Source organism: Parabacteroides sp. Marseille-P3160, from assembly GCF_900162725.1.
GTDB lineage: Bacteria > Bacteroidota > Bacteroidia > Bacteroidales > Tannerellaceae > Marseille-P3160.
Genome location: NZ_LT799418.1, coordinates 70,549 through 128,219, shown reverse-complemented (window position 1 = coordinate 128,219; position 57,671 = coordinate 70,549). Strand labels below are relative to the sequence as shown.

Genomic DNA, 57,671 nt, shown 5'->3' with positions numbered 1-57,671 from the left:
GATAGACGTATATTAATAGAGAGAATTGTTAACCTTAAAAACGAAAATGCCTATGGAGAAAAAGATCTTGATTTAAAAAAGAATCGGAAAATGGTGACGCATCTTCCGATTCAGTCAAAAGTTACAACCTAAAAATTAGATTATTAACCTTAATAACAAATGCAAATGTATAAAAAAACATCATGCAAAGGACAGATATGTCCAACCCTATGCAAAAATAAAATTCTATCTATTATGAGAATCACAGTCCTCCTATTTTTTGCATGTTTCTTTTCTGTATCTGCGAATAGTTATTCCCAGAATGCCAAAGTGTCTATTCAGATTAAGAACGGGACACTGAACGATGTTATCCATTCGATTAAAGAACAAACTGGCTACTCTTTCTGGATTGATGCCGATGAGGTTGATATGAATCGGACTGTTTCATTGTCTGTCCGAAACAAAAGAGTAAAAGATGTTCTTACCCAAATTCTCGGATCTGAGGAGTTCGTTTTTACAATGAATGGCAATCATATTGTCATTATGAAAGAGAAAAAACAAGCGGAAGCAATCCAACTCCAGACCCAACAGAACGCTAAAAAAGTGAACGGAACAGTAAAAGGGGTGGATGGTGAACCTATTATCGGGGCCAATATCGTAGTGAAAGGTACAACAAATGGGACTATTAGCGACGTGGATGGTAAATTTAGTTTGAGTATTCTTTCCGGTGAAGTATTACAAGTCTCTTTTATCGGATATATTTCCCAGGAAATTCCTTTAGCCGGAAAAACGAATATCGAAGTTGTTTTACAAGAGGATCTTCAATCACTGGACGAAGTGGTGGTGGTAGGTTACGGCTCCCAGAGGAAAGTGAACCTGACGGGAGCGGTGGAACAGGTAGGTAGCGATGTATTTAAAGGTCGTCCCGCAGCCAATGTTACCCAAATGATGGAAGGTGTAGTTCCAAACCTCAATATTTCATTAGCCGACGGTAAACCTGGTCGCACGGCTGATTTTAATGTTCGTGGCGCTGGTTCCATTAATGGTGGCAACGCCTTAGTGTTAATTGACGGAGTAGAAGGTGATCCGTCTTTGCTGAATCCTAATGATATAGAAAATGTCTCGGTGTTAAAAGATGCAGCGGCTTCTGCTATTTACGGTGCGCGTGCACCTTTCGGCGTGGTATTAATTATAACTAAAAATGCAGCAACAGGTAAACCTAAAGTAGCATATTCTTCCAACTATTCTATGCAATCTCCGCAAAACGTGCCGGACGTTGTATCTGACGGTTACGTATGGGCAGAACATTTTTATAAATCTTATTATAATTATAATTTTTCTAATCCCTCAGGGATCAATAAGACACAACAATTTTCAGTAACCTGGTTGGAGGAATATAAACGCCGCCACGATGCAGGAGAATTCGGCACGGTAATTTCTGACGGTTCCATCGGGACGAAGGGGCGTTATGTCTATTATCCTGAAGGGACAGACTACTATGACTTAATGTATAAAAACCAGGTATTTAGCCAAAACCAGAATCTGTCCGTTTCCGGTTCGGACGGTAAATTTGATTATTATCTTTCTGGCCGTTTCTATTCATATGACGGTTTGTTTGATAGTGATAAACAAACGGATAAATTCAAAACATATAACATGCGTTTCAAAGGAGGATACCAGGTCAATCCTTGGTTGAAAATCAATAATAACTTTGAATTTGCCAATAATAAATATTACAATCCGATCACTTATTCAGAAGGTTCTGGAGTGATTTGGAGAAATATCGCCGACGAGGGACATCCGTCTTCTCCTATGTTCAATCCGGACGGGACATTGACCTATAGTTCCGTATATAGCGTAGGTGATTTGTTATATGGCCGGAGTGGTATCACAACCAAAAACGAAGAGTTTAAAAATACCGTTTCTTTTACGGCAAAATTACTGAACGACAAATTACGTATTAACGGGGATTTTACCTACAAAAAGACCTCTTACGAAAAAACGAAAAAGCAGGTTCGTTCTCCTTACGCCAAAGCCGTTAATGAAGAAGGAACAAGTACAATTGAATACATAACAGGAACTTACTCGAATCTGGCAGAAACAACCGACAATACACGCTATATCGCAACGAACTTGTATAGCGAATTTGAAAATACTTTTAATGAAAAGCATTATTTTAAAGCAATGGCTGGCTGGAACTATGAAAAGTCTAATTACAAACAGATTTATGCATACAATGATGATTTATTGACAGACGATGTGGAAAACATTAATCTGGCGATGGGCACTGATAATAAGAGTATCACCTCTTCTTGGTCTGCATATCAGTTTGGCGGAGCATTCTTCCGTTTGAATTACGCTTTTGATGAGCGCTATTTATTCGAGATAAACGGCCGTTATGATGGCTCTTCCCGTTTCCCGGATAATGAACGCTGGGCGTTCTTTCCTTCCGCATCTGCCGGCTGGCGTATCTCCCAGGAACATTGGTGGAACGTTGATCCCAAAGCTGTTTCCAACGCAAAAATCCGTGTGTCTTACGGTGCATTAGGCAATGCTTCCGGTTTAAGCAACTACCAGTATAAACAGACATTATCCGTGTCTACATCAAATTATATACTGAATGGTTTAAGGCAACGTTACATGTCTTCTCCTGCCGCACTTCCTGAAGATTTGACTTGGGAAACATCTAAAACTTATGATGTGGGTGCTGATTTAGGATTTTTTGATAACCATTTAAGCGTAACGGGTGACTATTATGTACGTAAAACGACGGATATGATTGTCGCCGGCCCTACCGTTCCGGATGTATTCGGAGCTTCCTCTCCAAAAGGCAACTATGCAGATATGTCAACTTACGGTTATGAACTTTCCATGGAATGGCGTAACCGCTTCAAATTAGCAGGGAAGAACTTCAATTATAGTATTAAAGGGACTTTTGCCGATTATTATTCCGTAATCGATAAATTTAACAATTCGACTTATTCTTTGAGCACAAGCGGTAACCAATCTTTAGCCGATAACTATTACAAAGGTATGCGTTTAGGTGAATTATGGGGATTCGTATCTAACGGATTATGGCAAACTCAGTCTGAAATTGATGCAGCCGAAGCAGGCGCTGTTGCTGTTGGGCAGAAATATTATAACCCATTAATGCAGACTTCTAAGACTTATAAATTATATCCTGGCGATATCAAGTTTGAGGATCTAAACGGCAACGGTTACATAGACAGGGGAAGTAATACAGTGGATGATCCGGGGGACCGTGTCATTATTGGTAATGAAGAACCGCGTTACATCTATAGTTTTACATTATCGGCAGATTGGAATAATATCTGGTTTAGTTCCTTTTTCCAGGGCGTCGGCAAACAAGATTGGTATCCATCCGATGAAGCCTCTACTTTTTGGGGTCAATACAATCGTCCTTATAATCAAATGCCTTCATGGCACTTAAATAATTATTGGACTGAAGAAAATCCAGGTGCATTCCTGCCCCGTTACGCAGGTTACTATGCTCCATTTTACAAAGGTACGGCCAATGCCAATACACGTTACTTGATGAATGTGGCTTATCTTCGTTTGAAAAACATTCAGATTGGCTATAACTTACCTGCCGAATGGATTAAGAAAGTACATTTGGAAAATGTCAGCATTTATCTATCAGGAGAGAACTTGGTAACCTGGTCTCCCTTGTATAAATATACAAAAGATATCAATGTCTCCAATATCGGAACATCTGATAAAGATTTGACTACAGGAAGTGGTGATGCCTATAACTATCCGATGATGAAATCAATCAGTTTAGGCCTTAACGTTACATTTTAATTAATAAAGCTTGTACAGCATGAAAAAGAATATATTTATATACATATTATTGGCCGTTGGCATCCTTTTTACTAGATGTAATATGGACGAAGAGCCTCAGTCTTCTGCTTCAGTGGCAATGGTCTTTAGCTCTGAAAAAGGACTACAGACTTATGCTTATTCTTTTTATAATGAATTGCCATCGCGTAGCGAGGCGTTTAAACGTAATATTACCATTGATTTTGGAGTGAAAAACTCTAATAGCGGTATGGAGGTAGGAGCCTATACAACTAATTCTTCTACTAGCTGGTCGTGGGGGGCCCTTAGAAATATCAACTTCTTTTTAGAGAATAATACGAATGAAACGCTTAGCGAGAAAATCCGCAATAATTACAACGGCATTGCCCGCTTGTTCAGAGCACGTTTCTACTTTGATAAACTGGTGACTTACGGCGAGGTGCCTTGGATTGATAAAGTCTTTAATAATGTAGACGATCCGGATTTGTATAATCCGCAAGACTCCCGCGATATGATTATCGGCCATATTATTGAAGATTTGGATTATGCTTATGCAAACATCAGTGAATCCGATATAACGACTAATTCTACTCTTGTAAACAAGTGGACAGCTATGGCTTTCAAATCACGAGTCTGTTTATTTGAGGCAGCCTGGAGAAAATATCATGCAAACGACCAATTGGATATCGCCCGTACGGGTTGTACCGACTATTCCGCAGATGAATTGTATCAATTAGCGGCAGATGCGGCTAAGGAAGTAATCGACAAGGGACCGTACAAATTATATCTATCTGGTACCTATGCTAATGGAAGGGGGGCTTATAGGGAATTGTTCATCGCTGATAATGCGGTTACGACAGAGGTCATGATGGCGATCGCTACAGATAAAGTGCTAGGGCTAGGAGAACAAAACTGGTATTATAATTCATCTACCTACGGCCCTCATTTGTGTATGAGCCGTAAATTTGCTAAAACTTATTTGAATATCGACGGAACTCCATACAATGAAAAGAATGAAGGTGGAACTTATAAGACTTTTGTACAGGAAACTACCAATCGTGACACGCGTCTGAACCAAACGATCCGGGGGGCAGATTATACGCGTAAGGACGCAAGTAGTACTTACGTCAGAACAAGCGCCAACTTTACAGGCCATACATTAACAGGCTATCAGTTTACTAAATTTGTAATGGATGATGTTTCTTATGATGATGCTGCGACTAATGACAATGATATCCCAATTCTGCGTTTTGCAGAAGTATTATTGAACTATGCAGAGGCAAAGGCTGAATTGGGGACTATGACAGATGCCGATTGGGCATTGACAATTGGGCGACTGCGTAACCGGGCAGGCATTACCGGCGGAACGGCACAGACTGGTACGTTGTCGGCCAAACCAACGGCAATCGAACCGTATATTGCGACTTATTATCCGAATATCACCAAGCCTGAAATCTTGGAAATCCGTCGCGAAAGAGAAATTGAATTATGCTTGGAAGGGTTTCGGTTGATTGACTTGAAACGCTGGAATTATTGCAACCTATGGGTGGAAGATCCGTGGGAAGGTGTATTTATCCCAGCATTGAATACACCACTGGACATGGATGGGGATAATACATATGATGCCTATTTTTATGATACGGATAAAATTGGTGATTCCAAATATTCATCTATCGGCGTATATGTAGGTACAAGCAAGGGAAATGTATTAAATGTAAAAGCTGTTAATGGTGGTGGTTATGTGATGAAATACAATTATGTAGGCCGTGAATGGCCAGTCCGGCAATATTTATATCCTATACCCGAAGTCGTAATTCAGAAAAACCCTAAACTGAAACAAAATCCAGGTTGGTAAATATAATCTATTATATGAGTAACGGAGACTGTTGTTTCCGTTACCATCAATTTTAAACAAATATTGTAATATGAAGAAGTTCTTTTATTCTTTTCTGTTTATTTTTTGTTCCCTGTTGGCTGTACAGGCAGAATCAATGGTAGTCGCAACTTACAATTTACGGTATGCGAATAAAGAAGATTCGACTGCCGGAAATGGCTGGGGACAACGTTATCCGTATATTGCTCAACTGATACAATTTCATGGATTTGATATTTTGGGAACTCAGGAAGGCAAGTTTCATCAGCTGCAGGATCTAAAAAAAGCTATGCCGGGATATGATTATATCGGGGTAGGACGTGATGATGGGAAACAAGGCGGAGAACATTCAGCGATATTCTACCGTACTGGTAAATTTGAAGTGCTTGATCATGGCGATTTTTGGTTATCAACAATAACGGACCGTCCGAATAAAGGCTGGGATGCTGTTCTTCCGCGTATTTGTACCTGGGGCAAATTCCGTGATAGAGAAACGGGATTTACTTTTTTGTTTTTTAATCTACACATGGACCATATTGGAGTACAAGCAAGAACAGAGAGTGCCAAGCTTATCTTAAAAAAAATAAGAGAGTTTCCTGAAAGATTGCCGACGATTCTTACCGGTGATTTTAATGTAGATCAGAATAATGAATCTTACTTATTATTAGATAATTCCGGAATCATGCGAGACTCATATCAGATCGCAGATTTCCGGTATGCGACAAACGGTACATTTAACGGTTTCCATGTAGATCGCAAGACCGATAGCCGTATTGATCATTTATTTCTGACAAAAGAATTTGAGGTGGAAAAGTACGGAATTCTAACTGATACTTATCGTTCAGAAGCAGATGGAAATTCACAAAGAGAACAAAATGCAAATTTTCCAAAAGAAGTATCTATGCAAAAATATGTTGCTCGTACACCTTCAGATCATTTTCCGATAATGATCGTGGTTAGTGTGAAATAAACTCATTACTGGGCTTTAATTATTTGAATTGGCACTCTAAGGCTTTTGGGCATAGAGTGCCTGTTTTTTCCCGTTGAAGTAGCTTCGTGTTTACTCGGTTACCCGACAAGGGCGACATTTCCCCCATATGCTTAAGAGCTATCAGCTTTTTTATCCGGCATGCCCGCAATATTGCCTTGGACAATATTTAGTTAAGGACGCATACAGGTATGTAAGTTCGGTTGAACTGGGCGGGCTATGTGATTAAAGATGTAAAAATAAAGCATAGCAATATTATGAAAGAAGGTGAATTAACTACTTATATGAAAAATAGGGAATAACGAGGAATAATTCACTTTTGAGAAAAAAGGCGAAAACAAGTTTGTTGCGCTTTCTTTCTGTTGGGAAATTCACTTTTTTGTGGATTACTAAAAAATAGTATTATTTTTACCATATCAAATGACACGATATGGATATTACTTTTGAAAAGGATTATTGGCGCGAAACAGCTGCCGTGATGTAGTATAATTTAAATCAATATATTCCATCGTCCTCGATACCAAAATCAGGATTATATTGGTCGAAGAAACTAATTTGGCTCATTAGCTGTCATAAAGTCAACGCCGGGGAATAGATCGCGAGAAGTTTATTCAAGAGAAGGACATTAAATTTATTTTCGGCATGGGTATTCAACGCGTTCGCTTACCTATTGACGAGGAACAAATGTGGGATGAAAAGGTAAATCGTCATGAAGATGCTTTTCATATTCTGTTTAATTGTATCGATTGGGGTCTCCTAAATATCAGAGGAAAAGAATATTATATATAAATACTAAATGGACCAGTTACAGTTAATCCAAAGCAAGATTTATGAAATACGAGGTCAGAAAGTGATGTTTGATAAAGATTTAGCGGAGTTGTATCTAGTGACAACCAGTAATCTAAACAAAGCGGTTCAGAGAAATATCAAACGTTTCCCCTCTGATTTCATGTTCCAACTTACAAAAGAGGAATTTGATGAGTTGAAAGTAAACTTGATATTCCAAAATGGAACATCAAGCTGGGGTGGCACCCGCAAACTTCCATATGCTTTCACAGAGCAAGGCTTAGCGATGCTTTCCGGAGTATTAAATAGCGATATTGCCGTACAGGTAAATATTAATATAATGCGTGCTTTTGTGGCTATCCGTCAAGTTATAGCCAATCCTCTGGTCGGTAGAATCGGGCGTTTGGAAGATCAAATGAAAGAATTAAAAGAATACATTGAGGAGGTCTTTGCCGACTATAATGATATCAATGAAGAGAGTCGAATGCAAATAGAGCTTATCAATGAAACATTAGCAGAATTGCAAACGAAAAATAAGATATTAAATAAGCCCCGTAATCCGGTAGGATATATTAAATCCATATAAATGCAATTAACATGAGAAACTTGTTCTTACTATCTACTTTCAATGTATTTTTCATTTTTGCTATTTACGGACAGCAAAATTATTTCACAAATCCTGTGATTCGAGGAGATTTGGCCGATCCTTCCATTATTCGAATCGGCAATAAATATTATGCCACGGCAACATCTTCTGAATGGGCGCCTTTTTATCCGATATTTCTCTCTACGGATTTAGTTAACTGGAAACAGACCGGAGCTGTTTTTAACGAACAGCCGGGATGGACATCCAACTCCTTTTGGGCGCCCGAATTGTTTTATCATAATGATAAGGTTTTTTGCTATTATACAGCCCGCCGGAAAACAGACGGTATCTCCTATATAGGAGTGGCATCGGCTGACTCTCCGGATAGCAAATTTATGGATCATGGGCCAATTGTTGAGTATGGAACTGAAGCGATAGATGCATTTGTATATGATGATAAAGGAGAATTGTATATAACATGGAAAGCATATGGGCTTGACAAACGTCCTATTGAATTACTGGGTAGTAAATTATCTGCCGACGGCTTACATTTGGAAGGAGAATCTTTTTCCTTGTTAAAGGATAATGAAGGCATAGGAATGGAAGGACAGTGTCATTTCAAATATGGTGATTATTATTATATTATATATGCCGCGCATGGATGCTGTGGCCCTCGTAGCGATTATGATGTATATGTAGCCCGTTCGAAGAATTTTAAAGGGCCTTATGAAAAGTATGAGAAGAATCCTGTGTTACAGGGGGGAGAAGGTGATTATATTTCGTGTGGGCACGGAACGGTTGTTACAACTAAGGAGGGACGCCTATTTTATATGTGCCATGCCTATCTGAAAGGAGATGGTTTCTATGCCGGACGCCAGCCTATCTTGCAGGAAGTATTTGTAGGTGATGATAACTGGCTACATTTCAAAACCGGAAATATAGCTTTACGTAAGCAATCAATACCCTATAAAGGAACAGAACAGACGTTTGCCGAAAGTTTTAAGGATAATTTTACGGATTCGGTTCTGAAAAAGGATTGGTCATGGAATTATCCATATGCCAATATTGACATTATAGTTGGAAATAACAAATTAATTTTGAGCGGGACTCCTATAAATAATAATCTTTTTGGTACGGCATTATGCTTGCGTCCACAAGTGTCGGATTATTCATATCAGACAGAAGTTATTAATAAAAACGAAAGCTTTAAAGGCTTGACGATGTATGGTGATGATAAAAATCTTATAGCATGGGGTGTTTCAGGCAATAATGTGATATTACAATCGGTGAAAGATGGAGAATCATCCGTCCTTTATAATCATTCGTATTCTTCTAATAATATATATCTGAAGATAAACGTTGAAAGGGGATGTTTCCTGAGTTTTTATCAAAGTATGAATGGCATAGACTGGGAGAGGATTGAAATATCGTCTTTCGATTCGCAATATCTAACCCGTTGGGATAGGGTTCCCCGTTTTGGGTTAATCCATATAGGAGAACATTTGGCACCGGCTGAATTTTCATTCTTTAAAAGTATATACGGAAAGGATTGAAATAGACTTTTTTAATATGAAATGAAATCTATTAGATTAAAAGAAATAATAATATGATGAATAAATCTATATTTACAAACTGTTAGCTTAAATTTTTAGAGAGTTGAAGCATCGGAATTATTGAAAGTTATAAACATAGTTGGTTTTTGGAAACAAAAGAAATTAATATCTTTATGGGAATCTTTTAGAACAATCATTATGAAGCTCACAAACATCTTTCTAGCCTTATTTCTGATATTTTACAGCTTTTCTATCCATGCACAAGCTGAGGCTTATCCTAAATTTACTTTGGGGAAGGGAACAAATTTGGCTCATTGGCTGTCACAAAGTCAACGCCGGGGAATAGATCGTGGGGAATTTATTCAAGAGAAGGATATTGAATTTATTTCCGGCATGGGTTTTCAACACGTTCGCCTGCCTATTGACGAGGAACAAATGTGGGATGAAAAGGGAAATCGTCATGAAGATGCTTTTCGTCTTCTGTTTAATTGCATCGATTGGAGCATTAAAAATAATCTCCGGGTCGTTGTCGACCTGCATATCCTCCGATCGCATCATTTTAACGCAAAAGAAAAGCCCTTATGGACCGACCCCAAAGAGCAAGACCGATTCTGTAATCTTTGGCTCGACCTCTCTGCCGCATTAAAACATTATCCTGATTCCATGGTCGCTTATGAACTGATGAATGAAGCGGTTGCCGATGATCCGGAGGATTGGAACAGATTGATCGCCCGGTGTTTCTCAGACCTACGCAAGGTTGAACCCGGAAGGTTTATCGTAATCGGCTCTAATCGTTGGCAATCGGCTGACACATTCGATACGTTGAAAGTGCCGGATGACCAGCGTATTATCTTAAGTTTCCATTTTTATGAACCGTTTATTCTGACCCATTACCATGCTTCGTGGACTGGATTGCGAGACTATTCCGGACCGGTTCATTATCCGGGTATTGCCCTCTCAGAAGAAGAATTCATTGCTGTCCCCGAATCACAGAAAAATGAAGTACGTAGGTTTATGAATCGGCCTTTTGATAAGGAGATCATGACAAAGATGATGGCTAAACCCATCGCAAAAGCGAAAGAACTGGGGTTGCAATTATATTGTGGAGAGTATGGAGTTTTAACCGGCGCTCCGGAAAAGGATCGGTTAAGATGGTATCGGGACTTAATATCCATTTTTGAGGAGTTAAATATTGCGTCAGCCAATTGGAATTACAAAAGTGATCAGTTTGGATTGATTAATAATGACGGCAGCCCCAATAATGAACTAATAAGAACACTATTGGAACCATCATCTATTGTTTATTAAATCAGCGATTATGAAAAAGTATGTATTTATTCTATTTTTTCTCTTGATTATTGGCGCGGCCAATGCACAACTATCTTCACTTGAAAACATGCCGGAGGGTTCTACTCCGGAGGAAGTTGGTTCGCGGCTGGGACGTCATTTTATTTCTGGCAAACATCTCCTATATGGGGGCAAATGGATTCATTATGCGGAAGTCTGTACCTGGTACGGAGCGCTGAAATATGCAGAAATTGCCGGGGATAAGGAATTAATTCAACTTCTACGGAAGAAGTTCGAACCTTTCTTTTCCACGGAAAAGCAGCTTTTACCGATTAAAAATCATGTCGACCTGAACATGTTCGGATGTCTTCCGCTGGAATTATATCAGGTGATGAAAGATAAACGCTATTTGGAGCTGGGGCTCCCTTATGCCGATACGCAATGGGAAGTGCCGGAAGATGCCAAGCCGGAAGAAAAAGCCTGGGCGGAAAAAGGTTTTTCCTGGCAAACGCGTTTGTGGATCGATGATATGTACATGATCACCATTGTTCAGGCACTGGCTTACCAAGTGACCGGAGACTTGAAATATATCGAAAGGGCAGCTAAAGAGATGGTGCTCTATTTAGATGAGTTGCAAAAGCCGAACGGACTTTTTTACCATGCACCGGATGTTCCCTATTATTGGGGACGGGGAAATGGATGGATGGCGGTCGGCATGACGGAACTGCTGCGTTATTTACCCAAGGATCATAAGGATCGTCCTCGTATCCTGGAAGGTTACCTATCGATGATGAAATCATTGAAGGGCTTCCAGTCTCCGAATGGCATGTGGAACCAATTGATCGATGAACCGGATTGGTGGGTGGAGACTTCCGGGTCGGCTATGTTTACCTACGCTTTCATTACGGGAGTGAAGCACGGCTGGCTGGATGCGGAGGAATATGCTCCTGCCGCCCGGAAAGCATGGTTGGCCATGATTCCTTATATTAATGAGGAAGGTGACGTCACGGAAGTTTGCGTAGGTACCGGCAAAAAGAACGATAAACAATATTATTATGATCGTCCCCGCATTACCGGCGACTATCATGGCCAAGCTCCCTACCTGTGGTGTGCTTTCGCTCTGCTGGAGAAAGTGAATTAACAAATATCTTAAATTCATACTGAATATGAAAAAAACATGGATTGTATTGGCCCTATTATTCTCCTCTTACTTTTATACGGCGGCAGAAGGGACAGATCGGGAAAAAGATTACTGCAGGTACGTAAATCCTTTTATCGGATGTGCAGATAACGGGCACACCTTTCCGGGAGCCACTATTCCGTTCGGATTGATACAGGCAAGCCCTGAAACAGGACGTTCCGGCTGGCGTTATTGTTCGGGTTATAACTATGAAGATGATTCGATCGTGGGTTTTGCACAGACACATATCAACGGGACAGGATGCCCTGATCTGGGAGATATTCTACTATTTCCCTTTACCGGAGATGGCACGAATTATAAAAGCTCTTTCTCTAAGGAGACAGAAAAAGCCGTTCCAGGATATTATGCCGTGAAACTTTCCGATTCCAATGTGGATGTGGAATTGACCGCCACCGAGCGAACGGCTTTTCATAAATATACTTTTAAGGGAAATGCTCCTGCCAGACTGCTGATAGAACCCCAAAGCGGGATCGGAGATCCGAAAATCCTTTATTCGGAGATCGATACCACCGATCACCAAAAGCTTGCGGGTCATTATAAGGCAAGAGCCTGGGTTGAACGGCAGGTCTTTTATTCTATTGAATTTGACGCTCCTTATCGAATTCTCCGTGAAGAACTTGTGGCGAATCAAGAGCATGCCAAGAGATTTATTTTGGAGTTTGACCTTCAAAAAAGTAGGACCCTTCAGGTGAAAATCGCCTTATCTTCCGTTAGTAAGGAAGGAGCGGCCATGGCGCTTAAAAAGGAGAACTCAGGCTGGGACTTTGCTAAGATAAAGGATGAAGCTTATTCAACGTGGAATAATCTTTTATCAAAAGTCGATGTGGAAGGAACGAACGAACAGAAAACGAATTTTTATACTTCCCTCTATCATTTGTATATTCAGCCGAACAATATCGCCGACATCGATGGAAAATATAGAGGAGTAGACGATAAGGTATATACTTCTCCTTCCGGAGCCTATTATTCCACGTTCTCCCTCTGGGATACTTATCGTGCAGCCCATCCGCTTTATACCATCCTATCTCCCGAAAAGGTGGACGGCTTTATACAAAGCATGCTTTCTCACTATAAAGCCCAAGGCTTTCTTCCGATCTGGACTTTATGCGGAAAGGAGAACTATTGTATGATTGGGAATCATTCGATTCCCGTTATTGCCGATGCTTTTCTGAAAGGATTTAACGGATTTGATGCGGAAGAAGCTTACCGGGCTGTAAAGATGTCGTCTACACAGAATCATCGGAACTCCGACTGGACAACTTATGATAAATATGGGTATTATCCTTTTGATATCATCACTGTCGAATCTGTTTCCAGGACACTCGAATCCGCTTATGATGATTACTGCATCGCCTTGATGGCAAAGAAACTGGGAAAGGACGAAGATTATGCCTATTTTATGAAACGGGCGAATTATTATAAGAATCTTTTTGATCCCGGAACAAAGCTAATGAGAGGAAAAGATTCCAAAGGTCATTGGCGGACCCCTTTCAATACGTTCTTATTATCGCATGCCGGTACAGCGGGAGGAGACTATACGGAGGGCAATGCCTGGCAATATACCTGGCATGTACAACATGATGTGGAAGGCCTGATCCGGTTGATGGGAGGAAAGGAAGCGTTTGCAACCAAGCTGGACTCCCTCTTCTTTCTCGAATCCACGGCTAAGAATAGCGGGTTTGTAAGTGATGTAACCGGTCTGATCGGCCAATACGCGCACGGGAACGAGCCGAGCCACCATGTTGCCTATTTGTATATGTATGCCGGGCAGCCCTCTAAAACGCAATCGCTAATCAGGGAGATCTTCGACCGTTTTTACCTTCCCAAGCCGGACGGACTATGCGGCAATGACGATTGCGGCCAGATGTCGGCATGGTATCTCTTTTCAGCCATGGGCTTCTATCCGGTGAATCCCTGTGGCGGGGAATACATCATCGGCGCTCCGCAAACAGATCAGGTGACCATCCACTTGCCTGGGCAAAAACAATTCGTTGTAAAAGCAAAAAATCTATCTGAAGCCAACAAATATGTAAGTTCGGTCGAACTGAACGGGCATATTATCAAAGATTTCAGGATCAAACATAGCGATATTATGAAAGGAGGCGAACTCGTCTTTGTCATGACAGATAAATTATAAGGGATTACGGATATTTCCTGGTCCTTAGTCCCGGTTTTGCTGATAAATTGGCATATTTACAGATCGTTATCTTAGAGCTTTAAAGGGAAATTACGTCGAACATTAATCTTATTTTATGAAACGCTTTGTTATCTTATTGGTCTCGTTTTTCTTTCTTATTTCTGGGGGGCAAAGTATAGCCCAGTCATATCAGCCAGATTGGAACTCTTTGGATAAAAGGTCGGTTCCCGAATGGTGGACGGATGCCAAGTTCGGCATCTTTATCCATTGGGGCGTTTATTCCGTACCGGCTTATGCCCCTACGGATGAAGCGAATGTATACGCCAAGTATTCAGAACATTATGAAAGCCGTTTGCTGAGTGGTAATCAAAAATTTGTGGAGCATCACAAAAAGTTTTTTGGAGAAAACTTTGCCTACGCCGATTTTGCCCCTCAATTCAAGGCGGAATATTTTAATGCCGGAGATTGGGCGGCGCTTTTTAAGAAGGCCGGCGCCCAATACGTGGTCCTAACGTCTAAGCATCATGACGGTTTTTGCCTGTGGCCGAGCCGGTTTGCTCCGAGGTGGAATAGCAAGGAGATTGGCGCTCACCGGGATTTATTGGGCGAATTGACCGATTCTGTCAGGGCTGTAGGATTAAGGATGGGGTATTATTATTCGCTTTTGGAATGGGCTCATCCTTTATACAGTAAATCAACAATCAACCGATGGGTGGAGGAACTGATGATTCCTCAGATGAAAGAGTTGGTTACGACTTATAAGCCTGAAATTATTTTTTCGGACGGCGAATGGGATTACGACAGCAAGACCCTTCAATCGGAAAAATTCCTCGCCTGGCTATACAATGAATCACCCGTCAAGGAAACGGTGGTCGTCAATGACCGTTGGGGAAAAGAGACCCGTAGTTTGCACGGTGGTTATTACACCACGGAATATGATTTGGTACATAATGCCGTCGGAATCGGTGAAGCGGCCGATCATCCCTGGGAAGAGAGCCGGGGAATCGGTGGTTCCTACGGATATAACCGTTTCGAGACGACCAAAGATTACCTTTCTTCCAGGCAATTGATCCATTTATTGATCGACAAGGTGAGCAACGGCGGGAATTTGCTGTTGAATATCGGTCCTAATGCCGATGGACTTATTCCGGTTGTGATGCAGGAACGTTTGCTCGATATCGGTAAATGGCTCAAGGTAAACGGGGAGGCCATTTACGGGACTTCGGCTTGGCGGGAAAGTCCTGCACTCAAGGATGGAGTCGCTTTTACACGGAAAGGGAATGATTTGTATATCCTTTGTACCAAATGGCCCGACAGGAAATTGCAAATCGAAGGAGTCGTAAAAGGAAAGAATGTCAAATTACTCGGAACGGACAAAAAGATCAGGGCTAATTTCAGCGGTGGGAAGTTGACTCTTGACGTAACGAATATTTTCCCGAACGATTTGCCTTGTGAATATGCCTGGGCCTTTAAAGTAGAGAATGCTTTTTAAAGTATGAGGCATCATTATTTAAAAGGATAGAGTCTTGTCTATCAATTGTTACCAATAGAAATCTTTTACAAATAAACCAATATAATTCAGAAAAACATGAAAGAGCCTAAACAGATGTCCAGAAGGAATTTTATTGCAGCGACCGGTATATTGGCAGGAGGTGCTTTAGTTAAAGACTTGAATGCAGTACAGGCTGCTCCCAAATCTTCTTTACATTATGAAACAAAAAAGTTACGGATAGCAATGATTGGAACCGGATCACGTGGATGCGATATGTGGGGACGTGATTTAGTCAAGGCTTATCCCGATCGGCTGGAGTTTGTCGGCCTGTGTGATAGTAACCCGGGGCGACTCGAATTTGCTCAGAAGTATATTGGCACTACCTGCCCGACATTTACCGACTTTGAGAAAATGATGGCCGAAACAAAGCCGGACCTACTTATTGTGACGACCGTCGATGCAACTCATCACACGTTTATTGTCCGCGCCATGGAATTAGGCGTCGATGTGCTTACCGAAAAACCGATGACGGTCGACGAAAAGAAAATCCAACTCATACTGGATGCCGAGAAGCGTACGGGCAAGACCTGCCGGGTAACCTTTAACTACCGTTACTCTCCCCACCGGGCAAAGATCTGGGAGATTCTCCGTTCCGGAGAAATCGGGGATATCACATCCGTCGACTTCCACTGGTATCTGGACACTTCCCACGGGGCCGATTACTTCCGGCGTTGGCATCGATTGGTGGAGAAAAGCGGATCGTTATGGGTACACAAGGCCAGCCATCATTTCGACTTACTGAACTGGTGGATCGATAGTGATCCGGAATCGGTCTATGCCTTGGGAGCGCTTGACTTTTACGGGAAGAACGGAAGTGTCCGGGCGGAAAATTGTCGTACGTGTCCTCATACCCGTTCCTGCAAGTTTTATTGGGACGTGACTAAAAACGATTACTACCGGCAACTTTATGTCGAGAATGAAAAATACGACGGCTATCTGCGGGACGGTTGTGTTTTCAAGGAGGATGTCAATATTTTCGATAAGATGGCGGCTACCATCCGGTACAAGAACGGCGTTCAGGTTTCCTATTCACTAACGGCCTATTCTCCTTACGAAGGATACCGGATCGCCTTCAACGGAACCAAAGGGCGGCTGGATGCCTGGATACAGGAATCGAAGCCGATCAGCGATGTAAATTACGATGAAATCGTCGTTTTTAAGAATTTCGGGCGGCGCGAATACATCCAGATACCTTTCGGTACGTCGGGACACGGAGGGGGCGACGCCTTGTTGAAAGACCAGATCTTCATCCCGAATACGCCTGATCCGTTCAAACAATGCGCCGGGATACGGGACGGAGCTTTAGCTTGTTTGATAGGTATTGCCGCCCGCAACAGTATCTTCGGCAAGGAGCCGGTCCGGATAGCAGACCTGACGACCCTTCAACCGGAAGAGAAGAAACGGTATAACCGTGTGCTTTGATTCTTTTTATAAAATCCGGCAGGCGGAAGAATTGAGTGAAAGTAGAATCCGATTTGGCGGAGTTGAAAAAAGTACTTAAATTGCAAGCCCAAAGAAGAGAACCCTGCTTTGATGATGAATAATAAACTCATAACATACTGGAAAGCATGAAAACATTTCTGTTTGCATTTTTATGTATCATTTATTGCAGCCAACCCGTAGGAAGCCAAAGCCCAACCGTACATAAACCTATTTCAGAGATTCACATACGTGATCCTTACATTCTTGCGGACGCAAAGACGAAAACTTATTATATGTATCGTTCCGCAGGCATGCGAAACAATGAAGGAAAGATGCTCGGCGGGGTGGAGGTTCTCAAAAGTAAAGACCTGAAGACTTGGGAAGGTCCGGTACGTGTCTTTACGGTTCCTGAAAACAACTGGATTACCGGGACTGTCTGGGCTCCTGAAGTTCATGCCTATAAAGGGAAATACTATCTGTTCGCTACATTGAACAGCGATATCCAATGGAAAAAGAAGCAAAACGGATGGGCGGATTATAGCTTCAGGGGAACGCAGATTTTTCATTCGGATTCACCGGAAGGACCTTTTTTGCCGTTCGACCAGACCCCTCATACTCCGATGGACCGTATGGCGCTCGACGGAACGCTTTGGGTGGAAGACGGGACGCCTTATATGATTTATTGTCACGAATGGGTCCAGGTGGCTGACGGGACGATGGAGCTGGTGCAACTGGCTCCGGATTTGTCGGTTCCGGTTGGAAATTCGCAAACCCTCTTTTGTGCTTCGGCGGCGGACTGGTCCACCGGGTCCGCACATCCCGCTCCCCTGCCCACATCATACGTCACGGACGGATGTTTTCTTTACCAAACAAAAACAGGCAAACTGCTTATGATATGGTCCAGTTTTATGAACGGCGAGTATGCGATCGGCATAGCCGAGTCGGTAACAAATAAGGTAAGAGGCCCTTGGAAACAGCATAAAACTCCTCTGTTTTCCAAAAATGGGGGGCATGGGATGATTTTCAAATCGTTCGACGGAAAATTGTATATCACCTTCCACGGCCCGAACTCTCCCTCCGGTGCGGAAAGGGCGCACATCTACGAACTGGAGGATGCGGGAGATACACTATTGTTGAAGAATGAACTGTAGGATTTTCTCAAAATGAAGGGTCGTCCCGGTAGATTGGGATCGACCTCGAATTCTTTGCTTCACCAATAACAAAGATGCTGTGTAGGCTTCCGATACTGTCTATTTCCCCTAAGATATTCAGAACAAAATCCTGGTAATGCTTCATGTCACGGACATAGATCTTCATCATAAAATCATAATCCCCGGAAATATTATAACAATTGGTAATCGCTTCGATTTTATTAATCGCTTCCATGAACAGAAGGCCATATGCCCGCGTATGCTGTTTCAACCTTACATTACAGAAAACGATGAAGTTGCAGCCTAACTTCTCATAATCCAACTCCGCCGTATATCGTCTGATATAGCCCTCGCGTTCCAGCCTTTTTTGGCGTTCAAAGACGGGGGTCGGGGATAAATTGACCTTCTCCGCGAGTTCTTTTGTTGTAAGTTTTGCATTATTCTGCAATACCTTTAAAATCTGAATGTCAGTAGCGTCCAGCTTCTCCATGGTGAAAATTTCTTTAAAGCCTGTTCTTTTTAAAATAATATTCTATTGAAATCTTAGATTGGGACCAAAGGTAGAATAATTATCTTATTATATTTTATTTTATAGATAATATATTTGTAAAATATATCTTTGCAAAGAATATTTGTGTTGCGGAATAACTCCGATCCCGCTTCAAGGCAGGAGCTTCAGATCCATATTTAAACACGTAAAAAAATAAATATTATGTATACAAACATTCTTGGTTTTCCACGGATTGGGCGTCATCGGGAATTAAAAAAGGCTTGCGAAAATTACTGGGCCGGTAAAATTCCGGAATCCCAGCTTTATGAAGAAGGGAATCAGATCCGGACTTCCAATTGGCTGCTCCAGAAAGAGTGGGGGATCGATCTGATACCTTCTAATGATTTCTCTTTTTATGATCAGGTATTGGACTTAACCTTGTCGTTGGGCGCTATACCCCAACGCTATGCGTTTTTACTAAAAAACAAAACCGAGCTCTATTTTGCAATGGCTCGCGGTTATCAGAAGGAAGGGCAGGACATTATCGCGATGGAAATGACCAAGTGGTTCGATACGAACTATCATTATATTGTTCCGGAATTTGTGAAGGATCAGTCTTTCTCCTTGTCTTATAACAAAGCTCTGGAAGAATATGAAGAGGCCAAGGCGTTGGGAGTCGAGACAAAGCCGGTTCTGATAGGACCTATCAGTTATCTTTTGTTGGGAAAAGAAAAAGAGGCGGAATTCGATCGGCTGGATCTGATTGATCGCCTGCTTCCGGTTTATATCCGGCTGTTGAAAGAATTGGAGGATGCCGGCGCGACTTGGATCCAATTGGATGAGCCCTTTCTTGCACTCGATATCGACGAAAAAGCGAAGATTCTCTATCAAAAGGTTTATCAATCGTTGAAAGATGCTTGTCCGAAATTGAAGATCATCTTGACGACCTATTTCGAAGGGTTGAGGAATAATACGGAGTTGGCGGTTAATTTGCCGACAGAGGCGTTGCATATCGACCTGGTGCGCGCTCCCGGCCAGCTGGATGAGGTCATTCGCCTGTTTCCCGCTTCCAAAGTCCTTTCGCTGGGAATCGTCGAAGGACGTAATATATGGAAGAACGACTTCGGGCATTCGCTGGAAGTGATTCGTAAAGCGACGGTAGCGTTAGGTGAAGATCGGATACTGATTGGGGCCTCTTCGTCCTTCCTTCATGTCCCTTATGATTTAAAGACGGAGACGGATGAAAGCAGGCTAACGCCCGAAATCAAACAATGGCTTGCTTTTGCAGAGCAAAAAGTAGAGGAACTGGCTGTCCTGAAGGAATTGGCCGGCGGGAATCCTCCGGACAAAACCTTCAGGGCCTTGGAAGAGAATCGGCAAGCGATTTGCCGGAAGGAGACTTCGGCGTTGATTCATAACGGAGAGGTAAAAGCGAGGGCAAAGGCCGTCCTGGAGAAAGATCGCCACCGGAAAAGTCCATTTGCCGTCCGGAAAAGGATTCAGCATTCATTGCTTAACCAGCCCTTATTCCCTACCACAACGATCGGCTCCTTTCCCCAGACCAAAGAAGTTCGGTCATGGCGGGCCAAATACAAGAAAGGGGAACTCATCCGGGAAGAATATGACCGGTTACTAAAAGGAGAGATTGAGAAGGCGATAAAGTGGCAGGAAAAAATCGGATTAGATGTTTTGGTGCATGGCGAGTTCGAACGGAACGATATGGTGGAGTATTTTGGGGAACAGTTGGACGGATTCACTTTCACTCAGAACGGATGGGTGCAGAGTTACGGTTCGAGATGTGTGAAGCCGCCTGTGATCTTCGGAGATGTTTCACGTCCGGCGGCGATGACGGTCGATTGGATTTCCTATGCGCAATCTCTATCTTCCAAGCCGGTTAAGGGGATGCTGACCGGTCCTGTCACAATTCTCCAATGGTCTTTTGTACGCAACGACCAACCGCGTTCGGAGACCTGCAAGCAGATTGCTCTGGCTATCCGCGATGAGGTGCTGGGCTTGGAAAAGGCTGGGATCAAAGTAATTCAGATTGATGAACCGGCGATCCGGGAAGGGTTGCCTTTGCGGAAAGAGGATTGGAAAACCTATCTGGATTGGGCGGTTGCCGGTTTCTGCATATCCTCCGGTGGAGTGGAAGACAGCACCCAGATACATACGCACATGTGTTATTCCGAATTCAATGATATTATCGAGCATATCGCCCGGATGGATGCCGATGTGATTACCATTGAATGCTCCCGTTCGCAGATGGAACTGCTTAATGCCTTTGTCGAGTTCAAGTATCCGAACGAAATCGGGCCCGGTGTCTATGATATCCATTCACCACGCATTCCAAGTGTTATGGAGATGGTGAATCTCTTAAAGAAGGCCGCCAAAGTCATTCCTCCCGCCCAATTATGGGTCAACCCCGACTGCGGCCTGAAGACCCGCGGTTGGGCGGAAACGAAGGAATCGCTTATCCGCATGGTCGAAGCCGCCCGTATCCTGCGGCAGGAGTATTAAGGGGAAAGAATCAAGGAAAGAAATAAAAAAGGGAGTCGATTTTTTCGACTCCCTTTTCATTCTGTCGGGATGACAGGATTTGAACCTGCGACCACACGCCCCCCAGACGCGTACTCTACCGGGCTGAGCTACATCCCGCTTTTAATTGCGCTGCAAAAGTAGCGCTTTTTTGTCAGATTCCAAAACGATCCCGATAAAAGTCGAGGGATTCGAGGACTCTTTCTTTGGATACGGACTGATTGATCCGGACTTCACCGATGTCGGAAAGCAGGGTGAAGTTGATTATGCCGTTCTCATTCTTTTTATCATGCGTCATTAATTCATAAAGCGCATCATAGTCGTTGCATCCGAATTGGAACACAGGATAATATTCCTTGATGAAGGATACCGCCTGCGTCAATGTATGCATCGGAAAGCCGGTTTCTTTATACGAGAGATATAACTCGGCAACCAATCCGGCGGCAACAGCGTGTCCGTGGAGCAAGGGACGTTGCCGGGTGAATGACAGGCTTTCAAAAGCGTGTCCAATGGTATGTCCCAGATTCAACGCCTTCCGTATTCCTTGTTCCTTGGGATCTTCTTCGACAATACGCTCTTTGACCGCTACGGATTCCGCCACTAATTGGTTGAGGGCGGCATAGTCCGGCGTCTGGTCCAGATCGAATGAGAGGACATGGCGGTAGATCTCCCGTGAGCTGATCAGCCCGTGTTTGATCATTTCGGCATAGCCGGAAAGCAAATTTCCCCGATCCAGCGTACGTAAGAATTCGCAGTCGATGAAGACGCAGAGCGGGGGATAAAAAGCTCCGATTTCATTCTTGAGCCCGTTAAAGTTGATCCCGGTCTTTCCGCCGACAGCCGCATCAACCGACGCCATGAGCGTCGTTGGAATATTTACCGTCCGGATGCCCCGTTTGAATGTCGCTCCGGCAAAACCGCCGATATCGGTAATCATTCCTCCCCCTAAGTTGAGGAGTAACGAATGGCGGGAAGCGCCTTGAGTCGATAAAGCCGTCCAAATCACGCTTAGCTGCTCTATATCTTTATGCGTATCCCCGGCCGGTATCGTGATGACCGGCGCTCCTTTCAGTTGCGGAACGTCTTGAATTAGAGGAAAACATTTTTCCTGCGTATTCGCATCGGTTAATACAAAAAGCTTGTCATATGAACAACCGGACAAAAACGTTTCTAATTCGCTTTTCAGTTCTTTACAAATAACTACCTGGTTCGCCATTATTATTTATTCTGTTTCAGTTGAGTAAGGATATTAAATCCCCTGTTTAAAGACGTCGAGAATCGAACGGATTGCAATCCCCAAACCGTCGGGATTCTTTCCGCCTGCCATGGCGAAATGCGCTTGTCCGCCGCCGCCGCCCTGAATATGCCTGGCCGCCTCTTTCACTAGCTTATTGGCGCTCCAGCCTTCGGCAACCAAGTCTTCGCTAAGCATCACCATCAGGGAACATTTCCCTTCGTCGATCACTCCACCCACAAAGATGAAATGACCCTGTACCTGCTGTTGGATCTGGAAAGCCAGATCTTTAATGGCATCCGGCATGCTTTCCCCATGGAAGGTCATTATTTTGACACCCTTGTATTCTTCGGCCCGTTGGATGATCTCTGCCTTCAGTAGGGCAACCTTTTCCCGGATAAAGGCCTCGATGCCTTTCTTCAACTCGGCATTCTCCTCGATATATTTCTTCAATCCCTGAATGACATTGGGACTATTATGTAAAAGTGAGCGTATTTCGCGCATTGTATCCAGCTGGGCATTTATAAAATCTTCCGCCCGCTCGGCCGTGACGGCTTCGATGCGCCTTACCCCGGCGGCAATCGAACTCTCGCCGATTATCCTCAGGCTTCCTATCCGGCCAGTAGAAGGGATATGCGTACCCCCGCAAAGCTCGACGGAAGAACCGTATTTCACGACACGTACTTCTTCTCCGTACTTTTCCCCGAATAATGCCATGGCGCCCATCTTCTTCGCTTCGGCAATCGGAACGGCGCGTTGTTCTTCCAAAGGCAGATCCGCACGGATTTGCTTATTTACAAGGCGCTCCACTTCGCGTATTTCTTCATCTGTTACCTTCTGAAAATGCGAAAAGTCGAAACGAAGCGAAGTAGGAGAGACGAAAGAGCCTTTTTGCTCGACATGGTTGCCTAAAACCTGGCGCAAAGCTTCGTGCAGCAAGTGGGTCGCCGTATGGTTGCACTCGCACTGGATACGCTTTTCAATGTCTATTTTAGCGGTGAACTCGGCCGTCACTTCTTTCGGCAAATGGGTGACGAGGTGAACCGCCAGGTTATTTTCCCTTTTGGTATCGATTATTTCCACGCGGTCGCCGTCCGAAATCAGCCACCCGGAATCGCCCACTTGGCCTCCCATTTCGGCATAGAAAGGCGTCCGATCCAGTACGATCTGGTAGAGTTCCTTATTTTTTTGCTTGATCTTCCGGTAGCGGAGAATCACGGCATCACATTCGAAAAGGTCATAGCCGACGAACTGGCTTTCCCCTTCTTTAAGGATGATCCAATCTCCCGTTTCGATTGCGGCCGCATTCCGGGCCCGTTGCTTTTGCTTTTGCATCTCCGCATCGAAGCCTTTCACATCCTCTGTCATTCCGTTTTCGCGCAGGATCAGTTCGGTCAGGTCTAAAGGAAAGCCGAATGTATCATACAGAGCGAACGCATCGGCTCCGCTCAGGACCGTTTCTCCTTTTACTTTTGCTTCTTCGATCTTTCGGTCGAGGAGGCGGATGCCATTCTCCAATGTGCGGAGGAAGGAGTCTTCTTCTTCCTTCATCACTTTCTCTATCAATGTCTTTTGTGCGATCAGCTCGGGATAAGCTTCGCCCATGGTGAAGATAAGCGCCGGCAGCAGCTTATATAAGAATGCTTCCCGCTGGTCCAGGAAAGTGTACCCATAACGTACGGCCCGGCGCAGGATACGGCGGATCACATAGCCCGCTTTTGCGTTGGAGGGTAGTTGCCCGTCTGTGATCGAAAAGGCGATCGTACGGATATGGTCGGCGATTACGCGCATCGCCACATCCTTTTGTGCATCACTTCCGTAGGTGAATCCAGTCAGTTTGGCGATCGCCTGGATAATCGGTTGGAAGACATCGGTGTCGTAGTTGGATGTCTTACCCTGTATGGCCATACAAAGCCGTTCGAATCCCATCCCCGTATCGATGACATGGTTGGGAAGCGGCTCGAGGGAACCGTCGGCCTTATGATTGAACTGCATAAAGACCAGGTTCCATATCTCGATTACCTGCGGATGATCCCTATTGATCAGCTCTCCGCCGGGAATCCGTTTCCGTTCTTCCTCCGGACGGATATCGATATGGATTTCGGAGCAAGGACCGCAAGGTCCCGTTTCGCCCATTTCCCAGAAATTATCTTTTTTGTTTCCGTTCAGGATCCGTTCTTTCGGAAGGAACTGTTCCCAATAGCTGGCGGCTTCATTGTCGCGCTCCAGTCCGTCCGCTTTGCTACCTTCGAATACGGTTGCGTATAAGCGTTCCGGGTCAATTTTCAATACCTCTACTAAGTATTCCCATGCCCATCCGATCGCTTCTTTTTTGAAATAATCGCCGAAAGACCAGTTGCCCAGCATCTCGAACATCGTGTGATGGTAGGTATCATGCCCCACTTCTTCCAAGTCATTATGTTTACCGCTGACCCGCAGGCATTTCTGTGAATCGGCAACCCGCGGATGCGTAATCGGTACATTTCCCAGGATAATGTCTTTAAACTGGTTCATGCCCGCATTTGTAAACATCAAAGTCGGGTCCCCTTTGACCACCATAGGGGCGGAAGGAACAATGAAATGGTCCTTGGAGGCGAAAAAAGCCTTGAAAGATTCTCGTATTTCTTTAGCTGTCAACATAATTTGTATATAAGGCGCTCGTTAATATTCTCAAAAACAATTTGCAAAAGTATCGCAAATTATTAATTTTGTCACAATTATCCAACAGAAATATTCTATGAGATTATTTAAATCAAGAAAAATCTACTACCTCTATAATCCCAATACCCTGAATTACGAACGTGTCTATCCATCCGCAAAAGACCGTTTTTTCGTTGTCTTACGACATTTGAGCATCGGGATTGTCATTGGGATCGGCGTCTTTATCCTGTTCATGTACGCCTTTGATTCGCCGATGGAGGCGCTGTTGAGAAAAGAAAACAAGCTGCTCGAAACACAATATGAAATCCTTTCCCGGCGCTTGGACGATGCCTTGCAGATATTGGATGATATCCAGCAAAGGGACGAAAACCTTTACCGGGCCATTTTCCAAACGGAATCCATTCCCGAATCTGTTCGTAAGTCCGGTTTCGGTGGAAGCAACCGGTATGAACACTTGATGACCCTTTCCCATGCCGAACTGGTCATCGCAACCACGAAAAAAATAGATATGCTCCGGAAGCAGCTCTACATCCAATCCAATTCTTTTGAGGAACTCATCGGGCTGGGAAAAAATATGGAAGAACGGAATAAATGCATCCCGGCTATCCAACCGGTATCCAATAAGGATTTACGGCAGACCGCTTCCGGCTACGGGATGCGGCTCGACCCGATTTACCGTACGCTCCGTTTTCATTCCGGCATGGACTTTTCCGCGCCTGTCGGAACGGATATTTATGCAACGGGAAACGGGAAAGTCATTTTCGCTTCCTGGAAACAAAGCAACGGGAATTGTATCGTCATCGACCATGGGTATGGATTCCAGACATTATACGGCCATCTAAGCCATTTCAAGGCGAAAGTGGGGCAGGTGGTTACCCGTGGGGAAGTGATCGGTTATGTAGGGAATACGGGCAAATCGACCGGCCCCCACCTGCATTATGAAGTGCTTGTCAAAGGTCGTCCGGACAATCCATCGAAATATTATTATATGGATTTGACGCCGGAGGAATACGACCAAATGTTGCAGATTGCCGAAAATCATGGACAGGTGATGGATTAATTGTACCTTTACCGCATGGAAACCCAAAAGGATAAAAAGACAAAGTTGTACTATTCGATCGGTGAAGTTGCCCGTCAATTTGGCCTCAACGAGTCTACGCTTCGCTTTTGGGAAAAGGAGTTCGATATCATCCGGCCCCGTAAGACGGAGAAAGGAACCCGCTATTACAAAGACGAAGATGTCGAGGCGGTACGCCTGGTCTTCCATTTGGTAAAGGAGCGCGGAATGACGCTGTACGGAGCAAAACGGAAACTGAAAGAAAACAAGGAAGACGCCATCCGCCAGGGAGAAATCGTCCACCGTCTCAAAGGAATACGGACGGAACTGCTCTCTATCATAGAGGCATTGGATGCTATACAGGGAGGAACGTCGGAAAAATAAAAAATAAAAAGAGAAATGGATATCAGTGGAAAAATTATCACCGTACTACCGGAACAGGGAGGTACGAGCAAGATGGGAAATGAATGGAAGAAGCAGGAGTATGTATTGGAAACGCATGACCAATACCCTAAGAAAGTTTGTTTCCAGATTTTCGGAGCGGACAAGATCCAGCAGGCCGGCATCCAACCGGGTGAAGAGGTTCGGGTTTATTTCGATATAGACAGCCGGGAATATCAGGGACGTTGGTATACCAATATCAGTGCCTGGAAAGTGGAAAGACCGGAAGCTTCCGGGATAAATGGAGGAATCCCGGATGCGCAAGAAGCGGCTTCGTCCGGATTTGCAGCGCCGGCTCCACCGGATTTCCCTTCTCCCAATCCGGCTGACGATTTGCCTTTCTAAGCTGAAAAAGCGGAATATACAAAGAGAAGTGGGCCTCAAAAGTCATCGTTTATCAACTTAAAAATTGATAACTATGAATGAACTCGGTCATAACTATGAATGGATGCGGTCATAACTATGGATCCGCACATTCATAGTTATGAATTTTTGAAGGGCAATGAACCTGCGATTTATTCGGCAATACGGCCGACCGATTTGATGTTTTTGATTTTGGAAAGGGAGACGCACATCTTTTGGATGTCTTCGACGTCATGAACCCAAATGCGTACTTTTCCTTCGAAAACTCCGTCCTTTGCCTCGATCAGCAACCGCTGGATATTGACGTTGAAATCTTCGGAAATGGTTTTGGTGATGATGTTCAGCACACCGATGGAGTCGATGCCTTTGATCTCGAGCGTAGCTTCGAAAGAGGCATTTTTATGGCTACTCCAGACGGTTGAAAGGATCCGTTCGCCGAAACTGCTTTTGAGCCGCATGGCGATGGGACAGGAGCGTTTGTGTACCACGACATTACCGTCGTCGTTGATGAAGCCGAGCGCATCGTCTCCGGGTATCGGTTTGCAACAACTGGCGATGACATAATTGCGTTCAAAGGCTTCTTCCCGCAAGACATAAGGCTTCGAACGGTCGAATTTGGGCGACTCTTTCTTTATTTCCGGTTCTGTGGACGCCGGCAATTCCTTTTGCTTAACGCCCAGAGCCTGTCTGACATATTTGAATAAGGCGTTGTCCGTCTTTTCCCTGAGTATCTTTTTCAGGTTTTCCGGGAGGATGATGTCGTTCTTTTCAACCGAATAAAAGAATTCTTCCCTCTTGCTGAATCCGAAATAAATCGACAGTTTTTCGATGTTGGCGATGTTCGGGTCGATTCCTGCCTTTTTTAATGCATTGACGACTTTGATTTCGCCTTCCTTCGCCTGTTCTTTCCGGTTGCGTTTCAATACGGCATCGATCTTGCTTCGCGCTCGGGCGGTGGTCACGAAATTGAGCCATTCGGCCTGCGGTTTCTGGGAACGGGAAGTCAGAATCTCCACCTGGTCTCCGCTGGAGAGAGGGTGGCTTAGGGGAACAAGGCGGTGGTTTACCTTGGCTCCGATGCACTTGTTCCCGATATTGGAATGCAGGGCATAGGCGAAATCCAGCGCAGTGGCGCCTTGCGGCAGGGTCTTGATATCTCCTTTAGGAGTAAAGACGAAGATTTCCGAAGTAAACAGATTCAGTTTGATTGTGTCCAGAAAGTCCAGGGCGTCAGGGTCGGGGCTTTCCAATATTTCAGTGATGGTCTCCAACCATTTATCCAGTTCGGTATCCTCTTCTACGTGCTTTTCCTTGTATTTCCAATGGGCGGCGAATCCTTTTTCCGCTATATCGTCCATCCGGTGGCTCCGGATCTGTATTTCGATCCATTGCCCGTCAGGGCCCATGACGGTAAGGTGCAGCGCCTGGTATCCGTTGGCTTTCGGGCGGCTTACCCAGTCGCGTATCCGGTCCGGTCGGATCCGGTAGATATCCGTGATGGCGGAGTAGATGTCCCAGCAAAGGTTTTTTTCGTCCACTCCGGCTTTTGGTTCGAAGATGATGCGGACGGCAAAGATATCGTAGATGTCTTCGAAAGCGACTCCCTTGGTCTGCATCTTGTTCCAAATGGAATAGATCGACTTGACACGGGCACGCATCTCGAAGTCCAACCCCATTTCCTCCAGTTTTTTGTTCAGCGGTTTGGCAAAGTGTTCGAAGAGGGTTTGGCGGGAGGCTTCCGTCGCGGCGAGTTTCTCCTTGATATGTTTGTATTCTTCGGGATGTTCGTACTTGAAGCTCAGGTCTTCCAGCTCTGTTTTAATACTGAAAAGCCCCAGCCGGTGGGCTAATGGGGCGTAGAGGTAAAGCGTTTCACCGGCAATCTTGAATTGTTTGGCCGGCAGCATCGAACCTAAGGTACGCATATTGTGCAGCCGGTCTGCAATCTTGATCAGGATGACGCGGATATCGCTGCTCATCGTCAGCAGAAGTTTGCGGAAGTTTTCCGCCTGAGTGGAGGCCTGTTCTCCGAAAATTCCGCCGGAGATCTTGGTCAGCCCATCTACAATCTGGGCGATCTTATCGTCGAACATATTCCGGATGTCTTCAACGGTGTATTCCGTATCTTCCACCACATCATGAAGCAAGGCGGAACAAATGGAGGTGGATCCCAGTCCCATTTCGCGACAGACAATACGGGCGACTGCTAACGGATGCATGATATACGGCTCCCCGGAGCGGCGTTTGACACCCGCATGTGCCTGATTGGCAAAATTGAATGCTTTGGTTATCCGCTCTACTTTTCTCCGGTGATTCGAGTTCAGGTAGTCGTTTAATAATGCATTAAACTCATCCTTAATCATTTGTTCATCCGGGGAAATTATCTCTGTAAGCTCATTCATCCGTTCCATCCTTTAGTTCCTATCTGTAGGAACAAATATACAAATATTTGCAACAATCGAAAGCGTATTCTGTAAAATGCCGGATTACACATTCGGAATTTTTAAAACCTGGCCCGGGAAGATGCCTGTTCCTTTCAGCCCGTTCGTCTTCTGGAGGACGGAGGAAGTGACTCCCGGAAACTTCAGTGAGATGGAATATAGCGAATCTCCGTTTTTCACTTTATAGGTAATAAATTTTTTCGGAGCCTTCGCTTGTTTTTCCAGCACCGGCTTTTCCTTTGTTTCGGCAGTTAAGTTCTCCGAGTCTATAGCTCCTTCGTCCGCTTTGGTTGCCATATAGGTGACGCCTCCGTTATCGATATAAAGTCGCAATTTGCTCCCTCTTTTCAATTGGTTGGAGCGAAGTCCGTTCCATTTTCGGATCTCCTGGGTGGAAACGCCGTAACGGTTCGAAAGGGTATGTATGTTCTCTCCTGATTCGACCACGTGCGTGATGCATTCTTTGCGGCCGGGGGAGGAAGGTCGTGATTCCACCGGAGTCAATGCTGTGCAGCCGGCCAGCAATTCCCCGAGGCGTTGGGATGTATAGAGCGTATCCCCGTGGTCGACGAAAGCGTAAGCTGTAGCGGCCGGAAGTTTCAAGACCGAGGGCTTGGTATTTCCCGGAATAATGTCCCTTTTGTATTGGGGGTTGAGCGCGCGGAGTTGCTCTATGTCCAGCTTGGTGGCTTCCGCTACTTGCTGCAGATGCAGTACATTTGTGATCATTACCGTATCGGTGGCCAGCGGAAGATTGGTCCGGATCGGGCAGAGATTGTGTTCGCAATGATAATTCATCATATAATTGGCCGCAATGAACAGTGGGACATACATCCGGGTCTCTCTTGGAAGATAAGGATAGATTTCCCAGAAATTTGTCTTTCCTCCCGAGCGGCGGATGGCCTTGTTGACGTTTCCGGGCCCACAGTTGTAGGAGGCCATGACCAGGTTCCAGTCGCCATAAATGGCATACATGTCCTTGAAGTATTGGCAGGCGGCCCGTGTCGCTTTGACAACGTCCAACCGCTCATCGACCAGGCTGTTGATTTCCAGCCCGTAGCTTTTGGCTGTCGGCAGCATGAACTGCCAAAGGCCGTAGGCTCCGGCATGGGACTGCGCCTTGGGATTAAGAGCACTTTCCACAATTGCCAGGTACTTCAATTCCAACGGCATGTCGTATTCATCGAGGATCTGTTCGATGATGGGGAAGTAATGGTCGGCCATGCCCAGAATATACCGGACCAGGTTGCGCTTGCGAACCGTATACAGGTCGATACATTGGCGGACGACGTCGTTATATTGCATCGGAATGACGCAGGGCAACCTTGTCAGGCGTAGCGCATAGACAGAATCGGGTATAATCACGTCTTCTTCGTCGTCGTGACAAAAGTCCTCCGCTTGGGTAAAGTACTGTACATGCCAGGAGTGTAGGAGGCTGTCGACATTGGCATCCAGGCTCTCAGGTAGTAAATCGATTGGCGTTTCCCGCTCCGTGTTCTCTTGTGAGAATCCCGGCATAGCCAAAAGAAAACTGAATAGAATAAGGATGTATCGTTTCATATTATTAGAATTTCAGGCTGCAATTAAAGCCATAGGTTCTTGAACTAAATGCTGTCTTCTGTGTCATCGCGGGTTCGAAGTGGAAGCTCAGGTCGGGAGAAATATCGAAATCGAATAGCTGGGCGTCCACGTAGGCATCGATCATCCAGATGGCGTAAAGCCCGACCGTAATGATGATGCTTAAATCCCGGTAACGGCGGTAATAATCTTTCCCCCGTTTTAGATTACTCTGGTTATTGGAGTTTTTCAGATATTCTTCCGGTGTAGAATTCCCGGGGATAAAGCTGTACCAACCCCTTTGTTTCCAGTAGTTTTCATCTTTCCCTTCCATATAATCAGGATGATTGAGATATTCGCTGTAATCATTCATCAGATCGATATATCCGCTTCTATAATCCTGGTAGTTCTTATTGTTCCAGGTAATGGCATAGGTGCATCCCATAAAACCGCCGTACACTAATGGCAATTTCCAGTATTTACGGTTGTAAATCTGTCCCATCCCGGGAATTAAAGCATAGAGAACCGCCTTTTTAGGGTCCGGCTTGAATGCTTCTTTCCGCATGGATGGGAACCGGATCGAATCAGCCGATGCCAACATGGAGACTACCGCCGAATCGGATGTCTCCACGTGAAGGGTATCTTCTTTCATTCCTTGTTTTTCTTCCTGTGCTTCCCCTGCAATCGTCAGGCTGCAACAAAAGAGAAAAAGAAGAAGCCCCCGGTATTTACTTAAAACAATCTTCACTATGGCTCACTTATTTCATTTTGTCCAGAAGGCCGACCAGTTTTTCCAGTTCTTCCTCGGAAGCAAATGGAATGGTGATCTTGCCTTTCCCGTTTTCGTCATAAGATAATTGCACCTTTGTCCGGAAGAAGGATGACAAATGATTTTTTAATATTTTATACTCTTCCGGGAGTTTTGTCTTCCTTTTCCCCGGTTTTTCCGGCCCGCCCGCCGGAACTTCTCCTGCGCTGCGTACCAATTCCTCTACGTTCCGTACGGAGAGGCCGGATGAAAGGATCTGTTCGTAGATCGCCAACTGTACCTCCGGGTCCTCCACCGGAATCAGGGCGCGGGCATGTCCCATGTCGATCTTTTTATCTTTCAGCCCTACCTGTATTTCAGCGGGCAACTTCAATAAACGCAGGTAGTTTGCAATGGTTGTCCGTTTCTTTCCGACCCGTTCGCTCAGTTTTTCCTGTGTCAGGCCGTAGTGGTCGATCAGGTTCTGATAGGCGAGCGCGATTTCAATTGCATTCAGGTCTTCCCGCTGGATGTTTTCGATCAGGGCCATCTCGACGACATTCTCGTCGGCAGCCGTCCGGATATAGGCAGGTATTCGTTCGAGCCCTGCTTTCAGGGAAGCGCGATACCGGCGTTCGCCCGAGATGATCATATATTTGTCCGGAGCGATCTCCTTCAGGGTAATCGGTTGGATGACGCCTAACGCACGGATAGAGGTTGCCAGTTCTTCCAGGCTCTCTTCTTCGAACACACTGCGAGGTTGATCCGGATTGGGCTGGATTTTACTGATCTCTATTTCATTGATAGAAGACGAACCGCCGGTTTTCAGGTCATCCATCGTGATGAGTGCATCCAATCCCCGGCCTAATGCCGGTCTCTTTGCTTGTGCCATAATAAACTTCCTTCCTTCTGTTATTTATTTTTCTCTATAAGTTCTTGAGCCAATTGGATGTGGTTGACGGCTCCTTTTGATTCCGCATCGTAAAGAAGTACCGGTTTCCCATGGCTGGAGGCTTCCACCAGTTTGATGTTCCGCTGTATGACGGTCGTGAAGACTAAGTCCTGGAAAGGACGTTTCACTTCTTCGTAAATCTGGTTCGCTACGCGAAGGCGTGAATCGTACATGGTGATCAGGAAACCTTCGATTTCCAACTGGGGATTGAGTTTCGATTTGATTATTTTGATCGTATTCAATAGTTTGCTAATGCCTTCCAAGGCGAAATATTCACATTGGACGGGGATAATCACCGAATCAGCAGCCGTCAGCGCATTGACCGTAATCAACCCGAGCGAGGGGGAGCAGTCGATCAACAGATAGTCGTATTTATCTTTTAGAGGCGTCAATACCTTCTTCAATATTTTTTCCCTGTCCTCCAGGTTGAGCATTTCGATTTCCGCTCCGACCAGGTCGATGTGCGAGGGGATGATGTCCAGTCCTTCCACTTCCGTAGGGGAAATGGCGCTTTGAGCATCTTCTCCGTTGATCAGGCATTCATAAATGGATAGTTTGATATTCCGGATATCGATACCTAATCCGGAAGAGGCATTTGCCTGCGGGTCCGCGTCGACCACCAATACTTTCTTTTCCAATACAGCCAAAGAGGCTGCCAGATTGATGGTGGTTGTCGTTTTTCCCACGCCTCCCTTCTGATTTGCTAAAGCAATAATCTTTCCCATACCTAATTTAATTTGTAGGCAAAACTAAACATTCTATGCCGAACGATAATTCAGTTTTCCAAAAACCATAGGGGTTTGTTGAAAACTCGCATTTTTTGTTGAAAACGGTCAAAGGTACGCAGAATTACCGAAAGAATGAATCTTACCCGCTTCCGGCATTTGCTTTTTTATAAAAGATAACGAAAGTTCAAACAAAAGTGATGATTAGTAACCATAAATAGGTAAGTCTATCCTCATTATACCCGATTGTAGGTATTGCGCATCTTTCCGGACGCCCCTATCTTTGCATCAGAAGATTTGGTAACACTATTAGTATGATGCTTAAACCAAGACCTTACGCTAATTATGTAAGTAAAAAGATGACTAAACCGTATGTGGGGATTTTGTTTATTGGTTATTCCCCAAAGAAAAAAGCCTCCCTGTGAAGAGAGGCTTTTTCTTTGGATCCCAGAAAGTGTTATGTCTACAGCAACATTTATTTACTGGGCGATTTCCGCAAGTGGAAAGAAGTGGGTTCTTTTGGATCAATCCTAAAAAGACAAAGCCTGCAGGAACGCTTTCCTACAGGCTTGAGTCAACAATTGCACCTACTACCTATTATCATATCAAAAACTAGGAAAATCTATTTTTATAGGACTTCTGTTGGAGGAATAGTTCCTTCCGGTTCAGTCGGTTGATCCGGTTCGGTCGGTTCTGTCGGCTGAGTAGATTCTGCTGGAGCAGCGGCGTCTGCTGTCGTTTCCTTACCTTCATCGTCAAGGATAATGGTCTTGGTACTACCGTCTGCTTTCGCACTCAGGTCAACCTTCGTCAATTTCTTTTCAGCGTTGTAGGAAAGAGCCGTAATATCATTTGTTTCGGCATAAACCTTCAAAGCGCCTACCACTTTCTCATTCAAATCCTCAACTTTTACAGGGACAAATCCGTCGGCTGACTGAGCGATCGCCTGTACTTCAGGTACTACATTGCTTTCCGGTAAATTGTTAGACATCTTTTCACTTGCAAAAATGCCTGCGCTCATCAAAAGAGCGGCTGATAAAATAATTGCTTTCATAACTTCACTTTTTTTTATTGTTACTAATAAGATGTTGTTCTTCTTTAGATCATCCCATCTGCTATCTATAATGCAAGAGCGATGCCAAAAAAAGGAAAGTGAAGCACGAGGAGTATAAATGTTTGGTATGTTGTGTATTATCTAGATAAGACATTCTGTGCCAAAAGCCAAGGAAGTGTAGAAGTGTGGAAAAGTTCCACACTAAAACCGTGGATTTTCCACACGATGGAGAAAGGATAATGAGATCTTGAGGTTCCCTTTACAATGTATGCTTGAATAACCAGGGAACGAGGTCTTTTTCCAAAAAGGCCTGATCCCAACTATTATGGTCGATACCCGGATATTCGGTATATTTGACTTCTCCTCCCAATTCTTTCAGCTTCGCAGCGATCTCCCTGGAAAAACGAACCGGAACCACCGAATCATCTGCACCATGGAAAAGCCAGACAGCGGTATGTTTGGCATAAGCAGGCAAACGGTTTGTCTCACCGCCTCCACAGATGGGAAAGGCCGCAGCAAATACCTGAGGCATCCGCCACAGAATCTCCAGGGTCCCCATACCGCCCATCGAGAGGCCGCCGACATAAACGCGGCGGATGTCTACCTTGCCGGAAGAGAGCCAATCCTGTACCAGAAGCATTAAAGTACGCATTGGCGCCGTAGGTTCCCCTATCCCGAAGCCAAAACTCATCCGGCTGCCGACCTGATGGCGAATAACATCCGCCCAATAACTTCCGGAAGGACATTGCGGGACGATCACAATCGCCGGATATTCGGACGAGAAATGATTCACTAAAAAGTCTTTTCCGTTCGCCAATTGCTTTTGATTGTCATCTCCCCGCTCACCGGCTCCATGCAGGAAGAGAACCAAGGGGTAAGCCTTCGATTCGTCATAGCCTTGAGGGAACAGTACCTGATAGGGCAGGGTAAAACCGTTAACGGTAAAAGAAGCCGGTTGAAACTGGGCCCGGCTTGCGAACGCAACACATACCAGAAAGAGAAAAGAAAGGATGATTGTTTTTTTCATATCCATATGATTTAGATTAAAAAAGGAATTCGATACGCTTTCGCAAGGAAATAAAGTATATGCAAAGAAAAAACTTTTATTTCAACTCCGGTGATTCGAATCCCAACTTTTTTAATCCGTTCTGCACATCCGGATGGCTCATAAACAATTTCCACAATAATCCCGACCGATAATTCTCAATCATTACCACAATCGGTCCTTGGTCTATCGCCAGATACCGTTGCGGATACCAATTATCCGTTTCGCTGTAAGCGTCATAAAAACCGTATGGTCCCCAAACTTTTTCCCCCTTTCGATACAGATTGCGTAGCACCTTCATCGACTCTTCCGGTGTATAAACAATAGAGGAAAGGGCGGCAGTCGGTGAAATAACTCCCAAATCCCCTCTCTCGGAAGGTTCATGCGCCGAATAACCGTTCACGGAATAGCTGGCAGTCAGCCCCCAGGCGTCTTCGCCATAACCCTTATATCCTTTGGGATTGCGAAGGCAATAAGCGCGATTGATCAATGTATAATTCTTCATCTCCTGAAAATAATCTGCATAACGGTCTTTCAATCCGGTCGGATTTAACCCGAGGAAAGAGTAATGCGCCCAAAACAGCGGGCCGGCTGCCGTTCCCTGGTAGCGTAAAGCCAAAGGATAACCTTCGACCGTGTGCGGAGAGGAAATGGCCCCGCCTTCCGCCCAGCCTTGGTGGTATACTTCGGGCAGTGTCCCATGGGTAGGCGAACAGGCAGCCAGTATATAGGTAATCAGACATTCATTGTATCCGCGGATGGCAAAATTCATCTCCCAGGAATACTCCGGGCTCCAATGCCAATACAATACATTTTGATTGTTACGGTGCCAGTTCCAGTCGACATCCCGCCAAAGGGTATCGATACGGGCGGCAAGCGCCTGTTCTTCTTCCGTTCCGTTTACATAATATTGATGGAGCGCCAGCAATCCCTGCAAAAGAAATGAGGTCTCCACCAAATCACCTCCGTTATCCCGATCGCTGAATCCTTTCACTTTTCCCGTTTCCCCATACCACCAATGAGGGAAAACGCCATGGAAAGAATCGGCCGTTTCCAGGAAACGGACGATCCGCGCCATATGCTCCAATCCGTCGGCTCTCGTAATAAAGCCCCGCTCCATTCCGGCAATAAGCGCCATAATTCCGAAACCGCTACCTCCGGAAGTCACTACATTCCGGTCATTTTCAGGATAGACTCCGTCCACATGAAAGCGTTCACGCGCCATGCCGCTCGCCGGTTCGGCTCCTTCCCAGAAATATTGGAAAGTCCGGTATTGTACGCTGTCAAGAAGCGCTTCATCGGAAATTTTGCCGTTCTCTTCTTCCGATTGACTGGAGGTATTCTGCTTGCAGGCCCACGTCCCGAAAAGGAAAACAGGCAAAAACAGGAATAGTTTTATTTTATTCATTTTATACGGTTCTAATGATTTGTAGCTTAATTCAGGGTAAAGCGTGCTGTCTTTACATCCCGGCTGTTTCCTCCGATCATGACGTCAAACTCGCCCGCCTCAAAGTCATATTTGAGATCGTAGTTATAGAATTTCAGCAGCTCCGGTGTTATATTGAAACGAATAGTCCGGGATTCGCCGGCTTTGAGAAAGACCTTTTCAAACCCTTTCAACTCTTTAACCGGACGCGTAATGCTTCCGACCAGATCCCGGATGTATAGCTGTACTACCTCGGCTCCGTCAACATTTCCCTGATTGGTGACCGTGATGCTGGCCGTCAGGGAACCGGACTCATTCAATGAAGAAGAACTGAGGGTAATATCGCCATAGGAAAATTGCGTATAACTCAATCCGTATCCGAACGGATAAAGCGGTTCATTGGTTACATCCAGGTAGTTGCTGCGGAATTTCTCAAACCACTTTCCTTCGCCCAGCGGCCGTCCCGTATTCTTATGGTTATAAAACAAAGGCACCTGCCCGACCCGTTGCGGGAAAGAAGCGGGCAGCTTTCCGCCCGGATTGACTGCGCCGAACAAGACATCCCCGATGGCATAAGCTGCTTCAGTTCCGCCGAACCATACGTTCAGAATGGCCGGTACGTGTTCCTCTTCCCAAGGCAACGTCAGCGGGCGTCCGGTAAAAAGGACTAAAACGACAGGCTTTCCCGTTTCCAGTAATTCTTTTAAAAGCTCCTGCTGTACATCCGGGATGCCTAACTCGGTCCGGCTGCTCGATTCTCCGCTCATCTCGGAAGATTCCCCCAAAGCCGCAACGATTATATCGGCACGACCGGCAACGTCCAGGGCTTCACGAAGCATCTCTTCATTCGTTCGTTTTTCCTGCTCACGATGCAGGGAACGTCCGAATAGGGTTGCACGGGCCTCGTAAGCGCTGTCTGCCGTCAGATGGCTTCCTTTTGCATAAAGGATTTGCACGTTATCTCCCGCGACCGCTTTTAATCCCTCGACCAGCGTGGCCGGTTTTTCCAAATCGACGGCAACGCTCCAAGTGCCGGGCATATTGGAAGCCGTGTTGGCTAAAGGACCGACTACGGCAACGGTCCCTTTTTTCTTTAAGGGTAACGTCCGGTTATCGTTTTTCAGCAAAACAAAACTTTCGGCCGCAATCTTGCGCGCCAAAGCCCGGTGTTGTGTCGTATAGATATCTTTCTTCACCCGCTTGGCATCGCAATACTTATACGGATCGGCAAACAGTCCCAGTTTGTATTTTGCTTCCAGGATCCGGCGGCAGGCAAGGTCTATCTGTGCTTGCGTTACCTTTCCCTCTTCCAGCGATTTCTTTAAAGTTCCGGGCAGTCCTTCGCTGACCATGTCCATATCGATGCCGGCTTTCAACGCCCGGGCGGAAACCGTCTGTAGATCGCCAATGCCATGCGCCACCATTTCTTGTATGCCTGTATAGTCGGTTACGACAAATCCTTCGAATCCCCATTGGTTCCGCAGAACATCGGTCATCAACCAACGGTTGGCTGTCGCAGGAATGCCGTCGACCTCATTGAACGAGCTCATTACACTGCCGACGCCTGCTTCTACCGCAGCCTGATATGGGTACATATATTCATTGAACATGCGCAGCCGGCTCATATCGACGGTATTATAATCCCGGCCGGCCTCTGCAGCTCCATACAAGGCGTAATGCTTGACACAGGCCATAATATTCGTATTGCTCGCATATTGCTGGGCTCCTCTTCCCTGATAACCATATATCATTGCCTTAGCGATGGCTCCGCCGAGAAAAGGATCTTCCCCGCTTCCTTCGGAGATACGTCCCCAACGGGGATCCCGGCTAATATCCACCATTGGGCTGAAAGTCCAGCAGATGCCGTCGGCGCTGGCCTCCACCGCAGCTACCCGGGCCGCTTGTTCGATCGACTGTAGGTCCCAGGTAGCCGCCATTCCCAAAGGGATCGGGAAAACGGTTTCATACCCATGAATTACATCCATCCCAAAGAGCAACGGGATCTTCAGGCGGCTTTCTTCCACGGCGATACGCTGTACATCCCGGATCTTTTCTACTCCTTTAATGTTGAAAAGCCCTCCGACCTGCCCCTGCTTTATCTTCTCTGCAATATTGCTGCTTTGCGCCTGTCCGGTCGTAATGTCCCCGGAACTGGGAAGGTTCAATTGCCCCAGTTTTTCTTCCAGAGTCATTTGCTTCAGGAGATGGTTGACAAACTGATCCATTTTCGGGTCTTTACTTTGAGCTTGTCCATCGTTAAGCACAAAAGCGCAGGCCAATATTAAAAGCCATCTCTTTTTCATCTTCATATCCATTTATATTATCTACTCTTTTTCGGATCATAAATAAGGCATAGGCCACTCCACCCGGAGGTGGCCTATGCCGGATAACCTATTGAAATATTTTATTAATAATTAGGATTCTGCACCAGTACTCCGTTAGACTTGTCTATTTCAGTCTGTGGAATCGGTAAATAACGATGCTTCTCCTGGTAGTTTGTTTTGCCGGCAGCATGTAATACCTCGGACGCAATTCCCCAACGTACCAGATCATAGAAACGATCCGGCTCCAAAGCCAGTTCAACCCGGCGTTCATGGCGGATCGCTGTCCGTAATTCTACCTGGTCGGTGGTTGTAACCTGCGGTAAGATCGTCTGGTCGGCACCACGCGCATGGGCACGTACCTGTTCGAGATAAGTCAATGCCGACGCTGTATTTCCCAATTCATTAGCTGCTTCGGCTGCCATCAGAATCACGTCCGGAAGACGGATCAAACGGATATTCACCCAGAAACCTTCTTTAGTATATCTTTCTCGCATGGCCGGATTGGTATAAGCTTTCTTATTAAAGAATGCTCCGTCCGCCAGGGATTCAGGCGATTCGCCATAAGGTTTGTTCGTATTTTCAGGGGTAATCGCCTCTCCCGGTTTCCGGAAGTACAGCAGGGAAGCATCCCGGCGCGGATCTCCTTCTTCAAAGGCAGCGCCTAATTCTTTGGTACCCATATGCCATCCCCAGCCAAGGTTCCACTGGTCGGCCCCCCGGACACCCTGCACCTGGCAAAACTGGCTTCCGATATCCGTACTCCCCGGCTTGGCGGCAGTAGCCGTACATTGCAATTCGAAGATCGATTCCCCGCAATTCTCACCGGCATCCGTAAATACCTGGTCGACGGCTGTATTCAGGTTGTAAATTCCCGAATTGATGACCTCTGTCGCTGCGGCATACATATTAGCCCAGTCGCTTCGCATCATATACGTACGGGCTTGCAGGGAGCGGGCAGCTCCCCAAGTCAACCGTCCCACATATTTGGACTCCCAAACCGTAGGTAGATGGGAAGCGGCAAATGCCAAATCGGCGTCAATCAAGGCGTAGATCTCTGCGACCGTACTCTTCGGGATATTGGCTTCGGAAGCGTTCACTATTGCAAAGTCAATTTTAGGCACTTCCCCGTAAGCGCGAACCAGATTGAAATAGCAATAGGCCCGGAAGAATTTCGCTTCGGCTTCCAAAGAGGCCGACTCCTCCGGATTTTCGGAGTTCTCGATCTCTTCGATGATAGTATTGGCCTGATGAATGATGGTATAATTATGATTCCAGTAAGTTCCCAGAATGTAATGCGTCGCGTTATAATTGAAATCGTCAAAAAACGAAGCGACATCGGTTCCGTCGGTCGCCGTACTTCCTTTCTCAGAATCTTCCGAACGGAAGTTGTGGATACAGAAGGCAGGAATACCGGCCGTGATATTATAGCTTCTTAGCAAGGAATAGAGGGAGAAGATTTTAGCTTCCGCCCCGCCGCTCGTATCGTCGTCTTCGGTAAAACTACCCTGCGGGCTCTTGTCCAAAAAATCGTCGCAACCTGCCAGTGAGAAAGACAAAGCGGCAATCAGTATATAGATATATTTATTTATTCGTTTCATAGCATTCTCTTTTTTAACGGTTAAAAGGTAAGATTCAATCCAAAAGTATAAACGGCAGGCATCGGATAAGGATTATTATCAATGCCGAAAGCCGTGGCTGTTCCTCCTATTTCCGGGGTATATCCGGTATTGTTCTTCCAGGTTTTCGGATTCTGGGCATTAACATAGACCCGCAAGGCCTTCATACGCAATTTTTTCAATAAATCGGTTCCGAAAGTATAGCCTAACTGGATGTTCCGGATCCGGAAGAAACTGCCGTCTTCCATAAAATATTCCGACGGATAATCTTTCCGGTTGATTGAACGTGATGTGCTTAGGATCGGTTCGGTCGTAGAAGTACCTTCTCCGTTCCAACGCCCCATGCGCTCTTCCAGATAATTGAACTGGGACCAATCATAGGTATTCCATACCCGGTAGATTTCGTTGCCCTGTACGCCCATCATATCGACGGACAGGTCAAAATCCTTATATCCCAGGTTCACTGTAAAGCCGTAAGTGAAGTCGGGAGTCGGGTTTCCGATCATCGTCCGGTCGTCCGGCGTAATTTTTCCGTCCCCATTGACATCTTTAAAGCGGAGATCTCCCGGATTCACCGTTGTCAACGTATTCTCAGGCGAATTAGCGATATCCGAGGCCGATTGGTAAATTCCATCCAGCTTATAGCCATAGAAATAACCGATTGGATAGCCGGCCTGCGTATAAGAATTCAGAATAGCGCCGGAAGTACCGTCGATAATCGTATATCCTTCCTGTACAAGGGAAATCACTTTATTCTTAATAGTCGTTAAGTTAGCGCTGATCCCGTAGTTCCAATCTCCGCCAATCTTATCCGACCACGAAAGAGCCAGTTCCACTCCTTGGTTTTGCAGCTCTCCCAAATTACTCAGCCCGGGCGTTGTTCCGGTAATTCCCGGTACTTCCGCCAACAAATCTTTCGTATTCTTTTTATAATAAACGCCTTCAAAGCTCAACCGGTTTTCCAGGAAATAAGATTCCAGGCCGGCTTCCCAGGCTATTACCCTTTCCCATTTCAAGTTCGGATCCGGTAAATAGGCTTTGGAATATCCGGGGATGATATTATCGCCGAAAACGGCGGAAGTCGAATTATTCAAGATAGGTTCGGCCGGATAAACCCGGTCCATATTCTGGTTCCCCAATGTTCCCCAAGAGCCTTTCAGTTTCAAATAGTCCAGGAACGTAATATCTTTCATGAAATCTTCCTCCGTCATAATCCAGCCGCCACCGACCGAATAGAAGTTCTGCCATTCATTTCCCGTATAGAAGAAAGCGGAAGAACCGTCCCGGCGGAAAGATCCGTTCAGCAAATATTTGTTCTTATAATTATAAAGGACGCGGCCGAGGAAAGAAACCGTAGAACGTTCCCATTGGGTACTGCCGTTCGTGGAGGCATCCGCATCCCCAATGCTGACAAACCATTTATCGGGATCATTCGCGATAGGCAAACCATTACCCTCCTTACGGGTTGCCGTAAGGCTGGACAGGTTATTGTAGTATGTCGTAAAGCCGGCGGTCGCCGTGATGTTATGGTCATTGAAGCTGTTCGTATAGGTAAGCAGGTAATCGCTCTGGACTTTCGTCTCATTCAATTTATATTGCTCGACCGCCGTCTTTCCGTCTCCCGTGACCACAGGACCGTCTACCGCCTGGTCGTAAATCGTTATTTTAGGTGTATAAGTCCGGCGGTCGTACGATTTGTAATCCAGAGAATACATCACTTTAAAGTTGAAATGTTCCAGGAAATTATATTCCCCGTAAACATTCCCCGACCCGCGGTAATCGAGCACCTTGTTGGTGTTTTCCCGCAGCTCGATATAGGTCAATGGATTGGCGACCTCATTCTTCTGGAAATCGGGAAGCGCCGTATAAAGCTGATATTCCTCGTTAAAGGCCGGAGCTACCGGGGAAGCGTACAAGGCGCTCTTCAGGCCGGAAGTGTAAATGGCGCCGTCCGTATTCAATGGAGTCGCTCTGGCGCCATTAAACTGGAAGCCGACTTTCAGGTCTTTCGTAATGTTGTAATCACTGCTCAGATTGATTGTAATCTTGCTATAATTTTCATGTTTCATGCTTCCGTCTTCGGAAGTATACCCTACTCCCAGATAGAATTTATTTTTCTCGGAAGAGGAAGTGATGCTGATATTATTGTTGGTAATGAAACCCGTCTGAAAGATTTCATCCTGCCAATCCGTATCGGCTGTCCAGGCGCTGAAATCATAAGGAGCCACTCCCATATTGGTGCGTTGCTCGTTATAAAGCTCCTTGAACTGGGCTGCATTGGTCAGCTTAATCTTATCGGCCACCGTTTTGAAACCGACCGACGTATTCAGATTGACCAAAGTCTGCCCCTCTTTCGCCTTTTTCGTTGTAATGATAATCACACCATTGGCGCCCCGTACTCCGAAGATAGCCAGAGAAGAAGGGTCTTTCAATATTTCCATGGATTCGATATCCGCCGGATTCAGGAAGTTGATATTGTCATTAAACAACCCATCGACGATATAAAGGGGTTTGTATCCGTTAATGGAGTTTGTTCCCCGGATACGGATTTCCGGGTCTTTTCCGGCAATGCCACTATTGACCACCTGCACACCGGCTACTTTCCCTTGCAAAGATGACAGGGGGTTGGTCGTAGGGCGATTCGCAATATCCGAGGCTTTGATGCTGGCAATCGAACCGGTTAAATCCCGTTTCTTTGCCGTACCGTAACCGATTACCACGGCCTCGCTCAACATCTGCACGTCTTCTTCCATGACAATATTAATAGTCGTCTCCGCACCGACCTTCACAGTCTGGGTTTTCATCCCGACATAAGAGAATTCCAGGGCATCACCCGGCTTGGCTGCAATCGAATATGCGCCGTCGATATTCGTTATCGTCCCGGAAGTAGTCCCCGGGATCCGTACGCTAACACCAATCAATAATTCTTTTGAAGCATCCGAGACTGTCCCGGAAATTGTCTTTGTTTGAGCAAAAAGGCTCATACTGCTTGCAAATGAGAAATAAGCAAGGAGCAACAGACTTTTCAGGATAAGAGTTCCCGAACTTCGTGTAATAAATGTTTTTCTAGGCATAATCTTGATTTCTCTTTTTAAGTTAACAGATATATTCTTTAAAATAACACACTTTCGTTTTCCGGTTTAAAAACCTTCATTCATATTCTATCTCCAAAACAAAAGATGGAATGTCCTTCTTGGGAACGATGATTTCTAATGAATCAAATGTATGGAATCCGAATCAAACGTTATGAAAAGTGAATACATTCCCTATACTTCTCTCTGTTTTTTAACAGTACTACCAACTCATTTTTACTACTCAAATAATAGTAATATGCTAATTAATAATAATATAATGTTATTTTGTTTTTACGATAAATTCTCTTAGTGCAGTTTTGAGGCAGCAGATCCTTTTTCCTTGCAAACCGGCCTTTGGATCTGCTAATCAATCGTAAGGAAAAAATCGTTCAGGTTTTGGGAAGGTTGAAGTTTTAACCTTTTACGTAAGCGGTAACGACTGTTTTCAACCGCCCGGATGGATAAATTCATCAAGGATGCAATTTCCTTTGTCTCTAAATTTAATTTAAGGCATGCGCATAACCGCAAGTCGCTGTTTGTCAACTGAGGATAGCGCTGTTTCAGTTCCTTGAAAAAACCGGTATGCTTCTCCTGAAACTTAAAAAGGAAGGTTTTCCAATCCTCTTCCGTATCCAGGTTATTCTGTAGCAGCATATTGATCTTCCGGTATAAAGGCTCAAGAACTTTACTTCTGTTTTGAGCATAAAACTCATCCACCACGCCTTTTATCTTTAATATCAACTCGTTTTTCTGAATAATAAAAGAAGTTTGCGTCAGCAGTTCGGCATTTTTCCGCTCTACTTCGTTTTGAAGTTTACCGGCCAATGCCCTAAGGCGTTTTGCTTCCCGGGCTCTGATCTTCTGAAGATGAATATTCCGGTAACGTTTCAAGATCAGGAGCCAAATCATATAGCAGATCAAGAATGCCGCCAGGATATAAAGCATATAAGCCCAATAGGTATAGTACCAGGGAGGAAGCACGTTGAAATGGAATGAGACCGTTTTCGAGTGATTCCCTAGACTATCGGCCGTACGTACATGGAAAACATACGCCCCTTGCGGTAGACGGGCATAAGACACCTGATTGATTTTCTGGGGAAGCGACCAGTCCGAATCGACATTCTCCAGTTTATATTGAAAAGACAAGTCCGATACAAAAGAATTGGCTGCCAGAAAACGGAGTGTAACCGTGTTGAAATTATAGGCGGCTTCTCCTTGCCGAAGTGGGTCCAGATATTTCTTCTTATCAGCGACATTCTTTGTTTGTATCGATTCAATAAACGGGGCATCGGGCGCTTTGGCGATATCCGGCGCCGAGTCGGATTGCTTATGGTTATACAGTAGAAACCCGTTATCCAGGCAGACTAAACTTAGCGAATCGTTCAATACGGATATATTCTCATAGTTATAAACCAATGATAAATTCATTCTCAGATTATAATAATCCAAGATAGATGCTTCGTAACCATCATAAGAAAACTGATAAATGCCGGAACGGCCCAACGCCCAAAAACGATTGTCCCGGATCGGAACGATTTGCCGGATATGCCTTATGTTAACGAAACAAGTATCAAGTATTGCATTAGGAATGATATTGTTTTTAATATCATCATATGTATAGAAATGGTTATCACCCAATAATACGACTCTGCCGCCCACTTTGAACAGTTTCAACTTGTAAGGTAATCCGTCCCCGCTATTTCCTCCATAATAAGTAATGCTGCGGAAGCCGCTCAAATCATCCTCCAGTTTGCAGCGGTAAACTCCGCGATTAAAATGTTCTATCCAGATATTCCCTATATGGTCGATCTCAATATCCTTTACCGGTTCTTGAAGTTGTTCGAAAGTATAAACTCTTCGGGTTTGCTTGTCGATCAACCGGATCGACTGGTACGTGGAGAGAAGTAGATAATCCCGGTTTCTTATCCGTCCTTCCGAAAGTTTATAAACGCCGGTTCCGATAGAGAAAGCATCTTTTACGTTCAGGTCCTTCCCAATCTCCTTCAACCCTTTGTTATGACAGCAATAGAGCTTGTCATCCACGACTTGAAAAGACCAGACCTGTCCTTGCGTACCGTCAATCAGCTTCAGGTGCGACAAAGCATCGGCTTTTTTCCTTTCTTCCTTTTCCAAAAAGAAAACGCCTTGGTTGGTTCCGATAAACAAGCGGTTATTCCATTCTACTGCACTATAAACGGCTCCGGTTTTCCCCCCTGGATCCGTGTAGGAATCTATTTTATCCACATATTGGATAAAAGCAATTCCCCGATCCAATCCGGCCCATAAATGATTTAGCTGATCTTCGTAAAGCGATAAAACCGTATTATTTTGCAAATAATTCTCCGATGAGATATGATTAATTATCTGCCCCCGGGTATCTGTTTCATAAATGCCGTCTAATATTGTTCCGAATAAATAAGTACCCCGCGAAGATAATAACCCGCAATTCAGTTCCTTACTCTTCATCAACCGGGAAAGGGGCGGCTGCCAGTCCCGGAAGGTTTGTCCGTCATAGAGATAAATCCCCATCGTGCTCGTCCCGATCAAATAATCTTTTTCACCGTAGGGCAGTATGACACGCACATCCGTATTTTTCAGGAAATCGCTTCCTCCGATCTTTTCCAACCGGTTCTCCCGGAGACGGAGTAAAGAGCCGGCCATCTGCTGTACCAGAAATTCATCCCTCACTTTGCTCAGAAAGAGGAATCCATGTTCCGCCGGAAGGCGGCGGACGGTATGGTAGTCATAAATAAAAATAGAACTGAAAGACTGGAAATAAACCTGGTCTCCGGCAATCCAGATCTTCCAGAAGTCATCATTCCTCAGTTCATTTTCACCTAAGGAAGCGCTGAGTGAAGTGTAGGCCAGTTTCCCGGAAAGATCGCGATCCCAGCGCCCGAACTCTTCATAGCTGCCGGTAAAAACCGTTTGATGGGATAGTACCGCGATCGAACGGGCCGTTACTGAATTCGGCACACTGTTCAACGTCCATTCAACCCCGTCGAATTCCAACAGCCCGATATCATTTCCGAAATACATTACTCCCCGTTCGTCTTGCCCAACCGCCCAGTTTTTATTATCGGCATGATACGTTTCCCGGTAGATATTCACAACATGAGGTTTGTTGGAAAAAACCGGAAGAGCCCCTAGCATCAGAAAGAACAGTAAAGAATTCCGGAATGATAGCCTCATAAAAATCATATAAGGTTATTTATTTTTTAGTTTGCCCAAAAATAACAAATCCTGGCGACATTATGCCCTATATGTGTCGGGTATTTTTCCTTTCTAAACGTCCTGCCCCTAATAAATTATTCTGCATATATGTTGACTTTCAGGAATAAGAACCTTATTCCTTTGGTATTGGATAAAATGGGATTATACCCAGAACCAATCGATTGACTTTATTTAACTGACATTTATGTCTGAAAAATAAAGTATAATATATCATGATAACCCCCTATTTAGATTCTGTATAAAAACCTCGACCCTGATTTGTAGTATTTAAAAAAATGACCTTAATTAATTCTACGGCTATCTATTTTTACTTCTTGTAGATAATTATTTTTCTTTTTAATATGCGGATTATAATTCAACTTATTTCCGGATGATTGATTTAAGAAGAAAGCGACCTCCAAAGATTTCATTCTGTTATCTGTAAAAGTAAGGGAGTCAACAAAGCTATCCATCCAAATGCCATATATAAGATTCTCAAAAGAATTAGCAGTTACTTTCACCCCCTTCGTATATTGGGGCAAGTATATCCCATAAGTGTCTGTCTGTTTCTCATTGATTAAAAGCGTTGGAGGGGTGTCCCTTTTAAATGTGTTATTATCGACACGAACGTTCAAGTCTTTGTGCCCAAGCAATAGATTGTAAGGGTTTTTATAAATAGCAAATCCTCTGATACAATCAGTCACCTTATTTCTTTCAATAATAATGTTCCCTTCCTCAAAACAATTCTTATCTTCATAACCATCCAAGATTTGTATTCCTGAATAAAACCCGGATATTTCGTTATCTGAAACAACAGAACCACAAGCGTATCCTTCTATAAGACCTATGCCGGTAGTCCCCCCTCTGGAAATAAGTGTATAATAATAATTCGTTTCATATGGCAGATTTGTTTCTACCTTGTTATTTCTAATATGCGTATTGCGTCCTCCACTGATAATTCCCTGACCGCCGTTAAGTACGGTATTTCCTAATAATTCCGTATTATAACAACCTTGTTGAACCGTCACTCCCGACCAGATATTGTTTAAAGCAACGCAGTTCTTTATGTAGCAGTTAACAGAAGGTATCCCTCCCCGTCCTTTTGCTGAAGCAGAACGAGTAATATTGAATGAATGAGTTCCTCCATTGGAATAACAGTCTTCAAAACCTGAATTCACGCAAGAAACCATTTTGAAAAGATTATAATTGGAGTAATTTTTATACTCCTTTGCTTTGCTATCAAGTATTTTCAATAAGGATGGAGATAGAATGGCTTTGAATTCTCTAACACAAGTGTTCCATGCATAAAGGCCATAAACCAGCGATAGGTCCGCATCGCCACTTGGTTTATATGATTCGGCAGAAGTATAGAATGATATTCTGTCTACGATGCAATTTTTGCAATAGGAGAGTTTGATAGGCATCCAACATTTGGAGTTTCCCTCGATAGAGAAATTACTCAACAATACATTTTCAACCATGTTCATAACACTTATCGTTGTGGCTTTCCGAAATAAAAAACCTTTCCCGACTATGGAAGGATTAGGTTCCCTTGAATTATCTTTATGATATGCAGGGAAAATACGATTCTGTCGGGTGGTGATCATATGTTTATCTACAGATTTAACCACATCCATTTCTCCGAAGAAACAGCTTGATTTGCGCGTACGCCCTAATACCCATGCAGTATTATAGTTAACACCTTCAATGCCTTCTCTGATCATCGAATTACGCTGCCCCCGAATGAGCACATTATCTCCCTTTTTGATTTTCCCCTGATGATTCAAGCAAATAGTATTGGAAAAGTCTGAAATATCTTTTTCTATGCTGATCTCTTTTCCAATAGAGCCTTCTACAATAAACAATTTTTCATCTTTGGGTATAAATACAGTCTGTTCCCCAGCCCCAAGGATGCTTTTGCCGCTTGGAACTTTTATTCTGGAACATATATATTTGCCCTGTGGTACCCATACTCTATCAGACATGGAAAATGCTTTTTCAAGAGCCAAGGCCCAATCATTGTCTTTTACATCCTTTTCAAAATCAGTCAGCGTTACATAATCAATCCCTTTCGGAAACGGACTTTCTGCTTCTTCTTTGAAAATAAGACCCCTATCAACCCATCCTGATAATAGAATGACTAGTATCATTAGTAGGAATATATCGGTTTGTTTAAATTTGTTTTTCATTTTAATTCTACTTGGCAGATTAGGATTTTGCCTAACCAGAATTATTCATCGTAAAAAAGAACTTTTCTACGTACAAAAATACATCAAAACAACCGGAAAAGCTATTATTTGTTATACCGGATTCTCCGCTTTTCCCGGCAGAGGCGATGGAATGGCAATTTCTCCTATCGTTCTGTGAATATTGCCGGTTCAAAAAAATCGATACCGGTTATTACAATGTGTCCCCAAAAGCAAGGTTATCGAATTCGGTAAGACCATCCGCATCCGTCCGGCTTGGAAAATGTTTCTCCGGCCTGTCGATGATTAACCGGAACAGCAATAAGGCCGCGCTACATAAAGCAGCGCGGCCCTTACTTACGGATCTTCACCCGTTTCAATCCTTCATTTTCAGAGTTCCGGCATTTCGCCGCCTTCCTCCGGTTCCGTTCCTTCCTCTTTCTTCACAGAGAACTTGATCGTTTTCCGGGTTTCCCTCAAAGCGGCATACGGAGTGAAAACAATCTTCGGCTGGCGGATCATCGATGTGGTGAAGTCTTTTTTATCGTCTACCCGGTCGCTTCCAACCGTCATGCGGAAACTCCCGAATGTATCCAACTGAACGATACGTCCCTGTTTCAATTCGAAATCCACAATAAAATTAAGTGAATCCAATACCGCTCTCACATCCGCACTGGAGATGGAACTTCGCGCGGCAATCAGTTGGCATAAGGTCGATAAATCGGTTTTTCCCTGGTTTACGGTACATGCCCCATACTTGAATCCTGAATCCTTTACCCCTGGTTTAGCCAGTGTCTTTTTTAACGTTACTAATTGTGCCATAGTTTTAAATTTTTAATAAATAAATTGATAATAAATGTTTGTTGTACCGGTACGCCACAAAGATACCCTGCGTGGAAAAAGGCAAAAAGCTCTGAGGACGACGTAAAAAAGGCCTAAAGAAGATTGTATCCCCTTCTGTAAGCCTATACAATGGCGATTTCTCCATTTTTACACCACTTTTTACGTCGTCCTCAGAGCTTTTTTCAACAGTCCTGTTTTTTTGTTAAAAAAGAATCCTTCCGACAACTTAATTCGTTAAATATCAACCGATATCCAAGAGGTATATAAAAACAACAGCTCCTAAAGATTTATTATATATTAACAATATCCTCGGATACAACTCTTATTTATCTCATTTTGGCAAACACGTTTCAGGATTATGTGAGAACGTAATTGCTAATTGGACTTCTACAATTTTCTTCTGGCGGAGGAGGGTATTCTTGTATTGCATCTCGTATTGAGCCATCCGCTCCTTGAGAGATTCAATCTTTTGTGGATAATACCTTAATCGCTTATATTCAGCATATTCAAATAAGGTAATATAGAAGGTAGAATCAATGAATTGCAGGTTCCCTAATTGAAGATCTTTGGGCGGTATAGATATCAGCGTCAGGGTAAACTCTCTTTAAACTCCTGTTATGTCCGGTTCAGCGTAAGTTCCAGCTTCCGTCGGCGATAAAAGCGAGGCTCCCGCCTTGCAATGATTATCCTTTTTTAAGGGTCGGCAAAGCTGGAACCTTGCTTCCAACACGACGGGATGAGGATACTCTGGACAAATGGGTAAATGCGAGTTTGCCTTGGAAGATGAGTGAAAAAACGTTACCTATCAGCAAATCCACTATTAACTGAACAAGCTGACTTTTGTACGGGTGGGATATATCCGGAAATAACTAAAATTCTTTTCCTGCTTTTCTTTATCGTCTTCTATGGCATAAAAATCAGAGGTAGGATTACCAGCATGGAAACATCCTCACGGGTGATAAATGAGCACTCCCGCAATGCCTGTAAAGTATAATTACGGCCATAGTATTTGGCAATCATGCGTAAACGCATAGGATCGCAGTCCATAGAATCTAATTGGGTATAAAGAGGAAAGTTCTTATAATGATTTTATATTATATACACAATATTACATCATTACAAAATCAGCCTTAATACTCTCGATCAATTTTTCATCAAGACCCAATTCCTTTGCATAAACCTCAAAGTTGACAACTGCATTAGCGACCGTATCGATTAAGGCTTTATAATCCTGTATATCGTTATTCAGACCGATTATTTCCAAATCTTCACGGATTATATCTTCGTTCTTTCCATTCACGGTCAAAGAATGCCTGTTGGCATAAGCTGGAGCGCTCAAATCCACACTGTAAGTTAAATCGTATGCAGGAGATAATCGCCAAATACCGTCCCGATTCATACAGAATGAGAAGTTTTTGGAATGGTCATCCACGTTCCGGGCTATAACATTAAATACCATACGCAAATATTGTTGCTTACTGTCTTCATAGGGCAGGTTAAGCCGCCGGATTACGGCAAAGATGTCTTCATAACTATCACTTTCCGGCGACATTGCAGCCAATGTTTGCATATGTATTTTTTCGTTCCTGTTACGGTCAAACCGTTGGGTAAGAAAATGCGTTACTCCTTCGTATGCCCTTAACTCCGATGGCATCATATTAATGCCGGCATCCAATGCCATCCGGTAATAAATATATTCCAGTTTGGAAAAAGGATAAGCTGAGTTATCATCATATTTAAGGATATAATGCTGAAATCCTTCGGGTATTAATCCCTGACCGGAAATAACCTCTCCCGTTGCCTTATTTAAGGCAAGAATCACTTTCGGTCGTTTTCCTCCCGGTGATGAGCTTATCTTGATTAAATCCTGCCATAAAACAGAGTTTTCCTGATTTAGTACGGTTGTTTTTCGTTCATTCAATACTTGTTTGGCAAACTCGTATAATCTTTGCACATCGACCGAAAAAGCAGAATTATCTCCGAGTTTTTGTGCAGGATCGTACTGCAATGCACCCATTGCCCGGCTACCGATAAACGAAAGATGGTCAACAGGAGTTGTTTTCTTTGCAGGGATATTATTATCCCGCAGCCATGCTTTAAAGAGAGAATTTCCCCATTTGTCAGGCAAAGAGTCTGCAATCATAGGTGGAAGCCCATGGTAGAGTTTATCTTTATTTCCCGTCCACGGCAGTTGTTTCTGGCTGCGAGGTGAATCTATGGGCATAGTCAACGGCGCAATATCCAATCCATGTTCCAGGAATGAAGGCTCATATTCGAAAATGGCAACCCCCAATTTCTTATCCCATGAAAGATAGCCTACATCTATCCCCCACAGTTTTATTTTCACAACATTTGTTTCCATAGACTATTCTTTACTTTGTTTCTTGAATAATGCCCGTGGACTTTCCGGCAATTTCGGTAACAGCTTCTCCATTTCGTCCAGACTATCAATTGCCCGAAGCAATTTTACAAATGAGGCCAATGTGATCCCTGTGGAAGAACCATTCTCAAAAGAACTTATGGTAAATATACTTAATCCGGATTTCCCGGCAACTTCTTTTTGTGTGTACCCCATCCGCTTCCGGTAGTCACTATACCGTTTTCCCAGCTCCCGGATTATATCACTTCCGGATTTCTCATATAATTCGCTATACATATCGCTCATCTTGCTTATTGCAAATATAGATAAATCTATAATTACAACAAAATATTAAATAAAATATAGCTATAACTTCACTTAAATATGAACTAATAATATTTTAAGAAGTGTATCGTGTAAAATCATTTATCCTGTTGAATCATTACTGTCTACTAAAAAGTAAACGATTAAAAATTAAGAACCTGTTTAAATTGAAAAAAGAGAAAAAGGTGGTCAGGATACTTCCCGTCATAAAGATTAGCATATATAATGTCATGCAATAACAATACGTTTATTGAAGAAAATACTTGTACAATACAATTGTTGAAATAGAACCCGGAATATATTATATCAACATGGCCAATTGTACGGAAAAAGAATTTGAACAAAAAAAAGAGGCATTGGCTAATGCAAAAGCTGTAATTTATGACCAAAGAGGTGGTGGCAGGTTGAATTTTTTTCAAATCGTACCCTACTTGATTGAAAAACCGGTAACTTCTACATGGTGGAACGTTTCTCAAACTGTTTATCCTGATCGGAAAGACGTGCAATTTCATAAATCAAAATGGAGTATGCAACCCAAACAACCGTTTTTCAAGTCCAAGTCGATCATTATCAATGTACCGTCTGTGGTAAGTGCGGGCGAAACGATGATGGGAATTATCGATCATTACAATTTGGCTACCACCGTAGGAGAGCCGACAGCCGGTTGTAACGGCAATGTAAATAATATTATCCTGCCATGCGGCTATAGGGTTATGTGGACAGGCATGAAAGTATTGAAACACGATGGTAGCCAACTTTATCTGAAAGGATTCGAACCCGACTATCCGGTAAAAAGAACCATCCAAGCCATTAGAGAAGGAAGGGATGAATACCTGGAAAAGGCGCTGGAAGTGGCAAAGCAGGAGTAAATGATGTGACACCCAATGGCGGCTTCATTATCGGATGGAAAAGGGCAAAGCCATTGATAAATAGCTATTATTTGGCACTTTTTATTTTTTATACTTTGCCAACATAATCACCGCATTGGAGTCTTCATTCAATGTCGCCGCTATTTCTTTCAGCTTGCCTTTCAATAAGCCTTTCCCATAAGCCTCGACAAGCTCGTAGGCTTCTAATCTTTTCATAAATGCGATTTCATTCTTACTTATCATCGTGAACATCGGTATTTCATACACCAAGCTCATCGGTTTATTTGCGAAATCCTCATTATATACGGTACATTCGAAGATGGCTTTCTCTTGTCGGTCGTACACTAAATCAGTCCTTGGAAATCCATTATCCGCCTTGAAGTCATACTCTTTCTTTACGACCTGCATGAAGTAATAACGGTCGGTAAGAACGCCCGGGAAAAGAAACACTTCCGGAGTCATGGTCTGGGCAGACGGAGTCCTTACAATAAAAGGCGTCAATTTACGATCCTGTGAATAACGATAGATGGTATCGGCGGATAATTCTGCAAGTATCCAACTGTCCTGGAAAGGGATTAATTCTCTATTAAAAATAGATCTATCATTAACTATTTTACCATTTGCATTTCTTAATACTATTAGCGGCGATTTCTTCTCCTTATAAGGAATTGAAATTTCTTTGATGCTTCCATCCTGTTTGGATACAATCAAAAAAAAGTTCCTCTTTGTATCTTTCTTTTCATATTCTACATAGCCATCATGGCAGATTAAATGATTCCGGTCGAAATTACCTATTTGATCATAGAAAAAGTCTTTTCTCTGTTTGAAACTCCGTTTGAAATCTCCAAAGAGGTCATACACTAAGACTTTACCTGCATAATGGTTATTAACAAACATTTCACCGTTCTCTTCGTCAAGAGTTATTCCTAATACATTTGTATATTCCTCGCCGCTTTGACCAAAACGATTGATTTTTCTCAAGCCTTTCCCATTTCGGTCAAAGATAAATATATCATTGGCCCCTCTGTTCATATTTCTAAAGATCATGATTTCCTTGCCAATGGACTGTATATTAGCCGAAGTAATAAACTCGTCATTCGTTTCTAAAGGGATATATTCCACATCCAAAAAGTCCTGAAGGATCAGTTCCTTCTTCGGATAATTTGCCGTAACATCAACCGTGAGGAAAGCATCGGTTGATTGTTTGTTTCCTCCTCCGCATCCTGCCATTACTAACAGGATCATTGTCCAAATTAGATTGAGTTTTTTCATATTAGTCCTATTTAAAGTTCGTAATAGGCAAAATTACACCTTATTATGAAACTGTAAGCTAATGCATGACGTTTTATTAATAGCATTATATTTTTGTAACTATTCAATGTTCTAAAATTTTCGGCAGGGCCTTTTTCATTTCTTGTGCTTTATCAACATAATAACAGGGTTGGATTCTTCGTCCAATGTAGCAGCAATTTCTTTTAACTTGCCGTCTTTCAGTTCCCCCTTTTCATAAGATTCAACAAGCTGGTGAGCTTCTAAGGGATACCATGATTCGATTTCGTGATTGACAGGCCTTGTTAGGCTCATATAGATTTCCTTTTGGGTTGAGAAATCACCATTGTACACAGTATAATTGAACATAGCTCTTTCCTTATTATCATACATCATATAAGTTTTTGGGAATCCTGAACCTATATTCCAGTCATATACATTTTTTATGGTTTCCATGAAAATATAACGATCAGATAACAATCTCAAAATCAAAAACTCTTCCGGATTCATGGATTGGATAGAGGGAGTTCTTACAATAAGAGGGTACAGGCTGTAATCAGGCAAAAGCGTATACACCGTGTCAGATGAAATTTCCAAAAGGATCCAATTGTTTTTGAAAGGGGTTATTGGACGGTAAGGGCCAGTCGTTACTCTAGCAATAATATTATTTGCTTCATCTCTTTTATTTTGCTGTAATAACTTCTTCTCTTTAAATGGAATTTTAATCTCTTGGGTAATACTCCCATCCTGTTTGGATATAAGGATAAATGAAATTTTTTCATTGAAACGATCATAGCAAATCAAATTCTCTTTGTCATAATTGAACATTTCAGTATAAAAAATAGATCCGGAGCCTTCCTTATGTTTAAAACTTCGTTTAAAATTTCCGTATAAGTCATATACGAGAATTTTACGTGCAAAAATATCGTTAATAAACATTTCATTGTTGTCTTCATCAAGGATGATCCCAGCGGAAAGATTTATGTATTCATCGCCGCCTTGCCCTTTATGGTTGATCTTTCTTAATGCTTTCCCTGTTCTATCATAAATAAAAATCTCCCCGTCCTGGTTATAGTTTCTTACTAATATGATTTCCTTACCAATATCCATTACAAAACCTTGATTAAGAAAACCCTCTTTTGTTTCCAACGCAATATATTCCACCTCCATAAAGTCCTGAAGGATCAGTTCTTTCTTGGGAGAATAACTTTTCGTAACATCAACTGTGATAAAATCATCACTTTGGATATCTACAGGCTTACATCCTACAGTTCCTATTATCACAAACAGGATAATTATGAGATTTGTAAATACTCCTTTCATACGATTTTTATTTCTTATGCTTTATCAACATAATCACCGGATTCGATTCTTCGTCCAGTGTAGCAGCAATTTCTTTTAACTTGCCGTCTTTCAGTTCCCCGTTAGCATATGATTCAACCAATTTTGAAGCGTCTAAAGATTGCCATGATTCGTTTTCATAATCAACAGGTCTTAATAGACTCATGTATATTTCCTTTTGAATTATATAGTCACCATTATAAACAATATATCTTCCAAATGATTTTTCCTGCTTGTCGTACATAAAATAAGTTTTCGAGAATCCTTTTTTTGTATCAAAGTCATATTCATTTCTTATTGTTTCCATGAAATAATAACGTTCGGATAACAACCTCAAAATCAACATAACTTCCGGCTCCATGGATTGAACAGAAGGAGTCCTTACTATAAAGGGATGCAGGCTGTAATCGGGTGAAAAGGTGTATATGGTATCGGAAGAAAGCTCTAAGAGTATCTTATTGCCATTGAAAGGAATTATTGTAGGATAAGGATCGGGACCCATAGAGAGCATTCTATTATTCGCTTCATCTATTGAGAATTTTATCAAAAACTTCGTCTCTTTAACCGGGATTCCTATCTTTTGGGTAATGCGTCCATCCCGTTTGGACATAAGAACAAAAGCTCTCCCTTTACTATATTCATCAAAACAAATCAGATTATTTCTGTCATAATTGTCTATATCGGTATATAGCATCCCATTCGTGTTTTCCTTGTATGGTAGACTCCTTTTAAAAACACCTGACAAATTATACACCTGAATTTTTTTTATCTGATGGTCATGGACATACATTTCATCTTTATCTTCATCTAAGATAATATTAGTAATATATGTATATTCTTCACCTCCTTGTCCCTTACGATTTATCTTTCGTAAGGCCTTTCCGTTCCTATTGTAGACAAAAATATCCCCGTCGTTGATTTGTCGGTTTGTTACTAATATAATTTTCTCACCTATATCCTGGACAAAACCCTGACAAAGAAAATCATCCTTTGTCTCCAAAGCAAGATACTCCACATCCATGAAGTCCTGAAGGATCAGTTCTTTCTTGGGATAATCCGTTTTTGTGACATCAACTGTGATGAAATCATCGTTGCCTTCTTGTCTTTGTCCGCATCCTGCCATTATAAACGGGATAAGCGCCCAAATTACATTCACTCTTTTCATATTGATTCGATTTAAGGTTCGTAAT

Annotated in this window: 39 protein-coding genes, 1 tRNA gene and 1 pseudogene (1 of these 41 running past the window's edge); 17 read left to right on the top strand and 24 right to left on the bottom strand. The window is 43.7% G+C overall.

The features are described 5' to 3' along the window. From BQ8014_RS00545 to BQ8014_RS00490, 12 genes are all read left to right on the top strand, one after another. Window positions 1-16, top strand: partial view of a FecR family protein gene (locus BQ8014_RS00545; RefSeq protein WP_080902643.1) — the end only. 968 nt of this gene lie to the left of the window's left edge; the window shows 16 of its 984 coding nt (coding positions 969-984); its start codon lies off the left edge, out of view; it ends in the stop codon at window positions 14-16. Window positions 17-234: 218 nt separating this feature from the next. Next, a complete protein-coding gene (locus BQ8014_RS00540) occupies window positions 235-3,801 on the top strand; it encodes a TonB-dependent receptor (protein WP_080902642.1) in 3,567 nt (1,188 codons plus the stop codon). 19 nt (window positions 3,802-3,820) lie between these two features. Further along, complete coding sequence (locus BQ8014_RS00535) at window positions 3,821-5,653, top strand: RagB/SusD family nutrient uptake outer membrane protein (RefSeq protein WP_080902641.1); 1,833 nt, start codon at window positions 3,821-3,823, stop codon at window positions 5,651-5,653. 70 nt (window positions 5,654-5,723) lie between these two features. Further along, window positions 5,724-6,641 (top strand): endonuclease/exonuclease/phosphatase family protein, encoded by a 918-nt coding sequence (locus tag BQ8014_RS00530; RefSeq protein WP_080902640.1) that lies wholly within the window; start codon window positions 5,724-5,726, stop codon window positions 6,639-6,641. Window positions 6,642-7,455: 814 nt separating this feature from the next. Beyond that, window positions 7,456-8,031 carry an ORF6N domain-containing protein gene (locus tag BQ8014_RS00525; protein ID WP_080902639.1) on the top strand — a complete coding sequence of 192 codons (576 nt, stop codon included), beginning with the start codon at window positions 7,456-7,458 and terminating at the stop codon, window positions 8,029-8,031. An 11-nt stretch (window positions 8,032-8,042) separates the two neighbouring features. Next, entirely contained in the window at window positions 8,043-9,584 is a 1,542-nt protein-coding gene (locus BQ8014_RS00520) for a family 43 glycosylhydrolase (protein ID WP_080902638.1), read from the top strand. A 198-nt stretch (window positions 9,585-9,782) separates the two neighbouring features. Beyond that, window positions 9,783-10,892: a glycoside hydrolase family 5 protein gene (locus BQ8014_RS00515; RefSeq protein ID WP_080902637.1), complete on the top strand. Its 1,110-nt coding sequence runs from the start codon at window positions 9,783-9,785 to the stop codon at window positions 10,890-10,892. A 10-nt stretch (window positions 10,893-10,902) separates the two neighbouring features. Then, window positions 10,903-12,012 (top strand): glycoside hydrolase family 88/105 protein, encoded by a 1,110-nt coding sequence (locus tag BQ8014_RS00510; protein ID WP_080902636.1) that lies wholly within the window; start codon window positions 10,903-10,905, stop codon window positions 12,010-12,012. 25 nt (window positions 12,013-12,037) lie between these two features. After that, entirely contained in the window at window positions 12,038-14,209 is a 2,172-nt protein-coding gene (locus tag BQ8014_RS00505) for a GH92 family glycosyl hydrolase (protein WP_080902635.1), read from the top strand. Window positions 14,210-14,324: 115 nt separating this feature from the next. Further along, entirely contained in the window at window positions 14,325-15,701 is a 1,377-nt protein-coding gene (locus BQ8014_RS00500) for an alpha-L-fucosidase (RefSeq protein ID WP_080902634.1), read from the top strand. A 96-nt stretch (window positions 15,702-15,797) separates the two neighbouring features. After that, complete coding sequence (locus BQ8014_RS00495; RefSeq protein ID WP_080902633.1) at window positions 15,798-17,183, top strand: Gfo/Idh/MocA family protein; 1,386 nt, start codon at window positions 15,798-15,800, stop codon at window positions 17,181-17,183. Window positions 17,184-17,329: 146 nt separating this feature from the next. After that, window positions 17,330-18,334, top strand: a complete 1,005-nt coding sequence (locus BQ8014_RS00490) for a glycoside hydrolase family 43 protein (protein WP_080902632.1) — start codon at window positions 17,330-17,332, stop codon at window positions 18,332-18,334. A gap of 7 nt (window positions 18,335-18,341) precedes the next feature. Here BQ8014_RS00490 and BQ8014_RS00485 read toward each other — a convergent pair whose 3' ends face one another. Continuing rightward, the gene (locus tag BQ8014_RS00485) at window positions 18,342-18,824 is read right to left on the bottom strand and encodes an Lrp/AsnC family transcriptional regulator (RefSeq protein ID WP_080902631.1); all 483 of its coding nucleotides are present in this window, start codon (window positions 18,822-18,824) and stop codon (window positions 18,342-18,344) included. Window positions 18,825-19,046: 222 nt separating this feature from the next. On the opposite strand from BQ8014_RS00485, the gene metE reads away from it, so the two are divergent. Continuing rightward, complete coding sequence (metE, locus tag BQ8014_RS00480; RefSeq protein ID WP_080902630.1) at window positions 19,047-21,341, top strand: 5-methyltetrahydropteroyltriglutamate--homocysteine S-methyltransferase; 2,295 nt, start codon at window positions 19,047-19,049, stop codon at window positions 21,339-21,341. A 64-nt stretch (window positions 21,342-21,405) separates the two neighbouring features. On the opposite strand, the gene BQ8014_RS00475 is transcribed toward metE, so the two are convergent. From BQ8014_RS00475 to alaS, 3 genes are all read right to left on the bottom strand, one after another. Continuing rightward, a tRNA-Pro gene (locus BQ8014_RS00475) sits at window positions 21,406-21,479 on the bottom strand. A gap of 34 nt (window positions 21,480-21,513) precedes the next feature. Continuing rightward, window positions 21,514-22,578 (bottom strand): 3-dehydroquinate synthase, encoded by a 1,065-nt coding sequence (aroB, locus tag BQ8014_RS00470; RefSeq protein WP_087880470.1) that lies wholly within the window; start codon window positions 22,576-22,578, stop codon window positions 21,514-21,516. Between the two features lie 30 nt (window positions 22,579-22,608). Next, a complete protein-coding gene (gene alaS, locus BQ8014_RS00465; RefSeq protein ID WP_080902628.1) occupies window positions 22,609-25,233 on the bottom strand; it encodes an alanine--tRNA ligase in 2,625 nt (874 codons plus the stop codon). A 97-nt stretch (window positions 25,234-25,330) separates the two neighbouring features. On the opposite strand from alaS, the gene BQ8014_RS00460 reads away from it, so the two are divergent. From BQ8014_RS00460 to BQ8014_RS00450, 3 genes are read left to right on the top strand one after another with little or no spacing between them, the layout of a single operon-like run. Then, window positions 25,331-26,314 carry a M23 family metallopeptidase gene (locus BQ8014_RS00460; RefSeq protein WP_080902627.1) on the top strand — a complete coding sequence of 328 codons (984 nt, stop codon included), beginning with the start codon at window positions 25,331-25,333 and terminating at the stop codon, window positions 26,312-26,314. Window positions 26,315-26,329: 15 nt separating this feature from the next. Then, window positions 26,330-26,695, top strand: a complete 366-nt coding sequence (locus BQ8014_RS00455) for a MerR family transcriptional regulator (RefSeq protein ID WP_080902626.1) — start codon at window positions 26,330-26,332, stop codon at window positions 26,693-26,695. Window positions 26,696-26,710: 15 nt separating this feature from the next. Beyond that, complete coding sequence (locus tag BQ8014_RS00450; protein WP_080902625.1) at window positions 26,711-27,097, top strand: DUF3127 domain-containing protein; 387 nt, start codon at window positions 26,711-26,713, stop codon at window positions 27,095-27,097. A gap of 170 nt (window positions 27,098-27,267) precedes the next feature. On the opposite strand, the gene BQ8014_RS00445 is transcribed toward BQ8014_RS00450, so the two are convergent. The 17 genes and pseudogenes from BQ8014_RS00445 to BQ8014_RS00360 form a co-directional block, all read right to left on the bottom strand. After that, a complete protein-coding gene (locus BQ8014_RS00445) occupies window positions 27,268-29,517 on the bottom strand; it encodes a RelA/SpoT family protein (protein WP_200814317.1) in 2,250 nt (749 codons plus the stop codon). Window positions 29,518-29,601: 84 nt separating this feature from the next. Next, entirely contained in the window at window positions 29,602-31,074 is a 1,473-nt protein-coding gene (locus tag BQ8014_RS00440) for a lytic transglycosylase domain-containing protein (RefSeq protein ID WP_234998097.1), read from the bottom strand. Window positions 31,075-31,120: 46 nt separating this feature from the next. Then, complete coding sequence (locus BQ8014_RS00435) at window positions 31,121-31,765, bottom strand: DUF5683 domain-containing protein (RefSeq protein ID WP_234998096.1); 645 nt, start codon at window positions 31,763-31,765, stop codon at window positions 31,121-31,123. Window positions 31,766-31,871: 106 nt separating this feature from the next. Continuing rightward, window positions 31,872-32,753 carry a ParB/RepB/Spo0J family partition protein gene (locus tag BQ8014_RS00430; RefSeq protein WP_080902622.1) on the bottom strand — a complete coding sequence of 294 codons (882 nt, stop codon included), beginning with the start codon at window positions 32,751-32,753 and terminating at the stop codon, window positions 31,872-31,874. 20 nt (window positions 32,754-32,773) lie between these two features. Continuing rightward, window positions 32,774-33,538, bottom strand: coding sequence for a ParA family protein (locus tag BQ8014_RS00425; protein ID WP_080902621.1), 765 nt, complete (start codon window positions 33,536-33,538; stop codon window positions 32,774-32,776). Between the two features lie 628 nt (window positions 33,539-34,166). Then, window positions 34,167-34,592 (bottom strand): hypothetical protein, encoded by a 426-nt coding sequence (locus BQ8014_RS00420; protein WP_200814315.1) that lies wholly within the window; start codon window positions 34,590-34,592, stop codon window positions 34,167-34,169. Between the two features lie 259 nt (window positions 34,593-34,851). Beyond that, on the bottom strand, window positions 34,852-35,619 hold the full coding sequence (locus BQ8014_RS00415) for a carboxylesterase family protein (RefSeq protein ID WP_080905731.1): 768 nt from the start codon (window positions 35,617-35,619) through the stop codon (window positions 34,852-34,854). Between the two features lie 76 nt (window positions 35,620-35,695). Next, a complete protein-coding gene (locus tag BQ8014_RS00410) occupies window positions 35,696-37,045 on the bottom strand; it encodes a glucoamylase family protein (RefSeq protein ID WP_080902620.1) in 1,350 nt (449 codons plus the stop codon). 26 nt (window positions 37,046-37,071) lie between these two features. Next, entirely contained in the window at window positions 37,072-39,372 is a 2,301-nt protein-coding gene (bglX, locus tag BQ8014_RS00405) for a beta-glucosidase BglX (protein ID WP_369808768.1), read from the bottom strand. Between the two features lie 98 nt (window positions 39,373-39,470). Then, window positions 39,471-40,985: a RagB/SusD family nutrient uptake outer membrane protein gene (locus BQ8014_RS00400; RefSeq protein WP_080902619.1), complete on the bottom strand. Its 1,515-nt coding sequence runs from the start codon at window positions 40,983-40,985 to the stop codon at window positions 39,471-39,473. Window positions 40,986-41,005: 20 nt separating this feature from the next. Next, window positions 41,006-44,077 carry a SusC/RagA family TonB-linked outer membrane protein gene (locus BQ8014_RS00395; RefSeq protein WP_080902618.1) on the bottom strand — a complete coding sequence of 1,024 codons (3,072 nt, stop codon included), beginning with the start codon at window positions 44,075-44,077 and terminating at the stop codon, window positions 41,006-41,008. Window positions 44,078-44,440: 363 nt separating this feature from the next. After that, window positions 44,441-47,188: a triple tyrosine motif-containing protein gene (locus BQ8014_RS00390; RefSeq protein WP_234997946.1), complete on the bottom strand. Its 2,748-nt coding sequence runs from the start codon at window positions 47,186-47,188 to the stop codon at window positions 44,441-44,443. Window positions 47,189-47,592: 404 nt separating this feature from the next. Further along, entirely contained in the window at window positions 47,593-49,479 is a 1,887-nt protein-coding gene (locus BQ8014_RS00385; protein WP_080902617.1) for a right-handed parallel beta-helix repeat-containing protein, read from the bottom strand. 387 nt (window positions 49,480-49,866) lie between these two features. Then, window positions 49,867-50,298 (bottom strand): HU family DNA-binding protein, encoded by a 432-nt coding sequence (locus tag BQ8014_RS00375; protein WP_080902615.1) that lies wholly within the window; start codon window positions 50,296-50,298, stop codon window positions 49,867-49,869. Between the two features lie 948 nt (window positions 50,299-51,246). Further along, window positions 51,247-51,396, bottom strand: a pseudogene (locus BQ8014_RS00370) (cysteine peptidase family C39 domain-containing protein); the annotation flags it as partial. Window positions 51,397-51,427: 31 nt separating this feature from the next. Beyond that, window positions 51,428-52,681 carry a type II toxin-antitoxin system HipA family toxin gene (locus BQ8014_RS00365; RefSeq protein ID WP_080902613.1) on the bottom strand — a complete coding sequence of 418 codons (1,254 nt, stop codon included), beginning with the start codon at window positions 52,679-52,681 and terminating at the stop codon, window positions 51,428-51,430. Between the two features lie 3 nt (window positions 52,682-52,684). Then, window positions 52,685-52,984, bottom strand: a complete 300-nt coding sequence (locus BQ8014_RS00360; protein WP_234997945.1) for a helix-turn-helix domain-containing protein — start codon at window positions 52,982-52,984, stop codon at window positions 52,685-52,687. Window positions 52,985-53,313: 329 nt separating this feature from the next. Here BQ8014_RS00360 and BQ8014_RS00355 point away from each other — a divergent pair, with 329 nt between their 5' ends. Continuing rightward, the gene (locus BQ8014_RS00355) at window positions 53,314-53,871 is read left to right on the top strand and encodes a S41 family peptidase (RefSeq protein WP_139785043.1); all 558 of its coding nucleotides are present in this window, start codon (window positions 53,314-53,316) and stop codon (window positions 53,869-53,871) included. Window positions 53,872-53,952: 81 nt separating this feature from the next. Here the strand turns inward: BQ8014_RS00355 and BQ8014_RS00350 are convergent, their stop codons facing one another. The 3 genes from BQ8014_RS00350 to BQ8014_RS00340 form a co-directional block, all read right to left on the bottom strand. Then, window positions 53,953-55,143, bottom strand: a complete 1,191-nt coding sequence (locus BQ8014_RS00350) for a 6-bladed beta-propeller (RefSeq protein WP_080902610.1) — start codon at window positions 55,141-55,143, stop codon at window positions 53,953-53,955. Between the two features lie 135 nt (window positions 55,144-55,278). Continuing rightward, complete coding sequence (locus tag BQ8014_RS00345) at window positions 55,279-56,463, bottom strand: 6-bladed beta-propeller (protein ID WP_080902609.1); 1,185 nt, start codon at window positions 56,461-56,463, stop codon at window positions 55,279-55,281. A gap of 7 nt (window positions 56,464-56,470) precedes the next feature. Continuing rightward, complete coding sequence (locus tag BQ8014_RS00340) at window positions 56,471-57,646, bottom strand: 6-bladed beta-propeller (RefSeq protein ID WP_080902608.1); 1,176 nt, start codon at window positions 57,644-57,646, stop codon at window positions 56,471-56,473. Window positions 57,647-57,671 lie beyond the last annotated feature (25 nt).

Coding starts and splice junctions, on each gene's coding strand:
- BQ8014_RS00385 (WP_080902617.1), bottom strand. CDS start 49,479: ATGAAAAACAAATTTAAACAAACCGATATATTCCTACTAATGATACTA.
- BQ8014_RS00430 (WP_080902622.1), bottom strand. CDS start 32,753: ATGGCACAAGCAAAGAGACCGGCATTAGGCCGGGGATTGGATGCACTC.
- BQ8014_RS00425 (WP_080902621.1), bottom strand. CDS start 33,538: ATGGGAAAGATTATTGCTTTAGCAAATCAGAAGGGAGGCGTGGGAAAA.
- BQ8014_RS00400 (WP_080902619.1), bottom strand. CDS start 40,985: ATGAAACGAATAAATAAATATATCTATATACTGATTGCCGCTTTGTCT.
- BQ8014_RS00420 (WP_200814315.1), bottom strand. CDS start 34,592: ATGAAAGCAATTATTTTATCAGCCGCTCTTTTGATGAGCGCAGGCATT.
- BQ8014_RS00460 (WP_080902627.1), top strand. CDS start 25,331: ATGAGATTATTTAAATCAAGAAAAATCTACTACCTCTATAATCCCAAT.
- BQ8014_RS00485 (WP_080902631.1), bottom strand. CDS start 18,824: ATGGAGAAGCTGGACGCTACTGACATTCAGATTTTAAAGGTATTGCAG.
- BQ8014_RS00455 (WP_080902626.1), top strand. CDS start 26,330: ATGGAAACCCAAAAGGATAAAAAGACAAAGTTGTACTATTCGATCGGT.
- BQ8014_RS00530 (WP_080902640.1), top strand. CDS start 5,724: ATGAAGAAGTTCTTTTATTCTTTTCTGTTTATTTTTTGTTCCCTGTTG.
- BQ8014_RS00360 (WP_234997945.1), bottom strand. CDS start 52,984: ATGAGCGATATGTATAGCGAATTATATGAGAAATCCGGAAGTGATATA.
- alaS (WP_080902628.1), bottom strand. CDS start 25,233: ATGTTGACAGCTAAAGAAATACGAGAATCTTTCAAGGCTTTTTTCGCC.
- BQ8014_RS00540 (WP_080902642.1), top strand. CDS start 235: ATGAGAATCACAGTCCTCCTATTTTTTGCATGTTTCTTTTCTGTATCT.
- bglX (WP_369808768.1), bottom strand. CDS start 39,372: ATGAAGATGAAAAAGAGATGGCTTTTAATATTGGCCTGCGCTTTTGTG.
- BQ8014_RS00340 (WP_080902608.1), bottom strand. CDS start 57,646: ATGAAAAGAGTGAATGTAATTTGGGCGCTTATCCCGTTTATAATGGCA.
- BQ8014_RS00445 (WP_200814317.1), bottom strand. CDS start 29,517: ATGAATGAGCTTACAGAGATAATTTCCCCGGATGAACAAATGATTAAG.
- BQ8014_RS00450 (WP_080902625.1), top strand. CDS start 26,711: ATGGATATCAGTGGAAAAATTATCACCGTACTACCGGAACAGGGAGGT.
- BQ8014_RS00355 (WP_139785043.1), top strand. CDS start 53,314: ATGGCCAATTGTACGGAAAAAGAATTTGAACAAAAAAAAGAGGCATTG.
- BQ8014_RS00525 (WP_080902639.1), top strand. CDS start 7,456: ATGGACCAGTTACAGTTAATCCAAAGCAAGATTTATGAAATACGAGGT.
- BQ8014_RS00440 (WP_234998097.1), bottom strand. CDS start 31,074: ATGCCGGGATTCTCACAAGAGAACACGGAGCGGGAAACGCCAATCGAT.
- BQ8014_RS00520 (WP_080902638.1), top strand. CDS start 8,043: ATGAGAAACTTGTTCTTACTATCTACTTTCAATGTATTTTTCATTTTT.
- BQ8014_RS00495 (WP_080902633.1), top strand. CDS start 15,798: ATGAAAGAGCCTAAACAGATGTCCAGAAGGAATTTTATTGCAGCGACC.
- BQ8014_RS00365 (WP_080902613.1), bottom strand. CDS start 52,681: ATGGAAACAAATGTTGTGAAAATAAAACTGTGGGGGATAGATGTAGGC.
- BQ8014_RS00535 (WP_080902641.1), top strand. CDS start 3,821: ATGAAAAAGAATATATTTATATACATATTATTGGCCGTTGGCATCCTT.
- metE (WP_080902630.1), top strand. CDS start 19,047: ATGTATACAAACATTCTTGGTTTTCCACGGATTGGGCGTCATCGGGAA.
- BQ8014_RS00510 (WP_080902636.1), top strand. CDS start 10,903: ATGAAAAAGTATGTATTTATTCTATTTTTTCTCTTGATTATTGGCGCG.
- BQ8014_RS00500 (WP_080902634.1), top strand. CDS start 14,325: ATGAAACGCTTTGTTATCTTATTGGTCTCGTTTTTCTTTCTTATTTCT.
- BQ8014_RS00395 (WP_080902618.1), bottom strand. CDS start 44,077: ATGCCTAGAAAAACATTTATTACACGAAGTTCGGGAACTCTTATCCTG.
- BQ8014_RS00350 (WP_080902610.1), bottom strand. CDS start 55,143: ATGAAAAAACTCAATCTAATTTGGACAATGATCCTGTTAGTAATGGCA.
- BQ8014_RS00490 (WP_080902632.1), top strand. CDS start 17,330: ATGAAAACATTTCTGTTTGCATTTTTATGTATCATTTATTGCAGCCAA.
- BQ8014_RS00415 (WP_080905731.1), bottom strand. CDS start 35,619: ATGAAAAAAACAATCATCCTTTCTTTTCTCTTTCTGGTATGTGTTGCG.
- BQ8014_RS00435 (WP_234998096.1), bottom strand. CDS start 31,765: ATGAAAGAAGATACCCTTCACGTGGAGACATCCGATTCGGCGGTAGTC.
- BQ8014_RS00515 (WP_080902637.1), top strand. CDS start 9,783: ATGAAGCTCACAAACATCTTTCTAGCCTTATTTCTGATATTTTACAGC.
- BQ8014_RS00505 (WP_080902635.1), top strand. CDS start 12,038: ATGAAAAAAACATGGATTGTATTGGCCCTATTATTCTCCTCTTACTTT.
- BQ8014_RS00345 (WP_080902609.1), bottom strand. CDS start 56,463: ATGAAAGGAGTATTTACAAATCTCATAATTATCCTGTTTGTGATAATA.
- BQ8014_RS00410 (WP_080902620.1), bottom strand. CDS start 37,045: ATGAATAAAATAAAACTATTCCTGTTTTTGCCTGTTTTCCTTTTCGGG.
- BQ8014_RS00375 (WP_080902615.1), bottom strand. CDS start 50,298: ATGGCACAATTAGTAACGTTAAAAAAGACACTGGCTAAACCAGGGGTA.